Consider the following 57,671-nt stretch of genomic DNA (forward strand, 5'->3'; position numbering starts at 1 on the left):
TTATGAACCTATAAATCATTTTTTTCTAATTACATCTTTATTTTTATTCTCTAGAATTCAATAACAATTATTTTTAACTCTAAAAAATCAATTTTATTACCTGTAAGGCGAATTTAACTTTTTAAAGTATAAAAACCATAATTTTTAACAACAAATTTCCCTGAATTTGATAAGCTTAAAAATGAATTAACATGAAAAAAACATTTTATACTGAGTAACAACTATTTAAAACTTATTTGTTAGTAAATAAATTTCCCACAAAAAAACTAACTAACAGAAAAACAAAATATCAGAATACGAATTGATTACAAAATAAAAACGCCCTGTTTTCACAGAGCGTTTTTTATAATTAATCTTAAAAATTAAGCTTTCCCGGCAGCAATTAAGTTTAATGCCGAACCTGCAACGAACCATCCAATTTGTCCTGCGTTGTAAGTATGGTTTGCCAGAATAACATCTTTAGTTCCATCAGCGTGAATGAACTCTAACGTTAATGGTTTACCCGGAGCAAACTCAGTTAAATCAGTAAAGTTAATGGTATCATTCTCCTGAATTTTATCGTAATCTGCTTCATTAGCAAATGTCAATCCCAAAAGCCCTTGTTTTTTAAGGTTAGTTTCGTGGATACGGGCAAAAGATTTTACCAATACCGCTTTAACACCTAAGAAGCGAGGCTCCATCGCAGCATGCTCACGGGAAGAACCTTCACCATAATTGTGATCTCCCACAACAATAGAAGCAACTCCGGCTGCTTTATAAGCACGGGCTACAGCAGGAACTGCATCGTAATCTCCGGTTAATTGATTTTTAACTGAATTTGTTTTTTGATTGAATGCATTTACGGCACCAATCAACATATTGTTAGAAATATTATCTAAGTGTCCACGGAAACGTAACCATGGTCCCGCCATAGAAATATGGTCTGTTGTACATTTTCCAAAAGCTTTTATCAGCAATTTAGCACCAGTTATGTTTTTTCCGTCCCATGGATCAAAAGGAGCTAATAATTGTAAACGTTCTGAAGCAGGATTAACCACTACCTGAACTCCTGAACCATCTGCAGCCGGAGCCTGAAAGCCCGGATCTTCAGCGTAGAAGCCTTTAGCAGGCAATTCATCTCCTGTTGGAGCGTCCAGCATTACCTCTTCTCCTTCTTCGTTGATTAATTTATCTGTTAATGGATTAAATCCTAAATCACCTGCAATAGCTAATGCCGTTACCAATTCCGGAGAACCTACAAAAGCCAAAGTATTCGGGTTACCGTCTGCACGTTTTGAGAAGTTACGATTGAAAGAGTGAACGATAGTGTTTCTTTCTTCTTTCTCTGCTCCTTCTCTGTCCCACATACCAATACATGGCCCGCAGGCGTTAGCAAAAACCGTTGCTCCAATTTTATGAAAAGTTTCGATAAAACCATCTCTTTCAATTGTAGAACGAACTACTTCAGATCCAGGAGTAATGGTAAACTGTGATTTAGTTTTTAAATTTTTATCCGCAACTTGTCTTGCCAAAGAAGCTGCACGTGAAATATCTTCGTAAGAAGAGTTTGTACATGAACCAATTAAACCAACCTGAATTTGTAGTGGCCAGTTATTTTTAATAGCTTCTTCTTTCATCTTAGAAATCGGAGTAGCTAAGTCCGGAGTAAAAGGACCATTCAAGTGTGGCTCCAACTCAGTCAAGTTGATTTCAATCACCTGATCAAAATATTGTTCAGGATTAGCATATACTTCCGGGTCTCCGGTTAAGTAAGAAGCTACTTTATCAGCAGCATCTGCAACATCTGCTCTGTTTGTAGAGCGCAGGTAACGACTCATAGAATCATCATATCCAAAAGTTGAAGTTGTAGCTCCAATTTCTGCCCCCATGTTACAAATTGTACCTTTACCGGTACAAGACATAGAAGTTGCGCCTTCGCCAAAATATTCGACGATTGCACCAGTTCCGCCTTTTACAGTAAGAATACCGGCAACTTTAAGAATAACGTCTTTAGGCGCAGTCCATCCTGATAATTTACCGGTTAATTTAACTCCTATTAATTTAGGGAATTTTAATTCCCAGGCCATACCTGACATAACATCAACGGCATCGGCTCCACCAACACCAATAGCTACCATTCCTAAACCACCTGCATTTACAGTGTGAGAATCGGTACCAATCATCATTCCACCAGGGAAAGCGTAATTTTCAAGTACTACCTGATGAATAATTCCGGCTCCTGGTTTCCAGAAACCAATTCCATATTTATTAGAAACTGACGATAAGAAATCGAAAACTTCATTACTTTGTGTTTTTGCTCTGGCCAAATCGGTTACAGCGTCTACTTTTGCCTGAATCAAGTGATCACAGTGAACCGTTGTAGGAACTGCCACTTTAGATTTACCGGCATGCATGAATTGCAATAATGCCATTTGAGCAGTTGCATCCTGACACGCTACACGATCCGGTGCAAAGTCGACATAGTCAACTCCTCTTCCAAACGCCTTAGAGGGATTTCCGTCCCAAAGGTGATTATATAAAATTTTCTCCGTTAAAGTAAGTGGACGACCAACTATTTCGCGTGCTTTATCAACACGACCTGGCATATTCTCGTACACTTTTTTAATCATTTCAATATCAAAAGCCATAAGATTTGTTTGTTTTTATTATTCTTTTTTGAATATCACAAGATACAAAAAATAGAGCAGCTATTAAAAAAAAAGCCCGAGTTTTACGACTCGGGCTTTTCATTTATAATTACTTTTTTGATTACATAACCAACTGCTTGTTAGAAGGAGCAAACTTAGTCAGGTTGATACCCTCTACTGCGGCTGTATATTCATCCATAGTAGGAGTTCTTCCTAAAATTGTAGATAATACTACAACTGGTGTAGAAGAAAGTAACGATTCTCCTTTTTTACCTTCTGTATCTTCCACGACTCTTCCCTGGAAAAGACGGGTTGAAGTTGCCATTACCGTATCTCCTTTAGCTGCTTTTTCCTGGTTACCCATACAAAGGTTACATCCTGGGCGCTCTAAATACAACATGTTTTCGTATTCTGTACGTGCTGCACCTTTAGGAGCATTATCATCGAATTCAAAACCAGAGTATTTTTGTAAAACTTCCCAGTCTCCTTCAGCTTTTAGCTCATCTACGATGTTATATGTAGGAGGAGCAACTACAAGAGGAGCATTGAATTCAACTTTCCCATTTTGTGCTTCTACATTTTTCAGCATTTGAGCCAAAATTTTCATATCTCCTTTGTGAACCATACAAGAACCGATAAATCCAAGATCTACTTTTTTCACACCTCCATAGAAAGATAAAGGTCTGATAGTATCGTGAGTATATCTTTTAGAAACATCAATATTATTTACGTCCGGATCAGCAATCATTGGTTCTGAAATCTGATCAAGATCTACAACAACTTCAGCATAATACTTAGCATTTGCATCCGGTGTCAAAGCTGGTTTCTCTACAGATTTAATTTCTGTGATTCTCTTATCAGCTTTGTTGATTAATCCCTGAAGAACTTGTTTCTCATTATCCATTCCTTTGTCAATCATAATCTGGATTCTGCCTTTTGCAATCTCCAGTGATTCAATCAAAGTATCGTCCTCAGAAATACAGATAGAAGCTTTTGCTTTCATTTCTGCAGTCCAGTCTGTAAATGTAAATGCCTGATCAGCAGTAAGTGTTCCGATATGAACCTCGATTACTCTTCCCTGGAATACGTTTTCTCCACCAAACTGATGAAGCATCTGGGCTTGTGTAGCATGAACCACATCACGGAAGTCCATATAGCCTTTCATTTCTCCTTTGAACGTTACCTTTACTGATTCGGGAATTGGCATTGAAGCCTCACCTGTAGCAAGCGCAAGAGCAACTGTTCCTGAGTCAGCACCAAAAGCTACACCCTTAGACATTCTTGTATGAGAGTCACCACCAATGATGATCGCCCATTCGTCAATTGTAATATCGTTAAGTACTTTATGAATTACATCGGTCATTGCGTGATAAACTCCTTTAGGGTCACGAGCGGTAATCAGACCGAAGTTATTCATAAACTTCATTAATTTTGGAATGTTTGCCTGAGCTTTTTTATCCCATACAGAAGCAGTGTGACAACCTGACTGGTACGCACCATCCACAATTGGAGAGATTATCGTAGCAGCCATAGACTCTAATTCCTGAGCTGTCATAAGACCAGTGGTATCTTGCGAACCTACAATATTTACTTCTACACGGGCATCTGAACCTGCATGTAATATTTTACCCGGAGTAATTCCAACAGCATTTCTGTTGAATATCTTCTCTACTGCTGTAAGGCCTTGTCCTTCAATAGAAATTTCCTTAGACGGAGCAAATACAAGCGGAGCTTCAATATCAAGCACTTTCGCAGCGAATGTCTGAAGTTTTTTACCAAATACAATAGCGTATGATCCACCAGCTTTAATGAATTCCATTTTCTGAGGAGTGAATGATCTTGAAATATCAATCAGCTCCTGACCACCGTTATAAAGTTTCTTTGTTTTTGTATTAATAGTAAGAACAGTTCCGGTCGCAACAGAATATGCTTCTTCAAGAATCGGTTCATTATTTTCATTTCTAAGCGGGTTACCGTTTTCGTCCAGTTTTTTAACCCAGTTTTTAAGGTCAATTCCAATACCACCTGTAACATCTACAGTAGTAAGGAAAATTGGAGAAATACCATTTGTTCCTCCAACAATCGGAGCAATATTTACAAACGGAACATATGGACTTGCTTGTCTACCAGTCCAAAGTGCTACGTTGTTTACACCTGACATCCTTGAAGACCCTACTCCCATTGTGCCTTTCTCAGCGATCAACATCACACTTGCATCAGGATATTCTACCTGTAGTGATTTAATCTCTGCCTGTGCCTCAGGAGTAATCATACATAAACCATGAAGTTCACGGTCTGAACGTGAGTGTGCCTGATTTCCCGGAGATAATAAATCTGTAGAAATATCTCCTTCACCGGCAATATAAGTAACCACTTTAATTTCTTCAGCTACTTCAGGAAGTTTAGTAAAGAATTCTGCCTGCGCATAACTTTCAAGAATCTCTCTTGCAATTGCGTTATCATTTTTAAATGCCTCTTTTAAACGGTCAGTGTCTGCCTCATAAAGATAAACCTGTGTTTTAAGAACATTTGCTGCTTCTTTAGCAATAGAAATATCATTGCCTAATGCCAAATCAAGCAAAACCTCAATTGAAGGTCCTCCTTTCATATGTGACAATAATTCAAAGGCAAATGCAGGAGTAATCTCATTGACTACCGATTGACCAAGAATAATCTCTTTTAAAAACTTAGCTTTCTCACCAGCAGCACTCGTGGTTCCAGGTAAAGTATTATAAATAAAGAATTTAAGCGAATCATTGCGATGTTCGTTATCTAAATCTTTGATTTGTCCAATTATTTCGCTTAACAATGCAGCATCATCAATTGGTTTTGGGTGAAGACCCTGAATTTTTCTTTCTTCAATTTCTTGAATGTAGTCCTTATAAATATTCATATTTTTTGGTAAAAGGTATTTTTTATTTTTTTGTACGCAAATTTAATAATTAATGCCGAGAACTAAAAAAAATATAACAGAAGCCGTCTTTTCAAAAATTATTATTATTAAAAAACGATTTTCAATGTAATTTTTTGCTAAAACCTTAATTTTAAATTAAAAAAATGAATTATTGGTATTTTAAAATCTTTTCTTTAACAAAGTCGAAATTTAATGTTAGGGAGTATGCAGGATTTTAGCTCTATTTTATCGAAGAATTGTTCTAAATTACAATTTACAACGTTATAGTTGAAGTTTTTTTCGCTTCATTTTAAAGAATAAGCCAATTTTATAAAAAGATAATCCAAATAAGAACGTTGGATATTTACAATAAAAAAAAGCCCGATATCTCACTCGGGCTTTTGTGCGTATTTCTATTATTTTTTTATAATAATTTTTGAATAATTTTTTCTTCCGTAATGCCCTCAGCATCTGCTTTATAATTCTTGATAATTCTGTGTCTCAAAATTCCGGTTGCAACTGCTTTTACATCTTCTATATCCGGTGAAAATTTCCCATTAAAAGCAGCATGTGCTTTTGCTGCTAAAATTAAGTTCTGAGAAGCTCTTGGTCCTGCTCCCCAATCCAGATAGTTTTTCACAAAATCATTTGTCAGTGCATTATCGGGTCTTGTTTTACTAACCAGTGTTACAGCATATTCAATAACATTGTCTGCTACAGGAATTCTACGAATTAAATGCTGAAAATCAATAATTTCCTGAGCAGTAAACAACGGATTAATAGTTGTTTTAACATCAGATGTTGTACGTTTTACAACTTGTACCTCCTCTTCAAAACTTGGGTATTCCAGTTTTATGGCAAACATAAAACGGTCTAATTGCGCTTCAGGCAACGGATAAGTTCCTTCTTGTTCAATAGGATTCTGGGTAGCCAGAACAAAATAAGGTAAGTCTAATTTATGATTTTCACCTGCAATCGTTACAGAGCGCTCCTGCATTGCTTCAAGCAAAGCTGCCTGAGTTTTTGGCGGCGTTCGGTTAATCTCATCTGCCAAAATTATATTAGAAAAAACAGGCCCCTTTATAAACTTAAATTTTCTGTTTTCATCAAGTATTTCGCTACCTAAAATATCCGAAGGCATTAAATCAGGTGTAAACTGAATTCTTTTAAAATCTAACCCTAAAGCCTGAGACAGAGTATTAATTAATAATGTTTTTGCTAATCCGGGCACACCTATTAAAAGTGCATGTCCACCAGAGAAAATACAAATCAGGATTTGATCAACAACTTCATCCTGACCTACAATAATTTTTGCTATTTCGATTTTTAATTCATTTCTTTTTTGAACTAAATTATGAATTGCCGTTACGTCAGACATTTAAATGTATTTTAAAATTAAAAAGAGTTAGGTCTATGAAATCATAAAACTAACTCTTTTTATTTATTTAATAAAAATTATTTTTTCAACCAGTTATTTGTAAAGCTACAATCTCTATATTCTCCAATAACCTTAATATAGGTATCTTTAATTTTGGTATCAAACCATTTTGCAATTGCATTGATTTGTTTTTCCTTTAATGCTAATTCCTTAATTTTAGTATAATCTTTACCGTAATCAGCTGTATGCGCTTCAATTCTATTGGTAACCGTAATTAATTTATACGTTTTTTTACCTTTATCATCTGTATTTAAAAGTGGTTGCGAAATCTCATTGTCTTTTAAGTTAGAAACCTGGCTATATAAAGTGGGATCCATTTTAGTTAATTCGAAACGAGTATCCTGAGTATTCGGATTCACCAAAGTTCCTCCGTTTGTTCTTGTTTCTTTTTCGTCAGATTCTGTTCTTGCAGCTTCTGCGAATGTAATTTCTTTGTTTATTATTTTGTTTCTGATATTTGTAATTCTCTCTTTAGCATCTTTCAACGCAGTTTCAGAAACTACAGGAGCAATTAAAATATGTCTTAATTCTACTTCCTGTCCTTTTATCTTATCAACCATGATAATATGGAATCCAAAATTAGTTTCAAATGGTTCAGAAATTTCGCCTTCCTGCAAACTAAAAGCTACATCTTTAAATTCTTTTACAAAAGGTGTTTTTCTGGTCATTTTATAAAAACCTCCATTTGGCGAAGATCCCGGGTCCTGAGAATATAATACTGCTTTTGTCGCAAAGCTGGAACCTTCAAGAACATCCTTTCTTATAGCATTTAATCTGTCTTTTACTTTTTGCTTGTCTTCTGCAGAAACTTTTGGCTCCACAACAATTTGGGCAACTTCCATTTCGGCTCCAAAAGTTGGCAATTCTTCTTTTGGTATTTTTTTGAAGAAATTACGAACCTCTTCCGGTGTAATTTCAACAGCATCTACAATTTTCTTTTGCATTTCTGATGCTAATTTTTGCTCTTTTAAAATATCCGCAAAGTAAGTTTTAAACTCTTCTACAGAATTTTTCTTATAATATGCTACTACTTTATTTATGTCTCCGACTTGTTGCGTCATATAGTTCAAACGCTCTTCCATCATGCTTCTAACTTCGGCATCACTTACAATAATACTATCCTGAATAGCCTGGTGTGCATATAATTTATCTTCTAAAAGCTTACCAAGCATTTGGCATCTTGAAATATCTTTTGTAGAACCACCCTGAGCAGTGATTTCTAAAAATCCTTTATCAATATCTGAATCTAAAACAATATAATCTCCAACTGTAGCAATAATACCATCAATTTTTTGTCTTTGCCCAGATGGTGCTTCAACTGGCTTTTCAGCTACAACATCCGGAATTATTTCCTGTGCAGAAATAAGAGAGTTGAAAAAAAGTAAAAAACACATTGTTAACCCTAATCTGTAATCAACTGTTTTTAGCTGTAATTTTTTTAATAACATTATTTTAAATTTAATTTGAATGTAAAAATCTTGCTTTAGAATTCTTTATAGACCAAACATTAATCTAATCTCCGTATTCAGATTTTTTCATGAATACTAAAAAATTAACACCTGGTTTCTTTTACTTATAACGAACAAAAATAACAATTCAATTACATAATACAACTATCGACTATACTATTAACAAAAAATTATATGATAGCTCTTAAATACAACAAAATAAAGTTTTGTTTCAGACTAAAAAAGCCATTAGAACTTCCAGAGACAATATAATTCTTCTTTTTTTATTTAAAACATCTAAATCACTATCAATCATGCAAATAAAAAAAACTTTTCAACACTACAACGTTTTCGTTAGATAAATATTTTCTTATAAATAAGATATGTTTAAAATTTACATACTTTAGTTGAGTAATTTTTATTTTTTTGATATTAAAACTAAGAATATCTCGGTTTTTCTATCAATTAATGAATCGTTACAACTTTACTTATCTAACCTTAACCAAATTTTATTATGAAAAAACCAATCGCAAAGATTTTCTCTATTTTGGCCATTACAGCTTTCTATTCCTGTACACAGGATGGAACAAATGAAAACGACACCAAAGCTGAAAGTCAAGAATTTAAAATCATTAATGTCACTCATCATGACGGGAAACCATTTAGTACAGGAGATTCAAAATCATCTGTTACAGGAAAATACGTAGATAATCCTGGCGGTGGTGTTATGATGCAGGCCTTTTATTGGGATGTTCCTGCCGGCGGAAATTGGTGGAATACCGTTAACGGAAAAGTAACTGCATGGTCTAATGCCGGAATTGGCTCTATCTGGCTGCCTCCTGCCTCAAAAGCGCAAAATGGAGCATTTTCAATGGGATATGACCCAACTGATTATTTTGATTTTGGAGATTATAATCAAAACGGAACCACTGAAACCAGATTTGGTTCTAAAACTGAATTGGTTAGTTTAATCACAAAAGCGCATACTGAAAACATGAAAGTATATGCTGATATTGTAATTAATCATAATAGCGGCGGGCAATCAGAAGCTAATCCCTTTACAGGAACAAACACCTGGACTAATTTTAACGGAATTGCATCCGGAAAGTTCAAACGTACTTATGTAAATTTTTATAAAAATAGTTATGGTAATAATGACGAAGGATCTTTTGGAGGTTTTCCTGATTTATGCCATGCAGATCCTTATGTACAGGATTGGCTATGGAAAAGAGCTGACGGAGTAGGTAAATATTATAAAAACACCATGAAATTTGATGGCTGGAGATTTGATTATGTAAAAGGTTTTGCTCCTTGGGTTGTGTACGACTGGAACGCAAATGTTGGTGGATTTTCTGTTGGTGAATTATGGGATTCTAATGTAAACATACTAAATGACTGGGCAAACAATGCAAATAGTTCTGTTTTCGATTTTGCTTGTTATTATAAAATGAATGATGCTTTTGACGGAAACAACCTGGCATTATTAAATGATGATATGATGTGGAAAAGAAATCCGTACAAGGCAGTAACCTTTGTAACCAATCATGATACTGATGAAATTTGGAGTAAACTTTTAGCTTATTCCTATATATTAACTCATGAAGGTTATCCAACAATTTTCTACAGAGATTATGAAGAATGGCTGGATAAAACCAAACTTAACAATTTAATATGGATTCATAATAATAAAGCAACCGGAACAACCTCAATTTTATATTCTGACAATGATGAATATGTAGCAAGAAGAAACGGATATAACGGAAATCCGGGATTAGTAGTTTACATCAACAACTCAGACGTTTGGCAGGAAAGATGGATTCAGACGAATTGGGCAAATACTCAAATTAAAGATTTCACAGGAAATTCAACCTGGTATCCGACTACTCAGGCCGATAAATGGGTAAAAATACAATGTCCTCCAAAAGGATATTCAATTTGGTCAATTAATCAGTAATTTAAAAAATGACTAATTGAGGCTGTTCTTTTTAGGACAGCCTTTTTTATTTTCACACTAATATTATAGAAGAGAGCCTTCAATTTAAGAAGTTAATATTTTTATTAAGCCGTAATTAGTAGTACTTTTGCAAACCTATTTATACAAAATATGAGCTTTTTAAAAGAAATACAACGCAGAAGAACATTTGGAATTATATCGCATCCTGATGCCGGTAAAACAACATTAACAGAGAAATTACTGCTATTTGGAGGTGCTATTCAGGAAGCAGGAGCTGTAAAGAATAACAAGATTAAAAAAGGAGCAACAAGTGATTTCATGGAAATCGAACGCCAAAGAGGTATTTCGGTTTCGACTTCTGTACTTGCTTTTAATTATAAAGATAAAAAAATCAATATTCTTGATACTCCGGGACACAAGGATTTTGCCGAAGATACATTCAGAACTTTAACCGCAGTTGATAGCGTAATCGTTGTTATTGACGTTGCAAAAGGGGTTGAGGAACAAACTGAAAAACTGGTTGCTGTTTGTAGAATGAGAAACATTCCTATGATTGTTTTCATCAACAAATTAGACCGTGAAGGAAAAGATGCTTTCGACCTTATGGACGAAGTAGAACAAAAACTGGGTTTAAAAGTTACTCCTTTAAGTTTCCCAATCGGAATGGGTTATGATTTTCAGGGAATCTATAATTTATGGGAAGAAAACATCAATCTTTTTAGCGGAGACAGCCGTAAAAACATTGAAGAAACTATCGCTTTTTCTGATGTTCAAAACAATCCGGAATTAGATAAGATTGTGGGTCAAAAAGCTGCTGAAAAACTTCGTGAAGAATTAGAATTAATTGACGAGGTATACCCAAAATTTGAGCGTCAGGATTATTTAGATGGTAAAATTCAACCCGTATTTTTTGGATCTGCTTTGAATAATTTTGGAGTTCGCGAATTGCTTGATTGCTTTGTTGCGATTGCTCCTTCACCAAGGCCAAAAGATTCTGAAACCCGCTTAGTTGATCCGGCTGAGGAAAAAATGTCCGGATTTGTATTTAAAATTCACGCTAACATGGATCCAAAACACCGTGACCGTTTAGCCTTTATAAAAATTGTTTCGGGAACTTTCGAAAGAAACAAACCCTATTATCACGTTCGCCAGAAGAAAAATTTAAAATTCTCGAGTCCGAATGCCTTTTTCGCTGAGAAAAAAGAAATCGTTGACATTTCGTATCCGGGAGATATTGTTGGTCTGCACGATACCGGAAACTTTAAAATTGGAGATACTTTAACAGAGGGTGAAGTAATGAGTTTTAAAGGAATTCCAAGTTTCTCTCCGGAACACTTTAGATATATCAATAATGCTGATCCAATGAAAGCTAAGCAATTAGAAAAAGGTGTAGATCAGTTAATGGATGAAGGTGTAGCACAGTTATTTACTTTGGAGCTGAACAATCGTAAAGTTATCGGAACAGTTGGAGCCCTTCAATACGAAGTTATCCAATATCGTTTAGAGCATGAATATGGTGCAAAATGTACTTACGAAAATTTCCCTGTTCACAAAGCTTGTTGGGTAAAACCTGATGATGCTAAAAATGAAGAATTCAAAGAATTTAAACGTATCAAACAAAAATTCCTGGCGCATGATAAATATGGTCAACTGGTATTTTTAGCCGATTCTGATTTTACAATTCAAATGACACAAAGTAAATATCCAAGTGTGAAATTATACTTTACTTCTGAGTTTGATTAATAACTTCTTTAGAAAAATATAAAAAGGCTGTCTATTATTAGACAGCCTTTTTTCATTACATCCCCCAACATTTTGTTTTATTGATCTGTATAATTAATTCCTAATCCGCCGGCAATAAAAATTTTAGTCAGCTCTTCTGCATCAATAATTATATTTTGTGATAAAACATTATTTTTAACTGCTTTTATAGTAAAAGGTATTTCTTTTGAAAGATAATAATCACTCCCTGAAATAGTAACTATTAGCGTTTTACTATTTTTTGAAACTTGCGCCGCTATAGAAAATTCTCCAGTTTTTGGATTTACTTTCACCGGAGTTTGTGAACCATTAACAGATAACATTAAATCTGGATATGTTTCTTTATTAAAAGGTTTATGTGTTTTTGCTTCTAATAATTTTCCTTTTACTGTTATCGAAACTTCTTCATTTACAGTTTGGTTAGAAACCACTTTGCCTAATCTATACATAGGTTCTGCACAGGCTTTTTCGATTTTAACAGGTTCTTTTTCTTGTGCTGTAAGATTTGAAGCTAGTAAAATAGTTGCTGCAACTGCTGCGTATTTTAAAGTATTTATTTTAGAAGTCTCGCTGTATTCAAACTGTTCTTCGAGTTGTGTTGTTTTTAATCTTGCACAAATGTTTGCATCTTTATTTCCGACAATGAATCTAGCAACTTCAGAATTCGTTTTTTTACTTAAATCAATCACATTTTTCATGCATGAATCACAAAACGAACCACCAGCATTAGGTGTCATTTTATCAAAATTTTCAGAACAAGGATTGGCTATTTCTAAGGTGAATTTCTTTTTCATACTATACTTTATTTAAATTAAAACCTTTGTTAATGGTTCTTACTTATATAGAGAACATTTTGCATAAAAAGGTTGGGACGGAATAAAAATATTTTCAAATTATAAATCGGTTCGTTCGCATCCGGGCATAAAAAAAGCGCTAATTTTCATTAGCGCTTTTTTTTTAATTTGAATTAATCAACCTTACTAAGTCATTATATTCTAAAAATTAATTCTTTTTCGTAATTGCTCTGCTAAATTATACTAATAGAATTCATTAAGAAAAAATAGTCGACAAAGTGGAATAAAATCAGACAAACTACACTTTATCCATACTTACAAATAAAGCCCCTTAAAAAAGGGGCTTTATTAATTTATGCTTGTCCGGCAGGACCAAAATTAAGCGGTATTGGTGCTTGTTCCGTCTCTTTGATTTCGCCATGAGCTGTTTCAAATCGATGAATATTTTCACCTATAGCCTTCAATAACCTTTTAGCATGTTGTGGTGTCAAAACAATTCTTGACTTTACCTTGGCTTTAGGAATACCCGGCATAATGCTTACAAAATCTAAAACAAACTCTGATGATGAGTGATTTATAATCGCAAGATTAGAATAAATTCCTTCTGCGATTGTTTCGTCTAACTCAATATTAATTTGCTCTTGCTGTTGTTTCGGATTACTCATAATTTCCTAATTAATAAATATATTCTTCTTTATTAGCCATCATTTCGTTGTAATCATCTTTAGATCCTACGATTGTGTTATCGTATTCTCTCATACCAGTTCCCGCAGGAATTCTGTGTCCAACAATTACATTTTCTTTTAATCCTTCTAAATCATCTACTTTACCAGCTACAGCAGCTTCGTTAAGTACTTTCGTTGTCTCCTGGAATGAAGCCGCAGAAATGAATGATTTAGTTTGTAACGAAGCTCTTGTAATACCTTGAAGAACTGGCGTTGCAGTAGCAGTAATTACGTCTCTTGCCACAACAAGATTTTTATCATTTCGTTTCAATAATGAATTCTCATCACGTAAATCACGAGGTGTAATAATCTGACCTGGTTTCAGTACAGCAGAATCTCCAGCATCTTCAACTACTTTCATACCATATAATTTATCGTTCTGAACGATGAAATCTTTAGTATGAATTAATTGATCTTCTAGGAATAATGTATCTCCCGGATCCTGAACTCTTACTTTACGCATCATTTGACGAATAACTACCTCAAAGTGCTTGTCATTGATTTTTACCCCTTGTAAACGGTAAACTTCCTGAATTTCATTTACCAAATACTGTTGAACAGCTGCCGGTCCTTGAATTCTTAAGATATCATCTGGTGTAATTGCACCATCAGACAACGGAACTCCCGCTCTTACGAAGTCATTTTCCTGTACTAAGATTTGGCTTGAAAGTTTAACTAAATACTTTTTAATCTCACCAAATTTAGATTCGATAACAATTTCACGGTTACCTCTTTTGATTTTTCCAAAAGAAACAACTCCATCAATTTCAGATACTACAGCTGGGTTTGAAGGGTTACGAGCCTCAAGCAACTCGGTAATTCTTGGTAAACCTCCCGTGATATCGCCTGCTTTAGAAGAACGACGAGGGATTTTTACTAATACTTTACCTGCTTTAATTTTCTCACCGTTCTCAACCATAAGGTGTGCACCTACTGGTAAGTTGTATGAACGAATCAATTCACCTTCTTTACCGTAAACCAATAAAGTAGGGATTAATTTTTTGTTTCTGGCCTCAGAAATTACTTTTTCCTGGAAACCAGTCTGCTCATCGATCTCAACCATGAACGATTGTCCTTGCTCTAAATCCTCGTAAGCAATCTTACCAGTAAATTCAGAAACAATTACACCGTTATATGGATCCCATTTACAGATTACAGTTCCTTTAGTAACTACATCTCCGTCATTTACAAAAATACTAGATCCGTAAGGAATGTTATGTGTATTTAAAACAATTCCGGTTTTCTCATCAACTAATTTTAACTCAGTTGAACGTGAAACTACGATATCAACAGAGTTTCCTTCGTTGTCTTCTCCTTTTACTGTTTTTAAATCTTCAATTTCAAGTCTACCGTTGAATCTTGTAATAATACTAGACTCTTCAGAGATACCTCCGGCAACCCCTCCAACGTGGAACGTACGAAGTGTTAACTGTGTACCAGGCTCTCCAATAGACTGAGCTGCAATAACTCCGACAGCTTCACCTCTTTGTGTCATCTTACCAGTAGCTAAGTTTCTACCGTAACATTTAGCACAAATACCTTTTAAAGCCTCACAAGTTAATGGAGATCTAACCTCTACTTTTTCAATTGGAGAAGCTTCGATAGTTCTCATAATTGCTTCAGTAATTTGTTGACCAGACTGAACCATTACTTCATTAGTAAGTGGATTTATAACATCCTGCAATGCAACACGTCCTAAAATTCTTTCTCCTAACGACTCAACGATTTCCTCATTTTTCTTCAATGCAGAAACTTCAACACCTCTTAAAGTTCCACAGTCTTCGATGTTAACAATAACATCCTGAGAAACGTCGTGAAGCCTTCTTGTTAAGTAACCAGCATCGGCTGTTTTAAGAGCCGTATCCGCAAGACCTTTACGAGCACCGTGAGTAGAAATGAAGTACTCAAGAATCGAAAGACCTTCCTTAAAGTTAGAAAGAATCGGGTTTTCAATAATCTCACCACCACCGGCAGTAGATTTTTTAGGCTTAGCCATCAATCCACGCATACCTGTTAACTGACGAATCTGTTCCTTAGAACCCCTCGCCCCAGAGTCAAGCATCATATATACAGAGTTGAAACCTTGTTGGTCTTCTCTAATATTTTTCATTGCTAACTCAGTTAATTGAGCATTTGCAGAAGTCCATACGTCAATAACCTGGTTGTAACGTTCGTTATTGGTAATAAGACCCATGTTATAATTCACAGAAATACCTTCAACTTGTTCTCTGGCATCTGCAATTAATTTTGTTTTTTGTTCTGGAATTCTAATATCACCTAAAGAGAATGATAAACCTCCTCTAAATGCGAATTTATAACCCATATCTTTCATATTATCCAAGAAAGCCGCCGTTGTAGGTACATCAGTCACACTTAAAATGTGTCCGATAATATCTCTAAGGTTTTTCTTAGTCAATACATCATTGATATATCCAGCTGCTTCAGGTACTACTTCATTAAATAATACACGTCCTGCAGTTGTTTGAATAATTTTGTACACTAATTCTCCAGCGTCATTAAAATCTTTTGCTCTAATTTTTACACGGGCATTCAATTCTAATCTTCCTTCGTTTAATGCAATGTTTACTTCTTCAGCAGAATAGAAAGTTAAGTCTTGACCTAAAATTACATGTTCTGGCGTTGAGATACGTTCTTTGGTCATATAGTATAGACCCAAGACCATATCCTGAGAAGGTACAGTAATTGGAGCACCGTTTGCAGGATTCAGGATATTATGAGAAGCCAACATTAACAATTGTGCCTCTAAAATAGCTTCTGGTCCTAATGGCAAGTGAACCGCCATCTGATCCCCATCAAAATCGGCGTTGAAAGCCGTACATACTAATGGGTGCAATTGGATTGCTTTTCCTTCAATTAATTTTGGCTGGAAAGCTTGGATACCAAGTCTGTGTAACGTAGGAGCACGGTTTAGTAATACTGGGTGTCCTTTAATTACGTTTTCAAGAATATCCCAAACTACCGGCTCTTTTTTGTCTATGATTTTCTTAGCAGATTTTACTGTTTTTACAATACCTCTTTCGATCAATTTACGGATAACGAAAGGTTTGTATAATTCAGATGCCATATCTTTTGGCAATCCGCATTCGAATAATTTTAACTCAGGACCAACAACAATTACCGAACGGGCAGAATAATCCACACGTTTTCCAAGTAAGTTTTGACGGAAACGTCCTTGCTTACCTTTTAAGGAATCAGATAATGATTTTAATGGTCTGTTAGATTCTGTTTTAACAGCAGAAGCTTTACGAGTGTTATCAAATAATGAATCTACAGATTCCTGTAACATACGTTTCTCGTTTCTTAAGATAACTTCAGGAGCTTTAATCTCCATTAATCTTTTCAAACGATTGTTACGGATGATTACACGACGGTATAAATCATTTAAATCTGAAGTTGCAAAACGACCTCCATCAAGTGGCACAAGCGGACGTAATTCTGGTGGAATAACAGGAACCACTTTCATAATCATCCATTCCGGACGGTTTTCGCGGTTTAAGTTAGACTCACGGAAAGACTCAACAACTTGTAATCTTTTTAAAGCTTCAGTTTTACGTTGTTTAGACGTCTCGTTGTTAGCACTGTGTCTTAATTCATAAGATAAAGCATCTAAGTCAATACGAGCTAATAAATCCATAATACACTCTGCTCCCATTTTGGCAACAAATTTATTAGGATCCATATCATCTAAATATTGGTTTTCCTGCGGAAGAGTATCTAAAATATTCAAATATTCTTCTTCAGTTAAGAAATCTAATCTTTGTAATGATTCTCCATCTGCATTTTTAGCAATACCAGCTTGGATTACTACGTATCTTTCGTAGTAAATGATCATATCTAATTTCTTAGATGGAAGACCAAGAATATAACCAATTTTGTTTGGAAGAGAACGGAAGTACCAGATGTGAGCAATTGGCACAACAAGGTTGATGTGTCCTACTCTGTCACGACGTACTTTTTTCTCAGTAACTTCAACACCACAACGGTCACAGATGATACCTTTGTAACGAATTCTTTTATATTTTCCACAAGCACACTCAAAATCCTTAACAGGTCCGAAGATTCTTTCGCAGAAAAGTCCGTCACGTTCTGGTTTGTGAGTTCTGTAGTTAATTGTTTCAGGTTTCAACACCTCTCCTCTTGATTCTTTCAAGATAGATTCTGGTGAAGCCAATCCAATTGAGATTTTGTTAAATCTTTTTACTGGATTTTTATCTTTATTATTTCTATTATTCATCATAGTTTTTACTATTGATTTATTTGCAATTAAAAAATTGATTCTTATCCTAGTCGAAAGTCAAATGTCATAAAGTTGTAAAGTCACGAACGACTTTAGACTTTGGACTTTTAAACTTTTGACTTAAAACACTACCTCGGATTACTTCTCTAAACCTCAAAATTAATTTTGAAGTGCTAGTTATAAAATGCCTCGCATTGTTATAAAAAATCGGAACGGTTTACGGGTATAAATCTTAAAAACTTATATAAATGAGTAATCAGTCCCGATTTTTATCGGGACTGATTACAAGACTTTATTATTATTCTTCTAAACGAAGATCTAATCCTAAACCTTTCAATTCGTGCATTAATACATTGAATGATTCTGGTAAACCTGGTTCTGGCATAGTTTCTCCCTTAACGATAGCTTCGTAAGTTTTAGCTCTACCAATAACATCATCAGACTTAACAGTTAAGATTTCACGTAGCGTACTAGAAGCTCCATAAGCCTCAAGTGCCCAAACCTCCATCTCTCCAAAACGCTGACCTCCAAATTGAGCCTTACCTCCAAGTGGTTGTTGCGTAATCAATGAGTATGGTCCGATAGAACGTGCGTGCATCTTATCATCAACCATGTGTCCTAATTTAAGCATGTAAATTACACCCACAGTCGCTTTTTGTGCAAAACGCTCTCCAGTTCCACCATCATAAAGGTATGTATGTCCGAAACGTGGTACATTAGCCTCATCAGTCAAAGCATTGATTTGATCTAAAGAAGCACCGTCAAAAATTGGAGTAGCAAATTTTCTACCCAAGTTCATACCAGCCCATCCAAGAACAGTTTCATAAATCTGACCAATGTTCATACGTGAAGGTACCCCAAGTGGATTCAATACGATATCTACCGGTGTTCCATCTTCTAAGAAAGGCATATCTTCATGACGAACGATTCTTGCAACAATACCTTTGTTACCGTGACGTCCCGCCATTTTATCACCAACTTTTAACTTACGTTTTTTAGCGATATAAATCTTAGCTAATTTCAAGATTCCAGATGGTAATTCATCTCCAACTGTAATAGTGAATTTTTCTCTTCTTAAAGATCCTTGTAAGTCGTTCAGCTTAATTTTATAGTTATGAATCAGATCATTAACCATTTTATTTGTAGCGTCATCAGCAACCCATTGACCTTTGCTTAAGTGAGCAAAATCCTCTACTGCGTAAAGCATTTTTTGAGTATATTTTTTACCTTTTGGTAAAACTTCTTCACCCAAATCATTCATTACACCCTGAGATGTTTTTCCGTTAACGATAAGGAATAATTTTTCAACTAATCTGTCTTTTAATTCAACGAATTTAGTTTCGAATTCCATTTCTAAAGCGCCTAAAGCATCTTTATCCTGAGTACGTTTACGTTTATCTTTTACGGCTCTTGCAAATAATTTTTTGTCAAGAACTACACCGTGTAAAGATGGAGAAGCTTTTAATGAAGCGTCTTTTACATCACCTGCTTTATCCCCGAAGATTGCACGAAGCAATTTCTCTTCCGGAGTAGGATCTGATTCTCCTTTTGGTGTAATTTTTCCGATCAAAATGTCGCCAGGTTTAACCTCTGCTCCAATTCTGATCATACCGTTTTCATCTAAATCTTTAGTAGCTTCTTCAGAAACGTTAGGAATATCGTTTGTTAACTCTTCGTTTCCTAACTTCGTATCTCTAACCTCTAATGAATAATCATCAACGTGGATAGATGTAAAAATATCATCACGAACTACTTTTTCAGAAATTACAATCGCATCCTCGAAGTTGTACCCTTTCCATGGCATGAACGCAACTTTTAAGTTTCTACCTAAAGCTAATTCACCATTTTGAGTAGCATATCCTTCTGATAATACTTGCCCAGGAATAACTCTGTCACCTTTTCTTACGATTGGTTTCAGGTTAATACTTGTACCTTGATTGGTTTTTCTAAATTTAATAAGGTTGTATGTTTTCTCATCAGCATCAAAACTAACCATTCTCTCGTCTTCTGTACGATCGTATTTAATAGTAATGATATTTGCATCAACATATTCAACAGTTCCATGCCCTTCAGCATTGATTAATACTCTTGAATCTGAAGCTACCTGACGCTCTAAACCTGTACCAACGATTGGTGCTTCAGGACGAATCAAAGGAACTGCCTGACGCATCATGTTAGATCCCATCAACGCACGGTTCGCATCATCATGCTCCAGGAAAGGAATCAATGAAGCCGAAATCGAAGCGATCTGGTTCGGTGCAACGTCTGTATAATGAACGACAGATGGCTCAACAACCGGGAAGTCGCCTTCCTCACGGGCAATAACATTGCTAGCTGTAATTTTACCAGTTTCGTCCATTTCAATGTTTGCCTGAGCAATCATTTTACCTTCTTCTTCTTCAGCACTTAAGTAAATTGGAGTACTTTCTAAATCAACTACACCATTAGTTACTTTACGGTATGGCGTTTCGATGAATCCCATTCCGTTAACTTTTGCATAAACACCAAGAGATGAAATCAAACCAATGTTTGGTCCCTCAGGAGTTTCAATCGGACATAAACGACCATAGTGAGTATAGTGAACGTCACGAACCTCGAAACCAGCTCTCTCTCTCGAAAGTCCACCTGGTCCAAGTGCAGAAAGTCTTCTTTTGTGCGTAATCTCAGCTAATGGATTCGTTTGATCCATAAATTGAGATAACTGGTTAGTACCAAAGAAAGAGTTGATAACTGATGATAATGTTTTAGCATTAATCAAATCAATTGGTGTAAACACCTCGTTATCCCTAACGTTCATTCTCTCACGAATAGTTCTAGCCATACGTGCTAAACCAACACCGAATTGCTGAGACAATTGTTCTCCAACTGTTCTAACACGACGGTTTGATAAGTGATCAATATCATCAATCTCTGCTTTAGAGTTGATCAATTCGATCAAATATTTTACAATGGTAATGATATCTTCTTTGGTAAGCACTTGCTTATCCATAGGGATATCTAAATTCAATTTTTTGTTCATTCTGTAACGACCAACTTCACCTAAGTTGTAACGTTGATCAGAGAAGAATAATTTATCTATAATACCACGAGCAGTTTCCTCATCAGGCGGTTCAGCATTACGCAACTGACGGTAAATGTGCTCTACAGCTTCTTTTTCAGAGTTTGTTGGATCTTTTTGTAACGTGTTGTGGATAATAGCATAGTCTGCCTGATTGTTATCCTCTTTGTGTAACAAAATAGATTTAACGTTAGAATCAATGATTTCTTCAACATTATCTTTGTCGATAATGGTATCACGATCAAGGATGATTTCGTTACGTTCGATAGAAACTACCTCTCCGGTATCTTCATCAACGAAATCCTCGTGCCATGTGTTCAATACACGTGCAGCAAGTCTTCTTCCAATATATTTTTTAATACCTGTTTTAGAAACTTTAATTTCTTCCGCTAAGTCAAAAATCTCAAGGATATCCTTGTCTCTTTCAAACCCGATTGCACGGAATAAAGTTGTAACCGGTAATTTTTTCTTTCTATCGATATAAGCATACATTACGCTGTTGATATCTGTAGAAAATTCTATCCAGGATCCTTTAAAAGGAATTACTCTTGCAGAATAAAGTTTAGTTCCATTTGCGTGGAATGACTGTCCAAAGAAAACCCCAGGAGAACGGTGTAATTGTGATACTACAACACGCTCGGCACCATTAATTACAAAAGTACCGCTAGGAGTCATATAAGGAATTGTTCCAAGATAAACATCTTGTACAATAGTTTCAAAATCTTCGTGTTCTGGATCTGTACAATATAGTTTTAACCTGGCTTTTAAAGGCACACTATAAGTAAGACCTCTCTCTATACATTCTTGAATTGTATAACGTGGCGGGTCAACAAAATAATCTAGGAATTCCAATACAAAGTTATTTCTTGTATCTGTAATTGGGAAGTTTTCCATGAAGGTGTTGTATAACCCTTCGTTGCCTCTTTCGTCAGATTTCGTTTCTAATTGAAAGAAATCTTTAAAAGATTTAACCTGAACATCCAGGAAATCTGGATAATCAGGGATATTTTTTGTAGAGGCAAAATTCAATCTTTCAGTCTGATTTGTTATCATCAATGGACAAAATTTTGATTAAAAAAAAGTAATTTTTTTGTGTAAAAACACACTGCGTAGTTTATACTTTCTTTTTTAAAACCAATACATCTTTAAAAATAAACCAATAAATTTAGTTGCATTTTTTTTCTTCGTATTGATCAAAAACTTTTTCGTATTTTAAACTAATTTGATAATAAAATTTAATGTATTTTATTATACGAAAAATGGTTTAGGCCTTTGAGTGTTAACTCAGGACCTAAACCTAGTTCTTAAAACCGAGTTGAATTATTTTAATTCAACTACAGCTCCAGCTTCTTCTAATGATTTTTTAAGACCTTCAGCCTCTTCTTTAGAAACACCTTCTTTAACGTTGCTTGGAGCTCCGTCAACTACATCTTTAGCTTCTTTCAAACCTAAACCTGTAAGTTCTTTAACTAATTTTACAACTGCTAATTTAGAAGCTCCAGCTTCTTTTAATACAACTGTAAATTCAGTTTGTGCTTCTTCAGCAGCACCTTCTCCACCACCAGCAGCAACTACTACAGCTGCAGCAGCAGGCTCGATACCATACTCGTCTTTTAATATTGTTGCTAATTCGTTAACTTCTTTAACTGTTAGGTTAACTAATTGTTCTGCGAATTGTTTCAAATCTGCCATTTTTTCTATCGTTTAAAATGATTTGTAAAATTATAATTTATTTGTGTGTGCGAATTTAATAACACAAAAGACAATTGCCTTCTATATTAAGCTTCTTCTGACTCTTCGCCAGCGAATTTGTTCTGAAGAGCAGAAATAATTCTTTGAGCTGGTGATTGTAACAATCCAATAAGTTCTCCAAGAAGTTCTTCTTTAGATTTAATAGTTGCTAACGCATCTAATTGATTGTCTCCAATATATACCTCAGAATTAATATAAGCACCTTTTAAAATTGGTTTATCAGATTTCTTACGGAAATCTTTGATAATTTTTCCAGGAGCATTAGCCACATCAGAAATGAATATAGCACTGTTACCAGCTAAAACTGTAGGTAAATCACCATAATCATTAGAAGAAGCTTCCATTGCTTTTGCAAGCAAAGTGTTCTTCACAACCTCTAATTTGATGCCCGCTTTAAAACAAGCTCTACGTAAGTTTGAAGTTGTCTCTGCGTTTAAACCAGAAATATCAGATATATAAATGATATTTGTACCAGCTAACTGCGCAGTTAAATTTTCAATCGCGATTGATTTTTCTTCTCTAGTCATACTAAAAATTATTAACTACCAATTATACTGCTTTTGGGTCTAATGCAATAGCAGGACTCATAGTGCTTGTAAGGTGGATACCTTTAATGTATGTACCTTTAGCAGCAGTTGGTTTAAGTTTTATTAATGTTTGAATAATTTCGTGTGCATTGTCAACAATTTGCTCAGCTCCAAAAGAAACTTTACCAATTCCTGCATGAACGATACCTGTTTTATCAACTTTAAAGTCGATTTTACCAGCTTTTACCTCTTGAACAGCTTTTGCAACATCCATAGTTACAGTACCTGTTTTAGGGTTTGGCATTAAACCTCTAGGTCCTAAAATACGACCTAATGGACCTAATTTACCCATAACAGCTGGCATAGTGATGATAACATCAACATCTGTCCAACCATCTTTGATTTTTTGTAAATAATCGTCAAGACCTACATAGTCTGCTCCAGCTTCTTTAGCTTCCGCTTCTTTATCCGGAGTAACCAATGCTAATACTTTAACATCTTTACCAGTTCCGTGAGGTAATGTAACTACACCTCTAACCATTTGATTCGCTTTTCTTGGATCAACACCCAAACGAACTGCGATATCAACAGACTCATCAAATTTTGCAGAAGCAACAACTTTCAATAATGCCGCAGCATCTTTTAGAGAGTATAATTTGTTCTTTTCAATTTTTGAAGCAGCCTCTTTTTGCTTTTTTGTTAATTTTGCCATGTCTTTTTCTTAATTAAAAAGGAGCATCTCCTGATACAGTTATACCCATAGATCTAGCTGTTCCAGCAACCATACTCATTGCTTTTTCTACTGTAAAAGCATTTAAGTCAGGCATTTTGTCTTCAGCAATAGCTCTAATTTGTTCCCAAGTAACACTAGCTACTTTTTTACGATTAGGCTCACCAGAACCAGATTTTAGCTTTGCAGCTTCCATTAACTGAACTGCTGCTGGAGGAGTCTTAACAACAAAATCGAATGATTTGTCTTTGTACACAGTGATTTGCACTGGACAAATTTTGCCAGGTTTATCCTGAGTTCTAGCATTAAATTGCTTACAGAACTCCATGATATTAACCCCAGCAGCTCCTAAAGCAGGTCCAACCGGTGGCGACGGATTCGCAGCACCTCCCTTAACTTGTAGTTTAACTACCTTACTAATTTCTTTAGCCATTTTTAAAAAATTTAACACTGTAATCAATGGAAGCGATTACAATGGATATTATATATGTAACAAAAAATTATACTTTTTCAACTTGCATAAAACTCAATTCCAATGGTGTTTTTCTTCCGAAAATCTTAACCATAACTTCAAGTTTACGCTTCTCTTCATTGATTTTTTCAACCGTACCGTTAAATCCATTAAATGGACCATCAATTACCTTAACAGTTTCACCTAAGTTAAACGGAATAGCGCGAGTATCTGTATTAACAGCAAGCTCATCTACCTTACCTAACATACGATTTACTTCAGAAAGTCTCAATGGCACAGGTTCTCCGCCTTTGATTTCTCCTAAAAAACCAATTACACTTGTAATAGATTTAATAATATGAGGTATCTCACCAACTAAATTGGCTTCGATCATAACATATCCAGGGAAATAAACTTTATCCTTAGACATTTTTTTCCCTTCTTTTACAGTAACTACTTTTTCTGTAGGCACTAGAACTTGGGAAACATAATCACCCATACCTAATCTGGCAATTTCAGTTTCGATGTAAGCTTTGACTTTGTTTTCCTGTCCGCTTACAGCTCTAACTACATACCATTTTTTCACATTATTATCTGCCATCACAAAAAAATTATCCTTTTAACCAGTTAAAAAATCCAGCTAAAGCTTTTGCAAAAAATTCATCTACTCCCCATGTTGCCAAAGCAAATAGAACTGAAAATACAGCCACAACAATTGTCAATTTTTGAACCTCAGCCCAAGCTGGCCAAGTAACATTTGACTTTAACTCCTCGAAAGCCTCTGATAAATAATTAGTAACTTTTGTCATTTGATAAATTTTTTATTGCACGGGCGGAGGGATTCGAACCCCCATCAACGGTTTTGGAGACCGCTATTCTACCCTTGAACTACGCCCGTAATTAAAAGCCAGTGACTTCAGTTAAGAAAATCAACTGGCTTTTTATAGTTTTTTATAGGATTATCCTACGATTTCAGTCACCTGACCTGCACCTACTGTTCTACCACCTTCACGGATAGCGAAACGTAAACCTACGCTCATTGCGATTGGGCTTAATAAAGCAACATTGATAGTCAAGTTATCTCCTGGCATTACCATCTCTACTCCTTCTGGTAAAGTAATAACTCCTGTTACGTCAGTTGTACGTACGTAGAACTGTGGACGGTAGTTATTATGGAATGGAGTATGACGTCCACCTTCTTCTTTTTTCAAGATATAAACCTCAGCTTTGAAAGTAGCGTGTGGTTTTACTGATCCTGGCTTAATGATAACCATTCCTCTTTTGATAGATTCTTTATCAATACCTCTTAACAATAAACCTACGTTATCTCCAGCTTCACCTCTGTCAAGGATTTTACGGAACATCTCAACTCCTGTAATAGTAGAAGTTAATTTATCAGCTCCCATACCAATGATTTCAACTGGATCTCCTGTATTAGCAATACCTGTTTCGATACGACCTGTAGCAACAGTTCCACGACCAGTAATTGTAAATACGTCTTCAACCGGCATCAAGAATGGTTTTGCTACGTCACGCACTGGCTCTTCGATCCAAGCATCAACAGCTTCCATTAATTCAATGATTTTTGGTACCCAAGCAGGATCATTATTCAATCCTCCTAAAGCAGAACCTTGAACTACAGGACCATTATCTCCATCATATTCGTAGAAAGATAATAAATCTCTAATTTCCATTTCAACAAGCTCTAACAATTCAGCATCGTCAACCATATCCACTTTGTTCATGAAAACAACGATTCTTGGAATACCTACCTGACGACCTAAAAGGATGTGCTCACGAGTTTGTGGCATTGGACCATCTGTAGCAGCAACTACTAAGATAGCTCCGTCCATTTGAGCAGCACCAGTAACCATGTTCTTTACGTAATCCGCGTGACCTGGACAGTCAACGTGAGCGTAGTGACGGTTAGCTGTTTCGTACTCTACGTGTGATGTATTAATAGTAATACCTCTTTCTTTCTCCTCTGGAGCGTTATCGATTTGATCAAACGATTTTGCTTGACAGTAACCAGCATCAGACAATACTTTTGTAATTGCTGCAGTTAATGTAGTTTTTCCGTGATCCACGTGTCCAATTGTACCTATGTTTAAGTGCGGTTTGGAACGATTAAAATTCTCCTTTGCCATTTTACTTAATTTTTAATCTTAGTTATATATTAATTTTCAATTTCCTACTTACTTGAGCCAATGTCGGGAATTGAACCCGAGACCTCTTCCTTACCAAGGAAGCACTCTACCCCTGAGCTACACCGGCAGAGAGTTCTGATTTTAGACTTTTGAATTTAGATATCAGATTACAAAATCCGAAATCTCCAATCCAAAATCTTAACTTCTTTTTTTGTGGGGAGAGCAGGATTCGAACCTGCGAAGTTCACACAGCAGATTTACAGTCTGCCCTCGTTGGCCGCTTGAGTATCTCCCCATTTTTTTTTCAATAATTGCATGAACAATTTCAAATCGCATTTGAAATATTTAGAGCCGGCGGAGGGACTCGAACCCACGACCTGCTGATTACAAATCAGCTGCTCTAGCCAACTGAGCTACGCTGGCAATTACATTAAAAAAGTCCGCTATTTCTAACGGACTGCAAATGTAGCTATTTTATCTTTGAATCAAAACATTTTTTAAAAAAAATTTCAATTAAATGTGCGCTCTTATTTTTTCCTTCCTTTTTACCAATAAACGTTCTAAAGATTCAGCCGAAAGCTCTACCGCCTCCTCAAAAGTTTTACACTGTTTTTTAACTAAGAAATCGTCTCCGGGAACATTAATCTTAATCTCTACCGCCTTATTCTCTTTATCACTTGTTCTTTCAACTTTTAAAAAAACATCTGCCGAGACAACACGATCATAGTATTTTTCCAGTTTATCCATTCTTTCCTGAATAAAGTCTACCAACTTTCTGTCAACAGTGAAGTTAACTGCATGAACATCTACCTTCATAATATAAATTTTAGGGTTTAACATTTCAGAATTATTATTTATTCCTCGGATGCGCATCACCATACACTTTTTTAAGTTCTGCTAAACTATTATGAGTATACACCTGCGTAGACGCCAAACTAGAATGCCCTAATAACTCTTTAACTGAATTTAAATCTGCTCCGTTATTTAATAAGTGAGTCGCAAAAGTATGCCTAAGGACATGAGGACTTTTTTTTACCTTTTCAGAGACCCTACTAAAGTAAGAATTAATTAATCGATACACAAAAGATTCGCTCAATTTTAACCCTTTTTTTGAAATAAAAAAATAATCATCATCAACTATATTTTCAACAAGAGCCCTCTCTTTTAAATACAAATTAAATTGCAGCAGTACGACCGGCAAAACAGGAACAATACGCTCCTTATTTCTTTTCCCCAAAACCTTAATTACATTTGAAGACAGATCTACATTATGAATTTTCAGATTTATCAATTCTGCCCTTCGTATTCCGGTAGCATAAAACAATTCAACAATCAATTTGTCCCTTATTTCTTCAAAACCAACAGGATCACTTACTTCCTCCATTAAATCCGTAAGTTCTTTTTCAGAAAACGGAATCTGAACTTTTTTCGGGGTTTTTAAAGCTTTATGCTTTAACATTGGATTTAATTCTATTTGCTTTGTTTTTAATAGAAATTTATAATATGCTTTTAAGGAAGCCATTTTTCTATTTACAGACACATTAGAAATATCCTGATCCACTAAAGAAACAATCCAACTCCTGATCTGACTATAATTAACATGTTCAATATTTTCCTGTTCAAAACGGGATTTATTAAACAATTCAAAGAACTCTATATCATTCAGATAAGCAGTAGCCGTATGTGGTGAATATTTTTTCTCCAACAAAAGATAATCTCTAAATGCCTCTTTATTTGTTTTCATACGCAAGCCTATCTACCTATATATGTAATATTCACTCCCAACTTTCTTTCTTACCTACCCCCTCTTATTCATCATCTCAAAATTAAGCATAAAAAAACCGTTAGCCTCAAAAAATATCTTTTTGATGACTAACGGTAATTATTTTGCAAAGCTTAATACTAACTCTCTAAACTATCTCTCAAGTTTTGAATGTAAGCAGCTTTTTGAATTTGAGCTCTTTTGATAACAGAAGGCTTAATAAAAGCAGTACGTGCTCTTAATTGACGAACAGTTCCTGTTTTATCAAATTTTCTTTTATAGCGCTTTAATGCTCTATCGATATTTTCTCCGTCTTTAATTGGTATAATTAACATAATATAGACACCTCCTCTCGTTAAGGCTGCAAAAGTAATTATTAATTATGAATTACCAATCATAAATACTGAATTATTTTCCTATTCCAGAAAAGAAAAACAGATTCACTCAATCAGATCTGACTAAGAATCTTTATTCTTTCAATAAATTTCTGGAAATTACTAATTTTTGAATTTCAGTAGTTCCTTCTCCAATGGTACATAATTTTGAATCACGATAAAATTTCTCAACAGGAAAATCTTTCGTATATCCATAACCACCATGAATCTGAACAGCTTCGTTAGCCACTTTAACACAAACTTCGGAGGCATACATTTTAGCCATGGCTCCCATTGTAGTAACCGGTTTATGTTCCTGTTTTAAGAAAGCAGCTTTATGCAATAATAATTCTGATGCTTCAATTTCTGTTGCCATATCAGCCAGCTTAAATGATATTCCCTGAAAATTAGCTATTGGCTGACCAAACTGATGTCTTTCTTTTGAATATTTTAATGCAGCTTCGTAAGCTCCTTTTGAGATTCCAAGTGATAAAGCACCAATAGAAATTCTTCCTCCATCGAGAATCTTCATTGCCTGTACAAAGCCCTGCCCTACTTCTCCTAATCTGTTTGCATCGGGAATACGGCAATTATCAAAAACCAATTCAGCCGTTTCACTGGCACGCATTCCTAATTTATTTTCTTTCTTTCCTGATGTAAATCCTGGCATTCCTTTTTCAAAAACAAAAGCTGTCATTCCTTTTGAATCTCCTTTTTCTCCAGTTCGGACTATTACAACAGCGATATCTCCAGAGATAGCATGTGTAATAAAGTTTTTAGCTCCGTTTACTACCCAGAAATCACCATCCTTAACTGCTGTAGTATTCATTCCGCCTGCATCAGAGCCTGTGTTATGCTCCGTTAGTCCCCATGCCCCAATATATTCTGCGGTAGCTAGTTTTGGAAGCCATTTCTTCTTTTGCTCCTCATTTCCGAATGTCAAAATGTGGTTGGTACATAATGAATTATGGGCCGCTACTGATAACCCTATAGAAGGATCTACTTTTGAAATCTCTTCTACAACAGTAATATATTCATGATATCCCAGTCCGCTTCCTCCATATTCTTCCGGAACTAAAACGCCCATAAATCCCATTTCTCCTAATTTTTTAAATAAGGGTATTGGAAATGTCTGAGCCTCATCCCACTCCATTATATTTGGCCGGATATTTTTTTCAGCAAATTCTTTAATCGATTGTGCAATCATCGATTGTGTTTCGTTATAATCAAAATTCATTTGTAGTCGGTTATTTTTAGAACTCCAAATATAAACTAATTATTTTTGCTTTTTCAACAGGAAAACCTTTAATTTTTGATAAATCCTCAATATTTTTAAAATCTCCGTTCATACTTCGATACGTTATGATTTGTTTTGCCAATGCATATTTAAAATAAGGAAACTGAGCTAATTCTTTTAAAGAAATATCATTTATTGCAATTTTCTTAAAGTTTGGCAGTGAATAAATTTTAAAATGGTTGTTTAATTCATAGAGGACTTCCGGAGAGAGTCCCCAAACTTCATTCAATTGCTCCATTGAAACAAATCCGCCTAAAATTTCTTTTTGTTTTAGTATTCGTAATGATATAGCTTCACCAACTCCATATATTTTAACAAGATCTTCCTGTGTTGCCTGATTTATATCAATCAGTACTATTTTTTCTTTTTTGGTAAATGTCTTTTCAGGATATTTTTTATACTCTTTATTATCCTCCTTATTATTTACAAATTCTTTTTTGTTCTTAATCCAGTCCGGAAATTTAAAAAGAGGCGAAAGAACCTTTAATAATGAATCTGAAATTTTTGTGACCTGCTGGAATTCTTCGGGCGAGTTTACATATTTGTTTTCTTTTCTAAATGCCATTAGCCTGTCAATTTCCTCGATTGACATTCCTAGTTTATACCCTTTATAATCGGTTATAAAATTTGGGTTGAATAAATAAACTTGTGGTTTGTTTTTATATTTTTCCTTCTTTAAGGAATTTATTTCGGTCTGTAAAGCCAGCCATTTTTGTTTTTCAGGAAAAAATTTGTCCGGAGAAGCAAAATTCACATAGAAATAAGCGATCTGTAAAACTATAATTAAGCTAAAAAGAAATATAATTCCTGCCCGTTGGTGATTTGTAAACTTAAAATATCCTGTTAATCTCTTTAAAATCATTAAAATTTAAATTACTATTTATTAAACCAAAAATAGCATTAATTTTATAAGAAAATTTTTATAAAATATTTATTTAACATTCTGTTGTTTTTTTACATGATGAGAGAAAGTAATAATCACAATTCGTGATTAAACAATATTTTTAGTACATATTATATAAAGTTTAAATATTTTATAACTTAAAATTATATAATTGTTTTTATTTTTTATAAAAAACGATACATTTGGAGCTTAATAACAACAAACCTATATTATATATGTCAATAATGCGAGTTAAACCAATATCTGCTTTTGAAGCTGATATGAAAAAAAGTGATTTAAAAAGGGTTTTAGGAAAATGGAGCCTTACTGCAATTGGAGTTGGTGCCATTATAGGTGGAGGAATTTTTGTTCTTACCGGTACCGGAGCATATTATCATGCAGGTCCTGCGTTGGCAGTTTCCTTCATTATCGCAGGTATAGCCTGTGTTTTTGCGGCTCTTTGTTATTCTGAATTTGCTTCTATTTTACCTGTTGAAGGTTCTGCTTATGCTTATGCCTATGGTACAATTGGAGAAATATTTGCCTGGATAATTGGTTGGGGACTTATTCTTGAATATGCAATGGGGTCAATGACAGTAGCAGTTTCCTGGTCAGGGTATTTTAATAAATTGCTCAAAATGTTTCATATTCATTTGCCTGACTGGCTAACAACTGATCCTGCCAGTTATACCGGAGAAGGTTTTTCTATGAACCTTCCGGCTTTTTTAATTGTGGTTTTGGTTATTTCTTTACTTATTAAAGGAACAAGAAGTGCAGCAAAAGCAAACAACTTTATTGTTGTGCTTAAAGTTTCTGCTGTAATATTTGTAATTATTGCCGGTCTTTTCTTTATTGACACTGCTAACTGGACTCCATTTATTCCAGAGGCTACTAAGATTGTTGAGAAAGAAACAACTCATAATGCTTATGGTATTGCTGGTATTGTATCTGGTGCTGCAGCTATTTTCTTTGCTTATGTAGGTTTTGATGCAGTTTCTACACAAGCTGGTGAAGCTGTTAATCCTAAAAAAGATGTTCCGTTTGCTATTATTGCTTCACTATTAATCTGTACAACCTTATATATTCTGGTTTCTTTAGTATTAACCGGAATGATGAACTATAAAGATTTTAATCCGCTAGGAAAATATCCTGATGCTATTAAAGCACCTGTTGCTTATGCATTTGATATTGCCGGACAAGGATGGGCAGGATTAATTATTACTATTGCAGCTACTGTTGGTTTAGTTTCTGTACTAATGGTAATGATTATGGGACAATCAAGAATTTTCCTTGGTATGTCTAAAGATGGATTAATTCCTTCTGTGTTTTCTAAAGTAAATCCGATTTCGGGAACTCCAAAAACTAACTTAATTATTTTGGGTGGTATTATTGCTACAGTTGCTTCTTTTACCCCTATCAATAAATTAGCTGATATGACAAGTTTCGGAACTCTGTTCGCCTTTACAATGGTTTGTATCGCGGTTTGGATTTTAAGAGTAAAACAACCTAATTTAACAAGAACATTTAAAGTTCCTGCTTTACCAGTTATTGCAGTTTTAGGTATTGCTATCAACACTTATTTAATGATTAATTTAAGTCATGACGCACAATTACTGTCTCTTGGCTGGTTAGCTATTGGTGTTTTGGTTTATTTTGGATATAGCAAGAAAAGATCAAAACTTAATAATATTAATAATGATGTTGAATAGGACATCTTATTATTTCATAAAAAAAACTCCAAATTTTCATTTGGAGTTTTTTTTATAAATCAAAAACCGAAGTTCGTTTAGCTCTTATTAAATCTTTTAAGCGAATCCAGAATGCCAGTGTCAAATAGACTCCAAAACCTAAACCTACGGTTACAAACGAAATGTAGATAAAAAACAATCTTACGCTCGTTACACGCATTCCCAGCTTATCTGCTAATCTTGAAGATACGTGAAAACCATATTTTTCGAAAAAGAATTTAAGTTTTACAATAGCTGACATATATCTGATTTTAAATTTAGATTCCTGTGACTTTACTCAGGATGACAAAAATACAAATTATCTGATTATCTATATTTTCTAAATGACTAATTATTTTTGAGCAGTTCCATTCCAATGGCACATCGCAAACATCCTTTATGATTACAGAATTCATTTTTAAGTTGTAACAATGACTGGGTTTGAAATGCATTTTTAGATACAACCCCAAAAGAATCAAATTTGTCGATTATGGAATTTTTCTCGGGAGTAACCTCTTTCATAAAAGCAATTAAATCTTCAAAAACAGACTCTCCCATTTTCTCTGAATAAGCAAACTGAACAGGAATAATTGTATTTAATATAATCAAATCTATGAATGCTTTTGATAACGTTTTTGCTTTTTTAGGGCTTTCTTTATCAAACTGATAATGGTTCTGCCAATACGGGCTGGCGGAAACATTCATTAATTCATAAACTTCCTTAACTGATTTTAGAGTAATTATTTTAGAGAACAAGTTCTGATGCCTGTTATACAAACCAGCTAACTGTGAAAGCCTGATTGTGGGGAAATTATCCGGACGGTGTTTAAAAAACTGAAGCGGATCGGTATGAACTTTTGCCAACTGATATTTATTCAGCAGATAAAAATACCTGAATTTTAAATCATTAAAATATACATCTTGTTTATCAGCATCCAATAATCCTGAGGCTCCAAAAAGTAATGCTTCGAGATTTTCGATTTCAAAACTTTCTTTTCTTATAAATGAAAACGGAATTGATTTAGCGATCTGCAAAAAGGTATTACCATTTGTATTTAAGCCAAAGTTCTTCGCCAGCAGGCAAAATAAAACGGCTTCCCAGTCCTGATTTGTTTCTTCGAGCAAATCATATACAAATTTTGATTTGCGCTCTAAGCGCTCAAAAAACAAACGTTCCTGCCAGTTTTCAAAAACAAAATTGTCAATCCGGTCAATTTCTTTTTCGCAGGAAATCCATGATTTTGGGTTTACCAATGAATAATAACTGTTTAGTGTTTCAGATGCAACGTAATTTTTTAAAATTAAAACAGGGATTTCGGTATTATCTTCCCGGAATATCTCTGTATCATGTTCCCAAACAACATGCAGAATTACATTTTCATAAGCAGGATTTTTTTCATGCCCGTGCAAATACCAATCTGATGATTTGAGGTGAATTTCGACATTCCCTGCCCATTTTTGATTTCCTATTATAATTTGTGCGTTAAAGAAATCAGGACCTGCAAGTTCCAAATACTCACCAACTTTAATAATCACAAGCGATTCATCCTGGGCAGTTCTTAGGTTCAGTGCTTCAAACTTCCTGAATTTCCAGAGGTAATGAAGAAAATCTTCTTTCATTGTTAGGTCTTTATATTTAATTTTATAAAAACTTAAAAATAAATAAAATAATACTATTCTTACAAAATATATTTACAATTATTTCAGCATATATAATTTGGCGCAGGCTCGTGCATCTGAAAGAGCTTCGTGGTGATTTAAATGAATATTCATTTCGCGGCAGCAATCACTTAATTTAGTTGGCTTTAATCCTTTTGCTTTGTAAATTTTGACCGTGCATTCCCATTTAGGAGCGATATTTAAATCTTCATATTGCAAACCATGCAGCAGCATTGATTTCATCAAAACATTGCGGTCAAAACTTTCATTATGTGCTACAACCACTTTGTTTTTTAATCTCTTTTCAATTTCAGGATAGACCTGCACGAAAGATTTCGCATTTACAGTATCTCTGGGATAAATTCCGTGTACCCGAATTGTAAACGGATTGAATTCATTGTTGGGAGGTTTTATCAAACTCACGAATTCATCTACTATTATTCCGTTTTCTACAGTAACAATTCCAACAGAACAGGGATGATAAGCTGTTGCAGTTTCAAAATCTATGGCAATAAAATTCATAATTTTTATGTGAATCTAAAAAAATCCATAAACCTAACTTTGAAATTAGATTTATGGATTGTAAGGTTATTAAATGTGATCTTATTTTATAGATCCAATAATATCATATTTAGTTATAATATGGTGATTGCCATTTTGAAGTTCAATTAAGACAGCATCATTCTCTTTGGTAAATAATTTTGAAACTTCCTCAATCGGAGTTCCCATTTTAACAATAGGAAAAGGTTTTCCCATTACTTCTTTAATTGGTTTTTCGGCAACATTTTTATCGGCAACGTAACTTCTAAATAAGTCTGTTTCATCAACAGAACCCACAAATCCGTTGATATCCACCACCGGAATTTGCGAAATTTTATATTTACGCATACGCTCAATTGCATGTGAAACTAACTCTTCTGTGCGTACAACAATTAATTCCTTATCAATATGATCTTTTATAACGTCTTCGGCTTTTGTTACGCTTTCTTCTAAAAATCCACGTTCGCGCATCCAGTCATCATTGAACATTTTACCGACATAACGGCTTCCTGAATCGTGAAACAATACCACAACTACATCATCGGGCTTAAAGTGTTCTTTAAGCTGCAACAATCCTTTTATGCAGGCACCGGCAGAATTCCCCACAAAAATAGCTTCTTCCAAAGCAATTTTTCTGGTGTAAACAGCTGCATCTTTATCAGTTACTTTTGTAAATCCGTCAATCAAAGAAAAATCAACATTTTTAGGTAAAATATCTTCTCCAATTCCTTCTGTAATATAGGAGTAAATTTCATTTTCATCAAAAATTCCCGTTTCATGGTATTTTTTAAAAACGGATCCGTAGGTATCAATTCCCCAGATTTTGATGTTTGGATTTTTTTCTTTTAAGTATTTTCCAACTCCCGAAATTGTTCCTCCGGTTCCTACTCCAACTACAAAATGTGTGATTTTACCGTCTGTTTGTTTCCAGATTTCCGGCCCGGTCTGCTCATAATGTGCCAAGGAATTTGACATATTATCATATTGGTTTACATACCATGAATTTGGTGTTTCTTCGGCCAGACGTTTTGAAACTGAATAGTACGATCTTGGATCTGTAGGTTCAACATCTGTAGGACAAACAACTACTTTGGCACCAACGGCACGCAAAATATCCATTTTTTCCTTAGATTGTTTATCTGATATTACACAAATTAATTTGTATCCTTTAATGATGGCTACAAGCGCCAATCCCATTCCTGTATTTCCGGACGTACCTTCAATAATAGTTCCTCCGGGTTTCAGGCGGCCATCTGCTTCTGCATCTTCGATCATTTTTACGGCCATTCTGTCTTTAACAGAATTTCCGGGATTAAAAGTTTCGACTTTTGCTAATACCAGTGCATCAATTTCAGCAACAACTTTATTGAGTTTCACCAATGGCGTATTACCAATTGTTTCTAAAATATTTTTTGAAAAGTCCATTGTATTTAAATTTAATTTTTGGTTTTAAAATTGAAACAGAACCCTGAATTATTGGAAGAAATTCCAAACTAAACCAAATCGGATAACGAAATCGCGATACGGGTTATTAGGTGCTGAGTAATAGTTGTTTCCTGAAAAAGCAGCATTAAAATGTTCTGCTTTTAAATAAAATCTTGTCTGGCGAATCCTTGCATTTACAAAAAAATCAAAATTGGCATAATTCCCTATTTTCTTTTCATTCTGAACAAAAAATTCTCCAATAACCGGGTTATAATCATTACCGTAATATTCTGTAAAATAGTTAAAAGTAATTCCCGTCTGCATATACAATGCTTTCTTAAAAAAGTAACCTGAGTAATAAAAAGTATTTCTGGTAACAAAATCAGGTACATTTAAAATTAAATCTGACTGATCTACTTTTTGATATAAAAATGTGTTATCCAAAGCAAAACGTCCGAATTTAAATTCACGGCTGGCTTTTACAGACAAATAATTGATCACGTTGCCGTATTGTGCCGGATTTATAATCTGGGTCAGGGTATCTTTTTCAGCTGGTGAAGAAACATCTGCAAAATAAAGATGGTCTTTTAAAACCGTGTACTGAACCTCAGCATTTAACCATGGCGTAGATACATTTGCACTAAGCGTGTTTATTTTTTCATTCTTAAAATTATTATACCAATTGTATTTTAAGAAACTGCTTTGATACAGATTGTAATTATTATTTGGCAATTTGTTGATGTTTCTGTATCTGAAATCGAATTTGATTTTATCATTTAAGTCATATCTCAATTTTGCGTCTAAATCTGAAAGAGACTGATTTGTTATCGATCTTGTATATAAAAAACGGCCATTCCATTTATTCTTCTGGTATTCGTACTGCCCTCCTACATTGTTGATCTGCAGAAATAAATTGTCAGGAATTCTAACCCCTTCGTCACCCATTATAATACGGTTGTATTTATAATTTGATCTGTAATCGTCAATGAAAAAATTAAATTTACCCAAAAGTACATTTTCATAAGCAAGACCTGCCTTATTGTACAATTTTTCAAAACGTGTCTGATCTTTAATACCACCGGTAACATATGATTCTCCAAATCTCAGTGCCGTAGTGTTTCCAACGTTTGAAGTAAGAGTAGGCTGATTGTACTCGAAAAATTTGTTTTCATAATTAAACTGATGTGTCACGTATAAATTATTACTTCCTTCTTTTGGATTGATTCTGAAACCATGATCAAAAAACAAACGTCTTCCTTTTAAAAATGATTCAGCATCAGTCAGATAAACTTGTAATCGCTGACGATTGGCAAAATTCTTATCTCCGCTCTCAAAATTCTCAGGTGTTGTTATCCCTCCGTTTTCTTCATTCAGGATATCCTGATAGGTATAATGTGCATTTAAAATATATCTTCTGTCAGTTGTAAAATAACTGGTTGTCATTCTGAAATTACCCGTACTTGTCAACTGGTTAATGTAATCACCCTCAGACCGTAATCCTCTGTATGCCAAAGAAAAATTAAGGTTTTTTGAGGTATTTAATGTAATAAAGGAGTCAACATTCTGCCCTTTATTAATTGTTGAATTAAAAAAGAGTTCTGTTAAAGGAGTTGCTACAGAGTAATAGTTAATCTGGTTCGCTTCTAAAAAATTAAAATGCTTTCCTCTAAAACCAATTTCAGGATAAGGTGAAAAATCGGTTAAACTATATTGTAACGTATTATAAGTCTGTCCGATATTAGAAAAAGGCAACAGTCCAAAATTATCTTTTCTAAGATAGTTGTGTCTGTAAGCACTTTTTAATGTCAATGATGTATCAACATAGGTCGTATCATGCTCCAAAGTAATAATCTGGTATTGATCTATGGTAGCAATTTTAGCTTTTTTCTTTTTTACGGTATCTGTTATACTTGAATATTTTGTATTCATATCCAGATTATTTTTAGACGTATTTTTTTCCTGAGAAAATAATAATATTGGTACGACTAATAGATATAGAAAAAAGAATATTCTCATTTGATAGCTTTATATAGAGTTATTTCGGCAAAAATTTGTTGAGCAAAGGTAAAAGATAAAAACGTATAAATAAAAAAACACTTCAAATTATACCATTGCATTAGTAAATAGTATGAAACGAAGGTTTTTACAGAAAATTTTATAATATTTGCTTTTTAAATTCAATACAATGCTTCAGTTAAATTTTTCAGGACATCATTTAGAGACTGGTACCGATGAAGCCGGACGTGGCTGTTTAGCAGGTCCTGTGACTGCTGCTGCCGTAATTCTGCCTCCTGATTTTAATAATGAAATATTAAATGACAGTAAACAATTGTCTGAAAAAATAAGAGAGCAGCTAAAACCCATTATAGAGCAGCATGCTGTCTGTTTTTCTGTAACGCATTTGCATCCTGATGAAATTGACGAAATCAATATTCTGAATGCTTCTATGAAAGGGATGCAGGAATGTATCTTAAAATTACACCACAAACCTGAATTTATTATCGTCGACGGAAATCGCTCGCTGAATGCAAAACTGGGCATGAAAAACAATTTCGGAAAACAATTTTCTTTGTCTGAAATAGAGCTATTAAAATCAATTCCAAATCAAAGTATCATAAAAGGAGATTCCAAATTTTTAAGTATTGCCGCGGCATCTGTCCTGGCAAAAACCTATCGTGATGAATATATGAATCGCATTCATGAAGAATTCCCGATGTATAACTGGAAACAAAATAAAGGATATCCAACAAAAGAACACCGTGAAGCCATTAGAGAATTCGGAACGACAAAATACCACCGAATGAGTTTCAGGCTTTTACCCGAACAACTGGAACTTGATTTCTGCCAATAAAAAAAGACTTATCAACTGATAAGTCTTTTTTTGTAATTGTACTGAACTAAAATTGAAATTTATAACCAAAATCGGGAGAAAAACCTATTTGATCTTTTTGATTGATACTATTGGTCAGACGATTATATTCTCTTGTAAAAACATTGGTATGATTGGTAACGTTTTGAAAATCGATATAAAACTGATGAAACCTCTTTTTTGTTTTACTGTTAAATTTAATTCCAAACTTTACATCCAGTCTTAAATAAGGATCGTATTGTTTGCTAAATGCATTTGCATCATCCTTAATTTCATAACCCGCGTTGTTTGAAGCTGCCAAATCAACCGGGGTGTAATATCGTCCGCCTGCAGTTGTAAATTTTGTATCAATTGAAAATACATTTTTTTTGTCTTTTCCTATTTTAAATTCTTTTCCACCTAAAAGATTAATTACATAGCCGTTATTAAAAGGTGAATTTCGTTCTATATTATCACTTCCTTTATATTTACTTTCAAAAAGAGAAGTTGTAAACAAAGCATAATAGCCTTCGCTGAAAAACTTTTCGATTGTAAATTCAACTCCCTGGTTATGCCCTTTTCCTTTGCTCAACAAAGAAGTTTTATCAATTGAATAACCAAAATCAGCCCCTTCTGTTAAGGAAGAATAGCTGCTCGGAAATGCCTCAACAGCTGCTTTGCTAATATCCTGATAATAGACTTCAACTTTTCCTCGCCACTTTCTCGCCAATCGGACATCGTACCCCAGAACATAATGCTGGCTTTGCACTAAATCCAGATTTTTATTGGTCTGAACCTGATTACCATTTACAAATTCATTTAGAAATAAAATCGGGGCCGGAACACTCTGATGATGAATTCCATAACCAAAATTTATGGTATTGGAGGAATTGAATGCATAAGACAAAGCTGTTCTGGGTTCTACTACAAATTCTTTATTTATAGAAAAATACTGTCCGTGAACTCCGGCATTAAAAGTTAGTTTTTCTGTTAATCTAAATTGTCCCTGTGCAAACGGCTGTACAATATTGTAATTCCCGTCATTATTGACAATCTGAACTAAGTCAGCATAACCGTCACCATCAGTATCCTGCTGTCTGTCCCTTGTTTCAATGTCTGCTTTTAAGGTATAATTTTCCAAAAGTAATCCTGTCCTGATGGTCGTTTTTTTGCTGAGTTTTGAATTGAACAACGTAGAGAATGTCACTCTGCTTTCTGAATTATCAACATCAGAGAATCGCAGTTTATTTTCTGCCGGAGTACCAAAATCGTAATAACGATCATTTTTATAAGTGTTACCCGAATCGGAATATCCAATAATTGTTTTTAATGATGAATTACTGCCAAGATCAAGATTATGTTTCAGTCCAAATGAACCAAACGAAGATCTGGCAAAACCATCTTCGTCCTGCGCTGCAAAAGGATCATCTTTGTCAATATCTTTTCCTAAAAAATCAATATCCGATTTACCATAAATTCCAAAAACAGAGAAGTTGCCTATTTTACTTTTTCCGAAATCAATGTTAAAGCTAATATCGCTATAATTGGGTTGGGCTTCGGTTCCTGCCAGTCCTGTAACGCCTACAAAACCATATCTTGCTGATGCAACAAAAGAACCTCCTTTTTTCCAAGCGGACCTTCTGCCATAAATTCCAATCCCGGGTAAGCTCCGGCACTAATCATATACTCGTATTCATCAGGATTTCCTTTTCTAAAACCTAAATCAAAAACACCTGCAATTGCATTTCCGTATTCAGCAGGAAAAGCAGAAGTCATAAAATCAGAATTCGCCAAAAGATTAGGATTCAGTGCAGAAACGGGTCCTCCTGTAGTACCCAGGGTCGAAAAGTGATTCGGATTCGGAACAGGCATTCCTTCAATTCGCCACAACATTCCCGACGGAGAATTTCCTCTCACCACAATATCATTTCGGCTGTCATCGCTTGTTGCGACACCTGCAAAGTTCGAAACCAGACGCGCTACATCGCTCCTGCCTCCGGAAAATCGCGTAACTTCTTCGGGGCTAAATTGTTTTGTAGAAACAACAGCCATTTTATTAACTGCTTTTGATTTGTTTGAACTTGAAGTAATGACAATTTCATTCAACGAATTAAATTTTTCCGTCATTGCGACTGTCAGCAAATTATCTTTACCGGTTGTGACATCCAGATCAGAAACAGAGGTACTTTCATATCCATCAAAACTAATGCTGATGCTTTGTCGTCCTATAGGAATTTCAGGTAATGTAAAATTACCTTCCTGATCAGATGTAGTTTGATTTTCATCATTTCCGATTAACATGATTATCGCTCCGGAAATAGGTTTTTCAGATTGTTTGTCAATTATTTTTCCCTTGACAACTCCTGTCTGGGCATAAGTAGTGATGCCAAGAAGACTTAGAACAATCCATACTATTTTTTTCATTTTGCTTTTGCTTTATTGGTTATAGAGCAAAAGTAAATCGTGGCATTTTCTTAAAAATTGACTAAAGTTAAGATTTACTGTTTAATGTAAGACGAGTTCTTAAACGGCTCAGGCTTTCGGGTTTAATGCCTAAATAACTGGCAATATATTTTAGGGGAACTCTTTCGACAACTTTCGGCCTGTCCTTAATAAACTTCAGATATCTTTCTTCTATTGTGATTGTTGACATTGATTTGTTTCGCGTGCTTAGACCTCTAATCGTTTTTTCCATCATATAAGGCAAAAATGTAGCAAAAACAGGATAGTCACGAACCAATCTGTCAAAATCATTTTTGTAAAGAAAATATACACTGCAGTCTTCGAGAGCTTCAATGTACAAAAGGGAAGGTTTTCCGTTTAAAAAACTGTCAATATCAGCATACCAGCAATTTTCAAAGAAAAAATTTCCGGTAAATTCTACACCATCTTCCAGGTAATAGTAACGAATACATCCTTCAATAATAAAAATCCCGAAATTGCAGACATTGCCTTCTACTAAAAGATGTTCTTTCTTTTTTACTTTTTTATAAACCAAAGCATTAAAAAAAGCCTGATTTTCAGCTTCATTACATTCTATAAATTGTGATAAATCGGTGATAACACTGTGCATGGATTTATTATGTCTTATAAATTAAATTTGAATTTGGTATTTAAAAAATTATGACTAAAACTAATCAAAAAAATTGCAGCCCATATTATAATAATGTGAAATATCACAAATTAATCAACTAAGACAATTTTCTTTAAAAAAGAAAGAATCTCATTTACGCAAATAGCTAAGAATTAGCTTATTATTTTCTGCTTTTTAAGAATTCCGCAAATTGTTTTGTATCAAAATAAAATGGGCGAATGGCTGTAATTTTTCCGTTTTTTAAATCAAAATGTTCCGAAATTGGCATTGAAAGGTTTTTGCCGGATTTTTTTGCTTTGCAATTTATCGTAAAATATATAATTACCTCATTTTTGGAAGCATCGCTAAAATAAACAGGCTCCTTTTCTATCTGCAGCTCAAAAAACTCAGCCGATTTTGCATACATTTTTGTCCATTCATTAAAACCAACATAAGTTCCGCCGTACGGCAATCCTTCTGCCTGATTATAAATGGCTCCTTCCTCAATCAAAGTGGCCATTGTTGTAAAATCTCTCGTTTTAAAAAGGGATTCAAAATATTGGGCAACGACTTTAAAATTTTCCGTTTCAAGATTTTTTAAAACATCAACCTCCGGCTGTACAACTTCAGAATTCCAAAAACCTATAATTTTAGCCACCTGACCTTTGCCATTTAATCTGGCAAAATCACGGCCCGTCATAATCAGTTTATTATTGGAATCAAAAATTTTCCAGTCCCAACTTACATAATTGTCCTTGACCACTTTTGGACCGGAAGTCAGAACAGCATTAGGATTTTTTTTGTAAAACTCATTGATAACATTATTAAAGGCTGCTGTTCCCTTTATTGATGCAGAAGGATCTTCAAAAGTACTGTCTTCTAACCAAATTGTTTTTATCAGTTTTAATCTCGTGTCACTATTGCGTTCCTGCCATACTTTTTCGTAAACCGAAATTGGATATAACTTATCCTTCTTTTGAGCCACAAGATTATTAAGCATAAAAAGTAAGCAAATAAAGTAGATTTTTCTCATAAGTAGTTAAATTAGATTTAGTTAAAACTCTTTTTTAAAAGTACAAAATCAAATTTACAATACCTTACAAAATGACAATAATTTGCCGTTTTAAAATCTTACTTCCAGGCAAATTTCTACCCTTGTACAGATACTTTATCCTTAAATGCAAAAGTGTTTTTAAGCTGATTTTTCCAGTTTTCAATACTTTCGTCCGAAGCTCTGTCTGCTTTATCAAAATAAAAATGCTTTTGAATTTCAAAACCACAGTAATTAAAAATCCCTGTATCAGAAGTCAGTGCCAAAGCCTTGTCCATTCCGGATGCTTCATATTCAGCATTTGATTTTCCGTGAGAATTGACAATAACAGCTCTCTTCCCGGTTAATAATCCTTTCTGAACGCCATTATCATAACGATAAGCAAATCCGTAACTAAAAACACGGTCAATATATCCTTTCATGACAGCAGGCATTCCGGTCCACCAAATTGGATACACAAAAATAATCCGGTCTGCCCAGGTAATAAAATCCTGTTCTGTTTGTATTTCCGGTGCTACTTTGCCCATACGTTGCGCGTTCATGTCATTTAAGGAAAACACAGGATTAAAACTGATTTCGTATAAATCACGAACTTCTGTTTCTTCTCCGGATTCCTCAAGGCTTTCTACTATGGTCTGTTTGAAAAAATGGTTTAAACTACCTGAATTTGGATGTGCATAAATGATTAAATTTTTCATGTTTTTAAGTTTTAAAGATTAACATGACAAATGTAGAATGCCAAACTCAGGCAAAATTGTACGAAAACGAAATCCGTAATTTCCTGAAACAAAAAATTCCTGACGAAATGGTCAGGAATTTTTTTGAGTTTTTTAAATTGAATTAAAAATTAGTTGATACCGTTACTGATTTCCATTTTTCTAAATCAGCTTCCACTTCTTCAATTTTTGCATTTGCCATATTATAGGCGTCTTCTCCTAAGAATAAATGCAAGGGTGGATTTTTTTCATTGCTCATTTGAATTAAGGCATCAACAGCTTTTTCAGGATCTCCTGGCTGATTTCCGTTAATTTCATTCTGATGTGCTATTACTGACTGACGTGCTTCTTCGTAATCTGCAATCGGATTTTTAGGCAATCCCATCGAATCTCCGGTTAAAAAACTGGTTCTGAAATATCCAGGATACACCAAAGTCACATTAATACCAAAAGCTTTTGCTTCTGCTCTTAAACCTTCTGTAAGCCCGGCAACTGCAAATTTAGTCGAACAGTAAATGCCCCAACCCGGAAAACCGCCGTGATATCCTCCAATAGAAGCGATATTAAAAATATGCCCTGACTTATTGGCTCTCAATTTTGGCATTGTGTTACGAATAACGTTTAGTAAACCAAACACGTTGATATCATAATTGCGTCTTGATTCTTCGTCAGAAAGTTCTTCAAGCGTACCTACCTGCCCATAGCCGGCATTGTTTACCACAACATCAATCGTTTTAAAATGGCTGATTGTTTTTGCCACCGCATCCTTAACGCTGCTTTCTGTCACAAGGTCTACAGCTAAGGGTAAAAACTGATCTGATGTTTCGCCAACTTCTTTAATAAGTGAGTTAATATCTCTTGACGTGGCCGCAACCCTGTAACCGTTTGCTAATAATTTCTGAACTAAGATTAACCCCAAACCTTTTGAGGCTCCTGTTACAAACCATACTTTTTTAGTTTCCATAATTTATTATTGTTTTAATTACAAGGCAAAATTAGGTCAGAAGTAAAGGCGCGGGATAACGAAATTCAAACGTTTAATTACAAAAATCAAACAGTTCTAAATTGTCGCGGAGTAAGCTGGATATTCTTCTTGAAGAAATTATTAAAATGTGTCGGCTCTTCAAATCCCAGACTATAAGCAATCTCGGAGATATTCCAGTCCGTGTGTTTTAAAAGGATTTTGGCTTCCTGCAAAAGACGTTCTGCAATTACTTCTGAAGTCGTTTTTTGAGTAGTTTCTTTTAATGCCCTGTTTAAATGATTGACATGAATCGTTAACTGATTGGCAAAATCTGCTGCCGAACGCAAAGTAAAACGCTGTCTCGAATTCTCAATCGGAAATTGTCTTTCCAGTAATTCCAGAAACAAAGACGAAATCCTGCTCGAAGCATTGGAGTGCTGATTTACAGAAAGATTTGCCGGCTGCATTTTCATCGCACTGTGGATTAATTCAAAAACCAGATTACGCAATACATCATATTTATAAGTATAATCAGAATTAATTTCTTCCATCATCTGCTTGTAAATCAGTCGTATTTTTTCTGTTTGTTCCTTATTTATTGAAAAGATAAAATTTCCATTTGGTTTAAAAACCGGGTACTCTTTTAAATTCCCGAACTGATGAAAAAACGCCTCGGTAAACACACAGAAAAAACCCGTTTGATGTTCTTCCAGCTGTTCCCAGTTATACGGAATCTGAGGATTGGCAAAAAACAAAGCCTGTTCTTCGATCTCCACAATCTTATCAGCGTAGTGTACTCTGTTTTTACCAATAATCAAACTGATCTTAAAGTAATCTTTACGGCTGTACGGAATCGGTTTTGCACTGCAGCCCATAAAATCATCCAACTCAAACACATTAAAATGTCCGATTTCTTTTTTAAGGTTATCGGGCATAAAATTGAGTTTGGAACGATAAAAATCTTCTATAGTTTCTGTTTTCTCCATTTTGTAAAGTTACAAAATTCAAACAAACTCTATTTACTTAGAACTGCAAATATCTTGTTGGAATTTCAGAAATTTAGTCGGAGACAAATTCATATAATATCTAAAATCATGAATAAGCTGACTTTGATCATAATAACCACATCCGTCTACAATTTGCAGCCAGTCTGTTTTTTCTGCTTTCTGAATATTTTGCTGAATCTGCTCAACAGCTTTTAAAAAGCGTTCGTATCGGGTCACCTCTTTTATCGTATAACCAAAAAACTTTTTTTGACTGAGCTGAATATTACGTTCTGTCTGGTTGGTTTGTGAGGCAATGGCCTTAATAGGATGTAAAGACTCATTTTTAAAATCGGCCAAAAGACTCATAATTGTATTTTGTTCCCTTAAATAGGGTCTGCAGAAATCTAATATAACAGACACACGTTGTCTGGAATCAGGGATTATTTGTAATTCTTCCCACAATGCATTAAAACAATTTTCCGGAATTAAAGCGTCGGGATGAATTGGAAGTGAATGCGTTAAGAGCGCATTTCCAAAAAAACGATAGAAAGCATCTTCCTTAAAATTAGCCACAAGAATTTCTGAACCTGGTTCTAACGTATAATCAAAAGCCTGTTTTATTGGCCCTAAAACAAGACATTTTTCAGCCTCCAAAACAGTATTATTTTGTGATTTTAAGTATCCTTTGGTTCCGAAATTAAAAACCAAAATGGTCTGAAAACTAGGTAATAAAGTTTTTGTAATCGCAATATCTGTTTTGTTTTCTGCAAAATAGAAATGCGAAAAAACAGATTCAAATTCTGAAGGAACAGCAATTCTGTAATTGTTATTTTCTTCAGAATCTTTCATCTTATTTTTTGGTATAAAGTATTATTTCGAAACAAATTCCGCTTCGAACAATTCAGTCAGATGCTTCAGGATTTTGGCTTTTACTTCTTCCTCATCTACTTTTTCTACGCCTAATTCTACGTTTAAGGAAGTAACTCCTTTTCCGCGAATTCCACACGGAATTATATTATCAAAATAGCCCAAATCTACATTTACATTTAGTGCAAATCCGTGCATGGTTACCCAGCGTGAAGCGCGTACGCCAAGCGCACAAATTTTTCGCGCAAACGGAGTTCCAACGTCCAGCCATACACCGGTTTCGCCTTCGCTTCGCCCACATTTTAAGCCATATTCTCCCAAAGTCAGGATAATAGACTCTTCTAGAAAACGCAAATATTTATGAATATCGGTAAAAAAGTTTTCTAAATCTAAAATCGGATAACCTACAATTTGTCCTGGTCCGTGATACGTAATATCCCCTCCGCGGTTGATTTTATAGAAAGTTGCTCCTTTGGCTTCCAGCTGTTTTTCGTTTAAAAGAAGATTTTCCAGGTCACCGCTTTTTCCTAAAGTATAAACATGTGGATGTTCTACAAAAAGCAAATAATTTGGAGTGGGCAGATCAAGTTCTTCTCTTCTGTTTTTTATTTTTAAATCAACAATATCCTTAAAAAGTTCTTCCTGATATTCCCATGTTGATTTATAATCTTTACTTCCTAAATCTTGAAGTTGAATTTTTTTATTCATTTTAATTATTTTTCAAACTCTACGTCAAAGTTGAGTTTGTCAGGATTCTCCATATAATCCGTAAAAGGGTATTGAATTGTAATTGTTTTTTTATCCTCACTAAATAAAGCATTTGGATTAGAAACTTTTTTGACTTTTTTCGGGAAATGATATTTTATAACATAATTTGACGAGGCAAAAATCATTTTAGACATATCCGGCGCAGTGTCTTTGGCTTTTTCGGCCAGTTTTTGCTGGTCGATTACTGCTGTACGTGTAAATTTCTTTCCGTTATAAGTGTAACTTAATTTACTGTTGTTATTCCCAAAATTACTTCCAAAAGGAGTTCCGGCACCGCCACTTTCTAACTTTTGAAACGTGCTTAAGGTTTGTAATACGTCCTGTAATTCGTTTACATTTTTAAAATCTGTAGAAAGGTTCATTACAAACTCTTTTTTCTCAGCACTCATTTTGGTGTGAACCACAAAGTTTTCAATCTTTTTCAGTTCTTTTTGAGATTCCGGTGAAAGCTTGGCAATACTGTCTTTTTTGGCTTCAAATAATTGTTTGAAAGTAAAAGTAGAATCAATATCTTTTTTAGCGGAAGCTCCCATCTGATTACCAATCTGATCACCAGCCATTGCCATTAAAGAAGAGCCGTCCATGTCAACAGAAAACTTTCCTGTGCCATTATCATTGAGGTAAATATTTTCAGTAAAAGTACAGCTTGTAAGTGTTGCCAGTAAAAAAGAAAAACTAAGTAATTTATATAATTTTATCATGGTTTATTTTTATTCAAATATACGAAGAGATTTTTTAATTGTATAAATCGTTGATTTGTTTAAATTTTACTGATTTTATTTTAATCCAGTACTACTTCGAGATTCCCAATTTCAGGATTTTGCAGATAATCTAAAATTGGCAAAACGAGATGAACCGATTTTTTATCAGGGCTGACCACTGCTTTTTCATATGAAACTGATTTTATTTTTCGGGGAAAATTGTAATTCAGAGTAATTGAATGTACTAACTTAAATCCTCCCGTTTGCTTTTTAAATTCTTCAACCTCATTCTGTTTTCTCTTTAATTCTTCGTGGTTGGTAATCTTTACCATCCTTTTAAATAGTGTTCCATCAAAATAATAGCTAATATTAAAGTAATGATCCTCTGCGCTTAAAGCATAATTATGTTGCAGGTCACTGGCATAATCTTCTGTTTTGTATAAATCTGCAATTGATTCTGCCTTATTAAAATCCTGTATAAAAGTACTTTTGAATTCTTTCTCAAACGAACTTTCTTTTATATAGACTTTTACATCTTTGTATTTATTGAAAATAACCTTTTCTGATAAAGGAAGCTTTGAAAAATTCTCAGCGTATTTTGTTATAAATTCATTAAAAACAAAGGTTGTATCCTTAAATCTTTCTTCATCATTATATTTTACACCACTCAATTGCATATAACTGTTTTCGTCGCGAATCGCTACTACTTCTATAGTACCGCTTCCGTCAGGATTCAGAGAAATTGTTTCTGTTATCTGGCAGCCGGTAATAAAAATAAACATTAAAAAGGTAAGTAGTTTTTTCATTTATTTTTTAAGTCCTGAGGTTTTGTGCTGCTAAGATAGTGAGTATTTTTTGATTGAATTCTTACGCTTTTGGGTTTGTTTTGTGTTTTAAAGTTTATCCAAATTAACCGAAATAAAGATATTGCATCGAACTAAAAGTTGTAACCAAAACATCTTATAAAAACTAAATCTCTCGTTTAGCCCCGATAGAAGCGGCATTCTTTTTTGCTTTTTGCAAAAAAGATATAGCGTCCCGAAGCTTCGGGAGCGGTACAAATGGCTTTGAAAAAACCTAATTTTCTGCTCCTGAAAAAACTACAATTATTTTCAAAATTTGAAATTGCCATTTTTTCAAATTTAACTATCTTTGCGCACTTAAAAAACAGTATATAATGGCCTTATCTGAACAAGAAATCATCCGAAGAGAGAAACTTCAAAACTTACGCAACTTAGGAATCAATCCTTATCCAGCTAATCTTTTTCCTGTAAATCATACTTCAAAGCAAATAAAGGAGTCTTTTGAAGAAGGTAAGAAGGTGATCGTTGCGGGACGTTTGATGAGTGTTCGTGATCAGGGTAAAGCTTGCTTTGCTGAATTGCAGGATAGCGAAGGACGTATTCAATTGTACGTGAACCGCGATGTTTTGTGTGAAGGTGATGATAAAACTTTATACAATCAGGTATTTAAAAAATTAACCGATTTAGGAGATTTTATTGGTATTGAAGGAGAATTGTTTACGACTCAGGTTGGTGCAAAATGTATTCGTGTGAGCGGATTTACTTTTTTGAGTAAAACGTTGCGCCCGCTTCCGTTACCAAAAGTGGATGAGGAAGGGAACATTCACGATGCGTTTAATGATGCTGAATTGCGTTACAGAATGCGTTATGTAGATTTAACGGTGAATCAACACGTTAAGGAAACTTTTATCAAACGTACCAAGTTATTTACTGCGATGCGTGGTTATTTTAACGATGCAGGATATCTTGAAGTTGACACTCCGGTTTTACAGTCAATTCCTGGTGGTGCTTCGGCAAGACCTTTTATTACGCATCATAATTCGCTTGACATTCCGCTTTATATGCGTATTGCGAATGAGTTGTATTTAAAAAGATTAATTGTTGGTGGATTTGAAGGTGTTTATGAGTTCTCAAGAAACTTCCGTAATGAAGGAATGGACAGAACGCATAATCCTGAATTTACCGCAATGGAAATATATGTAGCTTACAAAGACTACAACTGGATGATGGAGTTTGCTGAAGGTTTGCTTGAGCATTGTGCAATCGCCGTAAACGGAACCAGCGAAGTTACTTTTGGGGAACACCAAATTAACTTTAAAGCGCCTTATGCACGCGTTACGATGACAGATTCTATCAAACATTTTACTGGTTTTGACATTTCCGGAAAAACTGAAGAAGAATTGTTTGAAGCTGCAAAAGGAATGGGAATTGAGGTGGATAAAACAATGGGGAAAGGAAAACTGATTGATGAAATTTTTGGAGCGAAATGCGAAGGAAATTATATTCAGCCAACTTTCATTACGGATTATCCTAAAGAAATGTCTCCTCTTTGTAAAGAACACCGCGATAATCCTGAATTGACGGAGCGTTTTGAATTAATGGTTTGTGGTAAAGAAATCGCAAATGCGTATTCTGAATTGAATGACCCGATTGATCAGCGTGAGCGTTTTGAAGATCAAATGCGTCTGGCTGCAAAAGGTGATGATGAAGCAAACGGAATTATCGACGAGGATTTCTTAAGAGCACTTGAATATGGTATGCCTCCAACTTCCGGAATGGGAATTGGAATGGATCGTTTGATTATGTATTTGACTAACAATGCTTCTATTCAGGAAGTTTTATTGTTCCCGCAAATGCGTCCGGAGAAAAAACTGGCTCAGATTGAACTTTCTGATGAAGAGAAATTCATCGTAGACCTATTGAAAGGAAATGAAAATAAAATGGACTTAGGACAACTTAAAATTACGGCTAACTTAAGCGGTAAAAAATGGGATGCGTCCATAAAAAACTTATCTAAACACGGTTTAACTAAAGTTGTCGTTGAAGGTGATTTTAAATTTGTAGAATTGGTGGGATAGTTTTTTAAATTCCAAATTTAAAAATTCCAATTTCCAATTTGAAGATATAATTCAAACCCGACAGTTTTTAAAAACCTGTCGGGTTTTCTTTTTAAAACGAATACTTCTCCAATTTCTTTCCGTTAATTTCCAAAACCTTTGTGCTTTTCGGGACTTCGCCTTTCCAAACTTGCTGAACTGAAGGATTTGAAGGGTATTTTCCGTTTTTTATTTTTACAAGATGAAATTCGCTTCCGCTTTTCATTAAAAGATCGGAAAACTTTTCAGTTGATGAAGTCGTTACATAAATCGGAAAATCAGTAACTGAGAAAGAATTAATCAAACTTCCGTCATTATTTAAAATGTAACCTGAACAGCCACCGCTTCCGCAGAAATAAGAGCTTGAGAAACCAACAAAATATTCATTTTTGTTATCATTGTTTAAGTCGAAAGCTTCATAATAAAAGTATTGGTCTTCTTTTGTCATTGCCGGTAAATCTTTTTTAAGTAAAACCAGCAATTGTTTTCGAATCAGTTTGACTGTTTTTTCATCGTTAGCGGATACATTACTCAAATCTGCTGTTCCTGCAACTGTTTTCGATAATGTATCCAGAGCAATTGTTTTGACGATGTTTTTCGATTCGTTTTTATTCTGACAGGAAGTTAGTATTAGAATGGTTACGCATATTACTATAGTTATTTTAGTCTTCATGATTTCGTATTTTAAATTCGTAACTTAAATTTACAGATAATAAAAACCAAAAACCAGATTTTTCTACACCAATAGCGCCGCTTTGTTTTCAATATCATTTTCAAGCAGCAATGATTTTATATTATTAAAAGTCACCACAGCAATTTGTGTTAAAGCTTCGTTGGTGAAAAATGCCTGATGCGCCGTCACCAAAACATTCGGAAAACTCATTAATCGCTGAATATTATCGTCCTGAATAATATCTGCCGAAAGATCCCTAAAAAACAATTTTTCTTCCTGCTCATAAACATCGATTCCCAAATAACCGATTTTACCTTGTTTCAAACCTTCGATTACGCAGGCCGTTTCAATTAAACCACCACGGCTTGTATTGATAATCATCACATTATCTTTCATAAAAGAAACTGATGTTTTATTGATGACATGTTTTGTCTGATCATTTAACGGACAATGAAGTGAAATGATATCACTCAACTTAAAAATTTCTTCTAAACTTACAAAAGAAACACCGTCTTTAACCATTTCATCATTCTTTACAATATCATACGCAAGGACTTTACAGCCAAAACCTAAAGCAATTTTAGCAAAAGCTTTTCCAATATTTCCTGTTCCGATGATTCCGATTGTTTTTCCAAATAAATCAAACCCTAATAATCCGTTTAAAGAGAAATTCTGTTCGCGGACTCTGTTGTATGCTTTATGCGTTTTTCTGTTTAAAGTTAGAATCATAGCCATTGCGTGCTCGGCAACTGCCTGAGGAGAATAAGCCGGAACACGACAGACTTTGATATTGTATTTTTTAGCAGCTTCTAAATCGACATTGTTAAAACCCGCACAGCGAAGTGCAATTATCCTGATTTTTTTTTCTGCCAGTTGTCTAATTACCGTTTCATTGACAATGTCGTTGACAAACACGCAAACAATTTCACAATCCTGAATCAGGGTCACGGTCTGCGGATTAAGCTGTGTTTCGAAAAAATCTAATTCGAAACCAGATTCATTATATTTAGTAAAGAACGTTTTGTCATAAGGCTGTGTCGAAAAGAAGGCAATTTTGCCAGTGGTAATAGAATTCATAAATTGAATATATTTATATGTGTTTGAATATTACTTTTATTTGCGATCCATATCTTTCGATATTTCAGGTAGTTTTTCTTTCGTCATTTTCACAATAACCCGATGCATCCAAATCAGACAAGTTAGTGACAATGCCAGAATAAAAAACCACGAACTGGTCCAGAATCCGGTAAATGCTAATAAATACCCGAAAATAATAGGCCCGAAGAATCCGCCTAAACCTCCCAAAAGTCCAACCATTCCGCCAATCACCCCAACTTCATTCGGAAAATAATCCGGAATATGTTTGAATACGGCAGCAGAGCCAATTCCCCATGATATCCCAATTAAAATAACGAGGACTAAATAAATCCACATATTGGCTTCAAAATGAATTTGGGTAATTCCTTCAGCCAGCAGCTCTTTCTTCTGCACTTTTTGATTTTCGGCAACTACAACTTCCTGCCAGGTTTTTTTTGATGGAAAAAATTGAGAATGTAATTGATTATCCTCTTTTTGACTAATTGCATATTCCTTATCGTCAATTATAATTTTATTTGGCGAAACTGCCGTAACTGTTCCTGCTTTACCCGCTAACAAACCGCTTCCTGAAGTGGTGATATCCATTTTCGGAAATAGCAATAAAAAACCCAGAACAACAGATGAACTCAACACCCAGTACATCACTTTCCGGGCACCAAATTTATCCGACAGGAAACCTCCGAAAGCCCGAACGACACCCGCCGGAAGACTGAAACAGGAAGTAAAAATCCCGCCTAAAATTAATGAGGTATGATATACATTCATAAAATTAGGCAACAACCATTGTGAGAAAGTTACAAATGATCCGAATACCAAAAAATAATACGTTCCGAAACGCCAGACACGAATGCTTTTTAAGGGCTGTACTAATTGTTTCACCGTTTTGGACTGTGCCTCTATTTTCTTGTTTTTAGCAAAAATAAAAAATACAATTCCCATAAACAGTAAGGCAGAACCATAAATAACAGGAAGCCATTTCCAGCCATTTTCCGGATCGCTTTCTGAAAACGTGCTCAATAATGAAGGCGCTAAAAATGGTGTTATCGAAGCTCCGGCTGTTCCCATTCCGAATATTCCCAAGGCTCTTCCCTGCCATTCTTTTGGATACCAAACCGATGTAGAGGCTACGCCAACAGCAAAACTGGTTCCGACCATTCCGAATAAAAAACTTAAAATAGCAAAGACAGTAAATGAGGTAGCAAAAGGCAATAAAAACAATGGTATCGAAGCCAGAATCAATAAAGCAGAATGTACAATCCTTCCTCCGAATTTGTCCGTTAAGATTCCCATTGGTAATCTCATAATTGAACCCGTAAGAACCGGAATTCCTAAAAGCCAGCCAATCTGCACTACACTCCAGTTAAAAATTTCCTTATCGACCAGAAAAGTGACCAATACTCCATTGAGTGTCCAGCACGCAAAACAAATTGCAAAAGCCAGAGTATTTAAAAAAAGAATTCTGTGAGATTGTGAGAGATTTGCCATAGAATGTAGTATTAAATTGTTTTTAAAATCTATTACTTTATGTCAGGAAACCAAAAATTGTTTTTTTAGCTGAAACAACTATGGTTTAAAGTTAAAAAAAAATAACAAGTAAACCATTCATAATTAAATATTTAGAATTATTTAGTTCTCATTTAAAACTTAAATTCTCATTTATTACCTTGTTTTATACCAAATGTATTTTATTTGGCGTTGTAGTATGAACAAAGAACATTATTAACTGATTTTCAATTTATTAAATAAAAAATTCTTCAATCAAATTAAACCAATTGAATCTGATAAAGTCTAATTGCTATAACCTTTAAAAAACAAATCATGAAAAAATTATTTATCGCAGCTATGTTATTAGTTGGAATAGCAGGCTTTGCACAAGACACCGATCAAAAACCGGAACGCGAACATAAAGAAAGACTGACACCGGAACAGCGTAACGAAAAACAATTACAAAAATTAACGACAGAATTAAGTTTAGACGCCAGTCAGCAAGCTCAGGTGAAACAGTTACTTGCAGAAAGAAGCGCAAAAGCAGAAAGTCTAAAAGAAGCACGCAAAGCAAAAAAAGAGAGCAATGTAAAACCTACAGAGGAAGAAAAAGCAGCTTTCAAAAAACAAATGGAAGATGAAGTGGCTGCAAATGATGCTAAGATGAAATCTATTCTAAAAGCGGACCAATACACTAAATGGAAATCGTTACAGGAGCAGAAAAGGGAAAAAATGAAGGATAAAATGAAAGAACACAAACAGGAAAACAACTAAATCATTATAAAAAAGAGGCAATTAAGCCTCTTTTTTATTAAACACAGGCTTTATATTTTCATTAATAGTTTCTGTTAAATAAAAGATAAACCTGATAATTCAATTAAACGCAGCAAACTCTTTGAAGTCTAATAGCTATAAACATTAAAAAAAATAATAATGAAAAAAATATTTATCGCAGCTTTATTATTCGTTGGAATAGTGAGTTTTGCACAAGGCGTTACTCAAAAAGAAAAATTGACTCCGGAACAACGTACTGAAAAACATTTACAAAAACTGACCTCTGAACTTAGCCTGGATAAAAAGCAGCAGGAACAGGTAAAACAACTCCTGGCAGAAAGAAGTGCCAAAGCACAAAAATTTAGAGACTCACGAAAAGACAGTAAAACAAAACCTACTGATGCCGAAAGAGAGGCTTTTAAAAAACAAATGATTGCTGAAAAAGAAGCTAATGATGCTAAAATGAAAGCGATTTTAAACGCTGATCAATATACAAAGTGGACGGCTCTTAAAAAAGACCACAAAAATCACAGAGATCATAAAGGAAAAGGTGATTTTAAAACTCCACAGGAACGTGATGCGGCACATTTGCAAAAATTAACCACTGAGTTAAACTTAAACGCCGATCAGCAAAAACAAGTGAGCGAACTTTTATCTGACAGAAGTACCAAAATGGCGATGCTGAAAAAAAGCAGAGGTGACAAAAAACCTACTGATGCTGAAAGAGAAGCCATGAAGAAACAGATGAAAGAAGATCATAAAGCATATGATGCTAAACTGAAAACTATTCTGACTGCCGATCAATATAAAAAATGGACTGCGATTCAAAAAGAGCATAAAGACAAAATGAAAGATCACCGAAAAGAGAAAATGTAATTGAGATCAAAAAAAAGAGGCTTTTAAAGCCTCTTTTTTGTTATTAAAATGTTTTCGAAACTTTGTCGACCGCATTGATTGTAAAATCTAAATCTTCATAGGTAAGTGCATCCGTAATAAACCAGGTTTCGTATGCCGATGGAGCGATATAAACTCCTTCATTTAATAATCCGTGGAAGAATTTTTTAAATGTTTCGTTATCTCCTTTTGCAGCCGTTTGAAAATCAGTAACCGGATTGGCATCAAAGTGAACTGAAATCATAGAACCTACTCTATTGATGGTAAAAACAACATTATTTGCTTTTAGAACCCTGTCAATTCCTGCTTCAAGATAAGCTGTTTTTTCTTCCAGACGGGTAAAAATTGCGGCATCATTATTTAAAGCCTGTAACATCGCTAGTCCTGCAGCCATTGCCAAAGGATTTCCTGATAATGTTCCTGCCTGATAAACCGGACCAAGAGGCGCCAAATAATTCATTATTTCTTCGCGCGCAGCAAAAGCACCAACCGGAAGTCCACCGCCAATTACTTTTCCGAAAGTTACAATATCGGCATTGATGTTATACAATTCCTGAACACCTCCGCGAGCTAAACGGAAACCGGTCATTACCTCATCAAAAATTAAAAGAATTCCGTTTGCTGTACATAATTCTCTTAAACCTTCAAGAAAACCTTTTGCGGGTGGAATACAACCCATATTTCCTGCAACTGCTTCGATAATAATCGCTGCAATTTCGCCTTTATTCGCTTCGATTAAAGTTTTTACATTCTCTAGATCATTGTATTTAGCCAACAAAGTATCTTTTGCGGTTCCTTCTGTAACGCCGGGACTATTTGGAGATCCGAAAGTTACAGCACCACTTCCAGCCTGAATCAAAAATGAATCTGAATGTCCATGGTAACAGCCTGCAAATTTTATGATTTTATCTCTTTTTGTAAATCCTCTTGCCAGACGAATCGCACTCATACAAGCTTCTGTACCTGAATTTACAAAACGTATTTTATCAATATTCGGAACCATCGAAACGGCCAAAGCAGCAATTTCTGTTTCCAGTTCTGTTGGCATTCCAAATGAAGTTCCCAGTTTTGCTTTTTCAATCACTGCATCAACCACCGGCTGATAAGCGTGACCCAAAACCATTGGACCCCATGAATTGATATAATCAATTAATTTATTTCCGTCTTCGTCAAATAAATAAGCACCTTTTGCACTTTTTACAAAAATCGGAGTTCCTCCAACGGCTTTAAAAGCACGTACTGGTGAATTTACTCCTCCCGGAATTACTTTTTCTGCTTCAGCAAAAAGCTGACTACTTCTTTTATATAACATTATAAATTTAGATTTCTGATATTAGATTTTAGATTGACCTTCAACTGAAAACTACTTCACTTTCAATCGCTGCCCAATTGAAATTGCATTATCAGTCAGATTATTTTTTTGTTTTAAATCATCTACTAATAAATTGAATTTCTTAGAAATAGAATACAAGGTATCGCCTTGCTGTACTTCGTATAAATTAGGATCGTTTGAGTTCGAATTGTTTTTTGTATTTGAAGCTGCCCCGGAAGTTGAACTTCTTGTCGGAGCTGTTTTATTGATTGGTGTATAATTCTTTCCTGTAACCTGACAATCGTACTGATGCAGATTATAACGCTCAATAT

48 protein-coding genes and 4 tRNA genes (1 of these 52 running past the window's edge) are annotated in these 57,671 nt (G+C 34.6%); 7 read left to right on the forward strand and 45 right to left on the reverse strand.

Annotated elements, in window-relative coordinates; translation table 11 throughout:
- Positions 1-362: 362 nt before the first annotated feature.
- The 4 genes from DCO46_RS04820 to DCO46_RS04835 all read right to left on the reverse strand — a co-directional run bounded on the left by DCO46_RS04820 (position 363) and on the right by DCO46_RS04835 (position 8,406).
- On the reverse strand, positions 363-2,627 hold the full coding sequence (locus DCO46_RS04820) for an aconitate hydratase (RefSeq protein ID WP_116751449.1): 2,265 nt from the start codon (positions 2,625-2,627) through the stop codon (positions 363-365).
- A gap of 121 nt (positions 2,628-2,748) precedes the next feature.
- Positions 2,749-5,520 carry a bifunctional aconitate hydratase 2/2-methylisocitrate dehydratase gene (locus tag DCO46_RS04825; RefSeq protein ID WP_116751450.1) on the reverse strand — a complete coding sequence of 924 codons (2,772 nt, stop codon included), beginning with the start codon at positions 5,518-5,520 and terminating at the stop codon, positions 2,749-2,751.
- A gap of 424 nt (positions 5,521-5,944) precedes the next feature.
- Positions 5,945-6,898, reverse strand: coding sequence for an AAA family ATPase (locus tag DCO46_RS04830; RefSeq protein ID WP_116751451.1), 954 nt, complete (start codon positions 6,896-6,898; stop codon positions 5,945-5,947).
- A 77-nt stretch (positions 6,899-6,975) separates the two neighbouring features.
- Positions 6,976-8,406 carry a peptidylprolyl isomerase gene (locus tag DCO46_RS04835; RefSeq protein WP_116751452.1) on the reverse strand — a complete coding sequence of 477 codons (1,431 nt, stop codon included), beginning with the start codon at positions 8,404-8,406 and terminating at the stop codon, positions 6,976-6,978.
- A 514-nt stretch (positions 8,407-8,920) separates the two neighbouring features.
- Between DCO46_RS04835 and DCO46_RS04840 the strand changes: the two genes are divergently transcribed.
- Positions 8,921-10,360, forward strand: coding sequence for an alpha-amylase (locus DCO46_RS04840; RefSeq protein ID WP_116751453.1), 1,440 nt, complete (start codon positions 8,921-8,923; stop codon positions 10,358-10,360).
- A gap of 150 nt (positions 10,361-10,510) precedes the next feature.
- Positions 10,511-12,103: a peptide chain release factor 3 gene (locus DCO46_RS04845; protein ID WP_116751454.1), complete on the forward strand. Its 1,593-nt coding sequence runs from the start codon at positions 10,511-10,513 to the stop codon at positions 12,101-12,103.
- A gap of 77 nt (positions 12,104-12,180) precedes the next feature.
- On the opposite strand, the gene DCO46_RS04850 is transcribed toward DCO46_RS04845, so the two are convergent.
- The 20 genes from DCO46_RS04850 to DCO46_RS04945 all read right to left on the reverse strand — a co-directional run bounded on the left by DCO46_RS04850 (position 12,181) and on the right by DCO46_RS04945 (position 30,858).
- Positions 12,181-12,915 (reverse strand): hypothetical protein, encoded by a 735-nt coding sequence (locus tag DCO46_RS04850; RefSeq protein ID WP_116751455.1) that lies wholly within the window; start codon positions 12,913-12,915, stop codon positions 12,181-12,183.
- 353 nt (positions 12,916-13,268) lie between these two features.
- On the reverse strand, positions 13,269-13,580 hold the full coding sequence (locus tag DCO46_RS04855; protein WP_116751456.1) for a DUF3467 domain-containing protein: 312 nt from the start codon (positions 13,578-13,580) through the stop codon (positions 13,269-13,271).
- Positions 13,581-13,590: 10 nt separating this feature from the next.
- Positions 13,591-17,898 (reverse strand): DNA-directed RNA polymerase subunit beta', encoded by a 4,308-nt coding sequence (gene rpoC, locus DCO46_RS04860; protein WP_116751457.1) that lies wholly within the window; start codon positions 17,896-17,898, stop codon positions 13,591-13,593.
- A gap of 298 nt (positions 17,899-18,196) precedes the next feature.
- On the reverse strand, positions 18,197-22,009 hold the full coding sequence (gene rpoB / locus DCO46_RS04865; protein ID WP_116751458.1) for a DNA-directed RNA polymerase subunit beta: 3,813 nt from the start codon (positions 22,007-22,009) through the stop codon (positions 18,197-18,199).
- A gap of 267 nt (positions 22,010-22,276) precedes the next feature.
- Complete coding sequence (rplL, locus tag DCO46_RS04870) at positions 22,277-22,648, reverse strand: 50S ribosomal protein L7/L12 (RefSeq protein WP_007807437.1); 372 nt, start codon at positions 22,646-22,648, stop codon at positions 22,277-22,279.
- A gap of 86 nt (positions 22,649-22,734) precedes the next feature.
- The gene (gene rplJ, locus DCO46_RS04875; RefSeq protein WP_116751459.1) at positions 22,735-23,235 is read right to left on the reverse strand and encodes a 50S ribosomal protein L10; all 501 of its coding nucleotides are present in this window, start codon (positions 23,233-23,235) and stop codon (positions 22,735-22,737) included.
- A 22-nt stretch (positions 23,236-23,257) separates the two neighbouring features.
- A complete protein-coding gene (rplA, locus tag DCO46_RS04880) occupies positions 23,258-23,947 on the reverse strand; it encodes a 50S ribosomal protein L1 (protein WP_035619180.1) in 690 nt (229 codons plus the stop codon).
- Between the two features lie 13 nt (positions 23,948-23,960).
- Entirely contained in the window at positions 23,961-24,398 is a 438-nt protein-coding gene (gene rplK / locus DCO46_RS04885; RefSeq protein ID WP_026713295.1) for a 50S ribosomal protein L11, read from the reverse strand.
- Between the two features lie 67 nt (positions 24,399-24,465).
- Positions 24,466-25,017 (reverse strand): transcription termination/antitermination protein NusG, encoded by a 552-nt coding sequence (nusG, locus tag DCO46_RS04890; RefSeq protein ID WP_029273444.1) that lies wholly within the window; start codon positions 25,015-25,017, stop codon positions 24,466-24,468.
- 10 nt (positions 25,018-25,027) lie between these two features.
- Complete coding sequence (gene secE / locus DCO46_RS04895; protein WP_041517377.1) at positions 25,028-25,225, reverse strand: preprotein translocase subunit SecE; 198 nt, start codon at positions 25,223-25,225, stop codon at positions 25,028-25,030.
- Between the two features lie 18 nt (positions 25,226-25,243).
- Positions 25,244-25,314 (reverse strand) — tRNA-Trp (locus DCO46_RS04900).
- A 61-nt stretch (positions 25,315-25,375) separates the two neighbouring features.
- Positions 25,376-26,563 (reverse strand): elongation factor Tu, encoded by a 1,188-nt coding sequence (gene tuf, locus DCO46_RS04905; protein ID WP_031456758.1) that lies wholly within the window; start codon positions 26,561-26,563, stop codon positions 25,376-25,378.
- Between the two features lie 55 nt (positions 26,564-26,618).
- A tRNA-Thr gene (locus DCO46_RS04910) sits at positions 26,619-26,690 on the reverse strand.
- An 87-nt stretch (positions 26,691-26,777) separates the two neighbouring features.
- Positions 26,778-26,858, reverse strand: a tRNA-Tyr gene (locus DCO46_RS04915).
- Between the two features lie 54 nt (positions 26,859-26,912).
- Positions 26,913-26,986: transfer RNA gene (locus tag DCO46_RS04920), tRNA-Thr, on the reverse strand.
- Positions 26,987-27,076: 90 nt separating this feature from the next.
- Positions 27,077-27,379, reverse strand: a complete 303-nt coding sequence (gene hpf, locus DCO46_RS04925) for a ribosome hibernation-promoting factor, HPF/YfiA family (protein WP_017496722.1) — start codon at positions 27,377-27,379, stop codon at positions 27,077-27,079.
- Positions 27,380-27,413: 34 nt separating this feature from the next.
- Positions 27,414-28,307, reverse strand: a complete 894-nt coding sequence (locus tag DCO46_RS04930; protein ID WP_116751460.1) for a tyrosine-type recombinase/integrase — start codon at positions 28,305-28,307, stop codon at positions 27,414-27,416.
- 158 nt (positions 28,308-28,465) lie between these two features.
- The gene (rpsU, locus tag DCO46_RS04935) at positions 28,466-28,660 is read right to left on the reverse strand and encodes a 30S ribosomal protein S21 (protein ID WP_035684969.1); all 195 of its coding nucleotides are present in this window, start codon (positions 28,658-28,660) and stop codon (positions 28,466-28,468) included.
- A gap of 133 nt (positions 28,661-28,793) precedes the next feature.
- Entirely contained in the window at positions 28,794-29,936 is a 1,143-nt protein-coding gene (locus tag DCO46_RS04940) for an acyl-CoA dehydrogenase family protein (protein WP_116751461.1), read from the reverse strand.
- A gap of 16 nt (positions 29,937-29,952) precedes the next feature.
- The gene (locus DCO46_RS04945) at positions 29,953-30,858 is read right to left on the reverse strand and encodes a ComEA family DNA-binding protein (protein WP_116751462.1); all 906 of its coding nucleotides are present in this window, start codon (positions 30,856-30,858) and stop codon (positions 29,953-29,955) included.
- 257 nt (positions 30,859-31,115) lie between these two features.
- Here DCO46_RS04945 and DCO46_RS04950 point away from each other — a divergent pair, with 257 nt between their 5' ends.
- Positions 31,116-32,588, forward strand: coding sequence for an APC family permease (locus tag DCO46_RS04950; protein ID WP_116751463.1), 1,473 nt, complete (start codon positions 31,116-31,118; stop codon positions 32,586-32,588).
- A gap of 52 nt (positions 32,589-32,640) precedes the next feature.
- Here the strand turns inward: DCO46_RS04950 and DCO46_RS04955 are convergent, their stop codons facing one another.
- From DCO46_RS04955 to DCO46_RS04975, 5 genes are all read right to left on the reverse strand, one after another.
- Positions 32,641-32,868 (reverse strand): PspC family transcriptional regulator, encoded by a 228-nt coding sequence (locus tag DCO46_RS04955; RefSeq protein ID WP_047777924.1) that lies wholly within the window; start codon positions 32,866-32,868, stop codon positions 32,641-32,643.
- An 86-nt stretch (positions 32,869-32,954) separates the two neighbouring features.
- On the reverse strand, positions 32,955-34,226 hold the full coding sequence (locus DCO46_RS04960) for a DUF2851 family protein (RefSeq protein WP_116751464.1): 1,272 nt from the start codon (positions 34,224-34,226) through the stop codon (positions 32,955-32,957).
- Positions 34,227-34,304: 78 nt separating this feature from the next.
- Positions 34,305-34,787, reverse strand: a complete 483-nt coding sequence (locus DCO46_RS04965; protein ID WP_116751465.1) for a 3'-5' exonuclease — start codon at positions 34,785-34,787, stop codon at positions 34,305-34,307.
- A gap of 81 nt (positions 34,788-34,868) precedes the next feature.
- Positions 34,869-36,230, reverse strand: coding sequence for a pyridoxal-phosphate dependent enzyme (locus tag DCO46_RS04970; RefSeq protein ID WP_116751466.1), 1,362 nt, complete (start codon positions 36,228-36,230; stop codon positions 34,869-34,871).
- A gap of 48 nt (positions 36,231-36,278) precedes the next feature.
- The gene (locus DCO46_RS04975) at positions 36,279-38,246 is read right to left on the reverse strand and encodes a putative porin (RefSeq protein ID WP_116751467.1); all 1,968 of its coding nucleotides are present in this window, start codon (positions 38,244-38,246) and stop codon (positions 36,279-36,281) included.
- Positions 38,247-38,415: 169 nt separating this feature from the next.
- On the opposite strand from DCO46_RS04975, the gene DCO46_RS04980 reads away from it, so the two are divergent.
- Positions 38,416-39,081, forward strand: a complete 666-nt coding sequence (locus DCO46_RS04980) for a ribonuclease HII (protein WP_116751468.1) — start codon at positions 38,416-38,418, stop codon at positions 39,079-39,081.
- Between the two features lie 46 nt (positions 39,082-39,127).
- Here DCO46_RS04980 and DCO46_RS23185 read toward each other — a convergent pair whose 3' ends face one another.
- The 11 genes from DCO46_RS23185 to DCO46_RS05030 all read right to left on the reverse strand — a co-directional run bounded on the left by DCO46_RS23185 (position 39,128) and on the right by DCO46_RS05030 (position 49,010).
- A complete protein-coding gene (locus DCO46_RS23185) occupies positions 39,128-40,285 on the reverse strand; it encodes a TonB-dependent receptor (RefSeq protein ID WP_243416252.1) in 1,158 nt (385 codons plus the stop codon).
- A gap of 374 nt (positions 40,286-40,659) precedes the next feature.
- Positions 40,660-41,502, reverse strand: coding sequence for a carboxypeptidase regulatory-like domain-containing protein (locus DCO46_RS23190; RefSeq protein ID WP_243416253.1), 843 nt, complete (start codon positions 41,500-41,502; stop codon positions 40,660-40,662).
- A 67-nt stretch (positions 41,503-41,569) separates the two neighbouring features.
- Entirely contained in the window at positions 41,570-42,151 is a 582-nt protein-coding gene (locus tag DCO46_RS04990; RefSeq protein ID WP_116751469.1) for a Crp/Fnr family transcriptional regulator, read from the reverse strand.
- 181 nt (positions 42,152-42,332) lie between these two features.
- Positions 42,333-43,184 carry a nuclear transport factor 2 family protein gene (locus tag DCO46_RS04995; protein WP_116751470.1) on the reverse strand — a complete coding sequence of 284 codons (852 nt, stop codon included), beginning with the start codon at positions 43,182-43,184 and terminating at the stop codon, positions 42,333-42,335.
- 116 nt (positions 43,185-43,300) lie between these two features.
- Positions 43,301-43,900: an NAD(P)H-dependent oxidoreductase gene (locus DCO46_RS05000; protein WP_116751471.1), complete on the reverse strand. Its 600-nt coding sequence runs from the start codon at positions 43,898-43,900 to the stop codon at positions 43,301-43,303.
- Positions 43,901-44,042: 142 nt separating this feature from the next.
- A complete protein-coding gene (locus DCO46_RS05005) occupies positions 44,043-44,882 on the reverse strand; it encodes an SDR family NAD(P)-dependent oxidoreductase (protein WP_116751472.1) in 840 nt (279 codons plus the stop codon).
- Between the two features lie 86 nt (positions 44,883-44,968).
- Positions 44,969-45,868 carry a helix-turn-helix domain-containing protein gene (locus DCO46_RS05010; protein WP_116751473.1) on the reverse strand — a complete coding sequence of 300 codons (900 nt, stop codon included), beginning with the start codon at positions 45,866-45,868 and terminating at the stop codon, positions 44,969-44,971.
- Positions 45,869-45,901: 33 nt separating this feature from the next.
- Positions 45,902-46,717 carry a helix-turn-helix domain-containing protein gene (locus DCO46_RS05015; RefSeq protein WP_116751474.1) on the reverse strand — a complete coding sequence of 272 codons (816 nt, stop codon included), beginning with the start codon at positions 46,715-46,717 and terminating at the stop codon, positions 45,902-45,904.
- Positions 46,718-46,738: 21 nt separating this feature from the next.
- Positions 46,739-47,443, reverse strand: a complete 705-nt coding sequence (gene lipB, locus DCO46_RS05020) for a lipoyl(octanoyl) transferase LipB (RefSeq protein WP_116751475.1) — start codon at positions 47,441-47,443, stop codon at positions 46,739-46,741.
- A gap of 5 nt (positions 47,444-47,448) precedes the next feature.
- On the reverse strand, positions 47,449-48,204 hold the full coding sequence (locus tag DCO46_RS05025; protein ID WP_243416254.1) for a hypothetical protein: 756 nt from the start codon (positions 48,202-48,204) through the stop codon (positions 47,449-47,451).
- An 80-nt stretch (positions 48,205-48,284) separates the two neighbouring features.
- On the reverse strand, positions 48,285-49,010 hold the full coding sequence (locus DCO46_RS05030) for a hypothetical protein (RefSeq protein WP_116751476.1): 726 nt from the start codon (positions 49,008-49,010) through the stop codon (positions 48,285-48,287).
- A gap of 371 nt (positions 49,011-49,381) precedes the next feature.
- Between DCO46_RS05030 and lysS the strand changes: the two genes are divergently transcribed.
- Positions 49,382-51,085 (forward strand): lysine--tRNA ligase, encoded by a 1,704-nt coding sequence (gene lysS / locus DCO46_RS05035; RefSeq protein WP_116751477.1) that lies wholly within the window; start codon positions 49,382-49,384, stop codon positions 51,083-51,085.
- A gap of 91 nt (positions 51,086-51,176) precedes the next feature.
- Here the strand turns inward: lysS and DCO46_RS05040 are convergent, their stop codons facing one another.
- From DCO46_RS05040 to DCO46_RS05050, 3 genes are all read right to left on the reverse strand, one after another.
- Positions 51,177-51,776, reverse strand: a complete 600-nt coding sequence (locus tag DCO46_RS05040) for a hypothetical protein (protein ID WP_116751478.1) — start codon at positions 51,774-51,776, stop codon at positions 51,177-51,179.
- A 63-nt stretch (positions 51,777-51,839) separates the two neighbouring features.
- On the reverse strand, positions 51,840-52,853 hold the full coding sequence (locus tag DCO46_RS05045) for a 2-hydroxyacid dehydrogenase (protein ID WP_116751479.1): 1,014 nt from the start codon (positions 52,851-52,853) through the stop codon (positions 51,840-51,842).
- A 36-nt stretch (positions 52,854-52,889) separates the two neighbouring features.
- A complete protein-coding gene (locus DCO46_RS05050) occupies positions 52,890-54,359 on the reverse strand; it encodes an MFS transporter (RefSeq protein ID WP_116751480.1) in 1,470 nt (489 codons plus the stop codon).
- 333 nt (positions 54,360-54,692) lie between these two features.
- Between DCO46_RS05050 and DCO46_RS05055 the strand changes: the two genes are divergently transcribed.
- On the forward strand, positions 54,693-55,133 hold the full coding sequence (locus tag DCO46_RS05055) for a hypothetical protein (RefSeq protein ID WP_116751481.1): 441 nt from the start codon (positions 54,693-54,695) through the stop codon (positions 55,131-55,133).
- Between the two features lie 159 nt (positions 55,134-55,292).
- Complete coding sequence (locus DCO46_RS22615) at positions 55,293-56,009, forward strand: DUF4890 domain-containing protein (protein ID WP_165828834.1); 717 nt, start codon at positions 55,293-55,295, stop codon at positions 56,007-56,009.
- Between the two features lie 43 nt (positions 56,010-56,052).
- Here DCO46_RS22615 and hemL read toward each other — a convergent pair whose 3' ends face one another.
- Together hemL and DCO46_RS05070 are read right to left on the reverse strand one after the other, a co-directional pair.
- Positions 56,053-57,339: a glutamate-1-semialdehyde 2,1-aminomutase gene (hemL, locus tag DCO46_RS05065; protein WP_116751482.1), complete on the reverse strand. Its 1,287-nt coding sequence runs from the start codon at positions 57,337-57,339 to the stop codon at positions 56,053-56,055.
- Positions 57,340-57,390: 51 nt separating this feature from the next.
- On the reverse strand, positions 57,391-57,671 hold the 3' portion of the coding sequence (locus tag DCO46_RS05070; RefSeq protein ID WP_116751483.1) for a glucosaminidase domain-containing protein. It continues 619 nt past the right edge of the window; only the last 281 of its 900 coding nucleotides appear in the window; the start codon falls outside the window, past its right edge; its stop codon occupies positions 57,391-57,393.

Origin of the sequence: Flavobacterium sp. HTF (assembly GCF_003105115.1) — a bacterium.
GTDB lineage: Bacteria > Bacteroidota > Bacteroidia > Flavobacteriales > Flavobacteriaceae > Flavobacterium.

Bases quoted from the DNA above. Each gene is read 5' to 3' on its own strand.
- DCO46_RS04950 (WP_116751463.1), top strand. From the start codon at position 31,116: ATGTCAATAATGCGAGTTAAACCAATATCTGCTTTTGAAGCTGATATG.
- DCO46_RS05045 (WP_116751479.1), bottom strand. From the start codon at position 52,853: ATGAATTCTATTACCACTGGCAAAATTGCCTTCTTTTCGACACAGCCT.
- DCO46_RS05055 (WP_116751481.1), top strand. From the start codon at position 54,693: ATGAAAAAATTATTTATCGCAGCTATGTTATTAGTTGGAATAGCAGGC.
- DCO46_RS05005 (WP_116751472.1), bottom strand. From the start codon at position 44,882: ATGGAAACTAAAAAAGTATGGTTTGTAACAGGAGCCTCAAAAGGTTTG.
- DCO46_RS23190 (WP_243416253.1), bottom strand. From the start codon at position 41,502: ATGAAAAAAATAGTATGGATTGTTCTAAGTCTTCTTGGCATCACTACT.
- rpoB (WP_116751458.1), bottom strand. From the start codon at position 22,009: ATGATAACAAATCAGACTGAAAGATTGAATTTTGCCTCTACAAAAAAT.
- DCO46_RS04855 (WP_116751456.1), bottom strand. From the start codon at position 13,580: ATGAGTAATCCGAAACAACAGCAAGAGCAAATTAATATTGAGTTAGAC.
- DCO46_RS04955 (WP_047777924.1), bottom strand. From the start codon at position 32,868: ATGTCAGCTATTGTAAAACTTAAATTCTTTTTCGAAAAATATGGTTTT.
- rplK (WP_026713295.1), bottom strand. From the start codon at position 24,398: ATGGCTAAAGAAATTAGTAAGGTAGTTAAACTACAAGTTAAGGGAGGT.
- DCO46_RS04850 (WP_116751455.1), bottom strand. From the start codon at position 12,915: ATGAAAAAGAAATTCACCTTAGAAATAGCCAATCCTTGTTCTGAAAAT.
- DCO46_RS04825 (WP_116751450.1), bottom strand. From the start codon at position 5,520: ATGAATATTTATAAGGACTACATTCAAGAAATTGAAGAAAGAAAAATT.
- tuf (WP_031456758.1), bottom strand. From the start codon at position 26,563: ATGGCAAAGGAGAATTTTAATCGTTCCAAACCGCACTTAAACATAGGT.
- nusG (WP_029273444.1), bottom strand. From the start codon at position 25,017: ATGGCAGATAATAATGTGAAAAAATGGTATGTAGTTAGAGCTGTAAGC.
- DCO46_RS04840 (WP_116751453.1), top strand. From the start codon at position 8,921: ATGAAAAAACCAATCGCAAAGATTTTCTCTATTTTGGCCATTACAGCT.
- DCO46_RS05040 (WP_116751478.1), bottom strand. From the start codon at position 51,776: ATGAAGACTAAAATAACTATAGTAATATGCGTAACCATTCTAATACTA.
- DCO46_RS04975 (WP_116751467.1), bottom strand. From the start codon at position 38,246: ATGAGAATATTCTTTTTTCTATATCTATTAGTCGTACCAATATTATTA.
- DCO46_RS04965 (WP_116751465.1), bottom strand. From the start codon at position 34,787: ATGAATTTTATTGCCATAGATTTTGAAACTGCAACAGCTTATCATCCC.
- DCO46_RS04835 (WP_116751452.1), bottom strand. From the start codon at position 8,406: ATGTTATTAAAAAAATTACAGCTAAAAACAGTTGATTACAGATTAGGG.
- lipB (WP_116751475.1), bottom strand. From the start codon at position 47,443: ATGAATAAAAAAATTCAACTTCAAGATTTAGGAAGTAAAGATTATAAA.
- DCO46_RS04980 (WP_116751468.1), top strand. From the start codon at position 38,416: ATGCTTCAGTTAAATTTTTCAGGACATCATTTAGAGACTGGTACCGAT.
- rplL (WP_007807437.1), bottom strand. From the start codon at position 22,648: ATGGCAGATTTGAAACAATTCGCAGAACAATTAGTTAACCTAACAGTT.
- DCO46_RS05030 (WP_116751476.1), bottom strand. From the start codon at position 49,010: ATGAAAAAACTACTTACCTTTTTAATGTTTATTTTTATTACCGGCTGC.
- DCO46_RS04820 (WP_116751449.1), bottom strand. From the start codon at position 2,627: ATGGCTTTTGATATTGAAATGATTAAAAAAGTGTACGAGAATATGCCA.
- DCO46_RS04845 (WP_116751454.1), top strand. From the start codon at position 10,511: ATGAGCTTTTTAAAAGAAATACAACGCAGAAGAACATTTGGAATTATA.
- hpf (WP_017496722.1), bottom strand. From the start codon at position 27,379: ATGAAGGTAGATGTTCATGCAGTTAACTTCACTGTTGACAGAAAGTTG.
- DCO46_RS04940 (WP_116751461.1), bottom strand. From the start codon at position 29,936: ATGAATTTTGATTATAACGAAACACAATCGATGATTGCACAATCGATT.
- DCO46_RS22615 (WP_165828834.1), top strand. From the start codon at position 55,293: ATGAAAAAAATATTTATCGCAGCTTTATTATTCGTTGGAATAGTGAGT.
- rplA (WP_035619180.1), bottom strand. From the start codon at position 23,947: ATGGCAAAATTAACAAAAAAGCAAAAAGAGGCTGCTTCAAAAATTGAA.
- DCO46_RS04970 (WP_116751466.1), bottom strand. From the start codon at position 36,230: ATGGACTTTTCAAAAAATATTTTAGAAACAATTGGTAATACGCCATTG.
- DCO46_RS05000 (WP_116751471.1), bottom strand. From the start codon at position 43,900: ATGAAAAATTTAATCATTTATGCACATCCAAATTCAGGTAGTTTAAAC.
- DCO46_RS04990 (WP_116751469.1), bottom strand. From the start codon at position 42,151: ATGCACAGTGTTATCACCGATTTATCACAATTTATAGAATGTAATGAA.
- DCO46_RS05010 (WP_116751473.1), bottom strand. From the start codon at position 45,868: ATGGAGAAAACAGAAACTATAGAAGATTTTTATCGTTCCAAACTCAAT.
- rplJ (WP_116751459.1), bottom strand. From the start codon at position 23,235: ATGACTAGAGAAGAAAAATCAATCGCGATTGAAAATTTAACTGCGCAG.
- rpsU (WP_035684969.1), bottom strand. From the start codon at position 28,660: ATGTTAATTATACCAATTAAAGACGGAGAAAATATCGATAGAGCATTA.
- lysS (WP_116751477.1), top strand. From the start codon at position 49,382: ATGGCCTTATCTGAACAAGAAATCATCCGAAGAGAGAAACTTCAAAAC.
- DCO46_RS05050 (WP_116751480.1), bottom strand. From the start codon at position 54,359: ATGGCAAATCTCTCACAATCTCACAGAATTCTTTTTTTAAATACTCTG.
- DCO46_RS05025 (WP_243416254.1), bottom strand. From the start codon at position 48,204: ATGATAAAATTATATAAATTACTTAGTTTTTCTTTTTTACTGGCAACA.
- hemL (WP_116751482.1), bottom strand. From the start codon at position 57,339: ATGTTATATAAAAGAAGTAGTCAGCTTTTTGCTGAAGCAGAAAAAGTA.
- DCO46_RS04830 (WP_116751451.1), bottom strand. From the start codon at position 6,898: ATGTCTGACGTAACGGCAATTCATAATTTAGTTCAAAAAAGAAATGAA.
- secE (WP_041517377.1), bottom strand. From the start codon at position 25,225: ATGACAAAAGTTACTAATTATTTATCAGAGGCTTTCGAGGAGTTAAAG.
- DCO46_RS04995 (WP_116751470.1), bottom strand. From the start codon at position 43,184: ATGAGAAAAATCTACTTTATTTGCTTACTTTTTATGCTTAATAATCTT.
- DCO46_RS04930 (WP_116751460.1), bottom strand. From the start codon at position 28,307: ATGAAAACAAATAAAGAGGCATTTAGAGATTATCTTTTGTTGGAGAAA.
- DCO46_RS04945 (WP_116751462.1), bottom strand. From the start codon at position 30,858: ATGATTTTAAAGAGATTAACAGGATATTTTAAGTTTACAAATCACCAA.
- rpoC (WP_116751457.1), bottom strand. From the start codon at position 17,898: ATGATGAATAATAGAAATAATAAAGATAAAAATCCAGTAAAAAGATTT.
- DCO46_RS04960 (WP_116751464.1), bottom strand. From the start codon at position 34,226: ATGAAAGAAGATTTTCTTCATTACCTCTGGAAATTCAGGAAGTTTGAA.
- DCO46_RS05015 (WP_116751474.1), bottom strand. From the start codon at position 46,717: ATGAAAGATTCTGAAGAAAATAACAATTACAGAATTGCTGTTCCTTCA.